The organism is Bradyrhizobium sp. 956_D2_N1_4 (assembly GCF_052076025.1).
GTDB lineage: Bacteria > Pseudomonadota > Alphaproteobacteria > Rhizobiales > Xanthobacteraceae > Bradyrhizobium > Bradyrhizobium barranii.
This window is the reverse complement of record NZ_CP197237.1, coordinates 3,138,856-3,194,735: the sequence shown is the minus strand read 5'-3', so window position 1 is coordinate 3,194,735 and position 55,880 is coordinate 3,138,856. Positions and strand designations below refer to the sequence as shown.

The window sequence follows — 55,880 nt, the reverse complement described above, 5'->3', positions numbered from 1 at the left end:
CGGCTACCCGATCGTGACGCTGGCGCTGACCGAGGGCACGTCGGTGCCGGCCGTCTATGTGGGAGCGCAGTGATGAGCGCGCGCGACCTCTTCACCTTCCGCAACAGCCATTTCAGGATGGGCGTCGGCATCACCGCCGCGATCCTGATCGTGACGGCGATCACCGGCTTCATCGTGCTGCCCTTCGCACAGCCCTGGGTTCAGTTCGCCAATGTCTGGGATGCGATCTGCAGCGCCGCCGGCGTGCCACAGCGCGCGGCGAATGTTACTGCGCCCGAGCAGACAAAACGCCTGTCGGAGGTCGTGCTGACCTCGCATACGCTGTCGCGTCCGAGCCAGGAAGCGATCGGCCGCGGCGCGACGCTGGCGCAGCGCTGCGCGATCTGCCACGGCCCGACCGGCATCAGCCGCGCGGATTCGCCCAATCTCGCCGGCCAGTACGCGGCCGTCATCTACAAGGAGCTGCACGATTTCCGATCCGGCGCGCGCACCAATGCCGTGATGTCGCCATTCGCCGTCAATCTGACGGACCAGGAGATCGCCGATCTCTCGAACTATTACGCCTATCTGCCGCGGCCGGCAGCCTATCACCCGACGCCGCAGCTGCCGAAACCGAGCATCGTCATCTACGGCGCGCCGATGCGCGGGATCGCGCCCTGCGGCTCCTGCCATGGCAGCCTCGACAACAAGACCGGCAGTCCGTGGCTCGAAGGCCAGTCCGAAGCTTACATGAAGGCGCAGCTCCAGGCCTTCGCATCCGGCGAGCGGCGCAACGACATCAGCCAGCAGATGCGCAACATCGCCCGCGCGATGACGCCGCAGGAGATCGAGGCGGCCGCGGCCTATTACGCCTCGCAGCCGCCGGATGTGGTGAAGGCGGTGGATTGAGCCTCACTGTCATTGCGAGCGCAGCGAAGCAATCCAGAATCCCTCCGCGGAAAGACCCTGGATTGCTTCGTCGCAAGGGCTCCTCGCAATGACGGCGGAGAGAGTACGCCTTACGACGACGCCAGCTTTGGCCGGCCGTAGATCGCATCCGCCCGCTTCTCGAATGCGATGGAGAAGCGCGCGAACGCGGCATCGAACATCGAGCCCATCAGCATCGCCAGCATCCGGCTCTTGAACTCGTAGGCCAGGAAGAATCCGACGTCGCAGACGCCCTCACCCTTGGGCTCGAACGTCCAGCGGTTCTCGAGGTTGCTGAACGGGCCTTGCAGATATTCGACCCGGATATTCAGATTGGCGCGGTCGAGCGTCACGCGGCTGGTGAAGGACTCCTTGACCAGCTTGAACGACACCGTCATGTCGGCGACCAGCACCTCGGTGCCGTCGGGTTTGGCCATCCGCTGGCGGATCTTGAGCGCGCTGCACAGCGGCACGAACTCCGGGTAGCGCTCGACGTCGGCGACCAGATCAAACATCTCGGACGCGCTGTGATGGACACGGCGCTTGCTTGAAAATTTGGGCATGGCGGTTCAGCGGGCAGTCGCGGCCCGTGCGGCCTTCAGTCTCGCAAAGTCCTCGCCGGCATGATGCGACGAACGGGTGAGCGGGCTCGCCGACACCATCAGGAAACCCTTGGTGTAGGCGACCTTCTCGTAGGACGAAAACTCGTCGGGCGGCACATAGCGCATCACGGCGTGGTGCTTCCGGGTCGGCTGGAGATATTGCCCGATGGTCAGGAAGTCGACGTCGGCGGAGCGCAGATCGTCCATCACCTGCTGCACCTCGTGGCGCTCCTCGCCGAGGCCGACCATGATGCCGGACTTGGTGAAGATGGTGGGATCGAGCTCCTTGACCCGCTGCAACAGCCGGATCGAGTGGAAGTAGCGCGCGCCGGGCCGCACCGTGAGGTAACGCGACGGCACGGTCTCGAGATTGTGGTTGAACACGTCGGGCCTCGCCGCGACGACGATTTCGAGCGCCCCCTCCTTGCGCAGGAAGTCGGGCGTCAGGATCTCGATCGTGGTCGAGGGGCACGCGGCCCGGATCGCACGGATGGTCTCTGCAAAATGCTCGGCGCCGCCATCGGCCAGATCGTCGCGGTCGACGGAGGTGATGACGACGTGGGCCAGCCCCAGCTTGGCGACGGCTTCGGCGACGTTCTGCGGCTCGGCCGCATCCAGCGCATTGGGCATGCCGGTCTTGACGTTACAGAACGCGCAGGCCCGGGTGCAGGTGTCCCCCATGATCATGAAGGTCGCGTGCTTCTTGTCCCAGCACTCGCCGATGTTCGGGCAGCCCGCCTCCTCGCACACCGTGTGCAGGCCGTTGGCGCGCACGATGTTGCGGGTGTCGGCATAGCCGCGGGTATTGGGGGCGCGCACGCGGATCCAGTCCGGCTTCGGCGGCGAAGCGGAATCGGGGCGATTCACCTTTTCAGGGTGGCGGGGGCGCAACGGGTTCGAGATGGTGTCGACAATAACGACCATGGGCTGTCCGGTCTGTTCAGGTCCTACCTAGTCGGTCTGGCTGCCTGCCGCAACCCGGCTCGCGCCGCTTCAGGGAACATGGCAGATATGGGCAATATCCTGCTCTGTTCTCAGGCGATTCTCACCTCGAATGGCTCCAACCTCGAAAGCCTCACCACCGCGGCTCGGCAAAGCCCTGAAGCGTGCGTTTTTCGGCCGCAGCGTCCACGAGGTCGCGCCCGATTTGATCGGGGCCACCATACTGGTCAATGGCGTCGGCGGCCTCATCGTCGAGGTCGAGGCCTATCATCATACCGAGCCGGCGGCGCACTCCTACAATGGCCCGACGCCGCGGAACCAAATCATGTTTGGCCCGCCCGGCTTTGCCTATGTCTACCGCTCCTACGGCATTCACTGGTGCGTGAACTTCGTCTGCGAGGAGGAAGGCTCCGCCAGCGCCGTGCTGATCCGCGCACTGGAGCCGACGCATGGCCTGGCGGCGATGCGCCGCCGCCGCCATCTCCAGGAGGCGCATGCGCTGTGCTCGGGCCCCGGCAAGCTGACCGAGGCGCTGGGCATCACCATCGCGCACAACGCCCTGCCGTTGGACCGGCCGCCGATCGCGCTGCATGCGCGGACAGAGGAGGTCGAGGTGGCGGCCGGGATCCGGATCGGCATCACCAAGGCCGTCGAGCTGCCCTGGCGCTATGGCGTCAAGGGCTCGAAGTTCTTGAGCAAGCCGTTCCCGAAGTAGGCCTAGAACCCGTTCCGATGGAACGGGCTCTAGATTCTAGTTTTGACGCGCTTTCTTGACGCGAACCAGTTTCCACTTCGCTCGAAAACGCTCTACGACGCCTGCTTCAGCCGCTCCAGCGCCTCCAGCAGCTTGGCCTTGCGGGCCAGTGCTGCCTCGCGCTTTTCGCGCTCCTCCTCGACGACCTCTTCGGCCGCGTTGGCGACGAACTTCTCGTTCGCCAGCTTGGACTCGGCGCGCTTGATGTCGGCGTCGGCCTTGCCGATCTCCTTGTCGAGGCGCGTGCGCTCGGCGGCGACGTCGATCACGCCCTTCAGCGGCAACGCAGCCACCTCGCCGCGCACGAGAAGCTGGACCGCACCATCAGGTGCGCGGTCGGCGAAGGAGATGTCGGACAGCCGTGCCATGCGCTTGATGACGTCGGTCCAGCGCGGCGCGCGCTCCTTGGTCTCGGTCGAGGCGCCCGCGAGCACCAGCGCCGTCAGCGTCGCCGGCGGGATGTTCATCTCGGCGCGCACCGAGCGGATCTGCGTGACGAGGTCGATCACCCAGCCGATCTCGGCTTCCGCCTTGGGATCGGTGAAGTCGGCATGGTCGAAGATCGGCATGATCAGGACCGGCGAGATCAGCGGATCGGTGGGCCCGGCAGCCGCGGCGAGCATCGCGAGTTGCTCCGGCGTCGGCTCGGACGGCTTCAGCGGCCATTGCGCCAGCGCCAGCAGGCCGTCGCGCTTGGCCGTCACCTCCCACAGCTCTTCGGTGATGAAGGGCATGAAGGGGTGCAGCAGCTTCAGGATCTCGTCGCGCGCCCAGGCGACCATGGCGCGGGTTTCGTCCTTGGCGGGGCTATCCGGACCGAGCAGCACGGGCTTTGCGAGCTCGACATACCAGTCGCAATAGACGTTCCAGACGAAGCGGTAGATCGCACCGGCCGCGTCGTTGAAGCGATAGGCTTCGATCGCCTCGGTCACCTCGCGCGTGGTGTGGGCGCTCTCGTGCGCGATCCAGCGGTTCAGCGTCTCCTTGGCCTTCGCCGGCTCGAAACCTTCGGGCACGGCGCAGTGGTTCATCTCCGCGAAACGCGACGCATTCCAGAGCTTCGTCGCGAAATTCCGGTAACCCTCGACGCGGCTGGTGGCGAGCTTGATGTCGCGTCCCTGCGCCGCCATGGCGGCCAGCGTGAAGCGCAACGCGTCGGCGCCGTATTCGTCGATCAGGTTGAGGGGGTCGATGACGTTGCCCTTCGACTTCGACATCTTGGCGCCCTTCTCGTCGCGGACGAGGGCATGGATGTAGATCGTCGAGAACGGCACTTCCTTCATGAAGTGCAGGCCCATCATCATCATCCGGGCGACCCAGAAGAAGATAATGTCGAAGCCGGTCACCAGCGCGTTGGTCGGGTAATAGCGCTGCACTTCCGGCGCGTCCTCGGGCCAGCCGAGCGTCGAGAACGGCCACAGCGCCGAGGAGAACCAGGTGTCGAGCACGTCCTCGTCACGCGTGATGAAGCCTTCGCGCTTGTTGCGGTCGAGCGCCATCTCGCGGCCCTGCTCGGCCGTGATGACCTCCTGCTCGACGTAATAGCCGAGCGCGTGGCTGACGGCCTCCTCCTCGGTCTCGGCGACGAACACCTTGCCATCGGGGCCGTACCAGGCCGGGATCTGATGACCCCACCACAGCTGGCGCGAGATGCACCAGGGCTGGATGTTCTCCATCCACTCGAAATAGGTCTTTTCCCAGTTCTTCGGCACGAACGTCGTTTCGCCCGAACGCACCGCCGCGATCGCGGGCTTTGCCAGCGTCTTGGCGTCGACGTACCACTGGTCGGTCAGATAGGGCTCGATCACGCTGTTCGAGCGGTCGCCGTGCGGCACCATGTGGGTGTGCGGCTCGATCCGCTCGACGAAGCCGAAGGATTCCAGTCGCTCGACGATGCGCTTGCGCGCCACGAAGCGGTCGACCTTGTTGAACTCCTCGGCGAACTGCGAAGCGCCTTCCGGCAGGTCGCGCAGGTAATCCTCGTTGTCGAGGAGATCGAGACAACCTTCCTTGTCGAGCACGCTGATCCGGCGCAGGCCATGGCGATTGCCGACCTCGAAATCGTTGAAGTCGTGCGCCGGCGTCACCTTCACCGCGCCCGAGCCCTTGTCCGGATCGGAATACTCGTCGGTGATGATCTTAATCTTGCGACCGACCAGCGGCAGGATCACGTTCTTGCCGACCAGCTTCTGATAACGCTCGTCGTCGGGATGCACCGCCACGCCGGTATCGCCGAGCATGGTCTCGGGCCGCGTGGTGGCGACGACGATGAAGCTCGAGGGATCCTCGGGGCTGAACGTCTTGCCCTCGATCGGATAGCGCAGATACCACAGGCTGCCCTTGACCTCGGTCTGCTGCACTTCGAGGTCGGAGATCGCGGTCAGCAGCTTGGTGTCCCAGTTCACCAGCCGCTTGTCCTTGTAGATCAGGCCGTCGCGATGCAGCTCGACGAACACCTTGATGACGGCCTTCGACAGGCCCTCGTCCATGGTGAAGCGTTCGCGCGACCAGTCGCAGGAGGCGCCGAGGCGCTTGAGCTGGTTGATGATGGTGTCGCCGCTCTCGGCTTTCCACTGCCAGACCCGCTCCAGAAACTTCTCGCGGCCCATCTCGCGGCGGCTGGGCTGCTGGCGCTCCATCAGCTGCCGCTCGACCACCATCTGGGTGGCGATACCGGCATGGTCGGTGCCGGGCTGCCACAGCACGTCGCGGCCGCGCATGCGCTCGAACCGGCACAGGATGTCCTGGAGGGTGTTGTTGAGGGCGTGGCCCATATGCAGCGAGCCCGTCACGTTCGGCGGCGGGATCACGATGGTAAAGGGCACTGCGTCGCGGCGGTCGGGGCGGCCGGCCCTGAAGGCAAGGCTGTCCTCCCACACGACGGACATGCGGGCTTCGATATCGGCGGGCTGGTAATTTTTCTCGATCATGGGCTGCTAGAAAGCCGCGCGCGGGGGGCAAGTCAACGAAAAGGTCCGGGAGAGGATCAACGGAAAGCCCGGCGGCAAAACGGCTTTCCGGCCGGTCGGCAGGCCAAACAGGCGCATAAGAGGGGCTTTATGAGGGCTCGGGAGCCGCCCTCACCTGCCGCCGCGCGAGACCCGCTCGATTTCGGCCTTCACGATGCGTTCAACGAGGCCCGGCAGGTTGTCGTCGAGCCAGGATTTCAGCATCGGACGCAGCATCTCCTTGACCAGATCTTCCAGCGTCCGCGCATTGCTGCTGAGCACCGTGTGGGCCAGGGAATTGAAGGCGGATTCGACCGCCGAGACCGTCGATTGCGCCAGGATCGGCTGTTGGGGCGGCAGCGGCGGCGCATCGTAGTCCACCGGCGGATAGGACGATGACGGCGTCAGGCGCAGCGGCGATTCGGCGAATTCCAGATCGTCGCGCGGCTCGACCTTGCGGAAGCTCGGCGGCGGCGGAGGCGGCGTCGGCTCCGGATCCACCGCCATCTCGTCGGTCAATTCGAGCACGTCGGGTTCAGGTTCGGGCTCTGGCTCAGGCGCACGGACCTCGGGCGCAGGCGTAGCCGCGTCCAGCCCCGCCAGCAGAGCATCAATATCGTCCTGGTTATTGGATGCATCCGCCGCAGGTGCGGGCGGCGGCGGCGCTGGAGCTGGCTTCGCAGCCGGCGGCGGCGCGGGCTTCTCGGCAGCAGGTTTTGCGAGAGCGACCTTGGATGGCGGAATGTCGTTCATGGCTGACGGCTTCGGCGCAGCTGCAGCGGGCGCTGGCTTGGCAGCTTCGGCCGGCGGCGGCTTGGCCTCATCGTCGGCAATGATGCGCCGGATCGAGGCCAGAATCTCCTCCATCGAGGGTTCTGTGACCTTTGCAGGCTGCGTCATCTCCGACTCCACATCATCAACGCCCTCGCATGCGTTGTTTTACACCAAGCACGACAGGATTGGCCGGTTCCGCAACGGACGCCCCGACATTTTCGTCGCGGCAGCCCGACTTGTCCCCAGTTCACGGCTCAACGTGCGGAGGTGCGCCCCTGCCCTCGGCACTCAAGCCTTTACGCACACGACATCAGGTGCCGGGCGAATCGACCCGCATCTTCTTGGCAAGGCTATGTCAGGGATTTTGATGATTGCAAGCAAAGCACCAGTCGGCCTCGGCTGTTTGCGAGGCCGACCGGATGACTACGGACCTTAGCGTCCGTCAGGCGTGCGCACGCCGGCCCAGCTGTCGCGGACCTGATGGTAGTGAACGCTCGCATCATAAACCGTGGTCGCAAGGCCGAGGACCTGCGGCGACAGACGGCCGATGGCGGCCAGAACCTGATAGGACGCGACCACGCGGTCGTGCTGTGCGGTCACCAGCGCGACTCGCGCGTTGACCAGCGCCTGCTGCGCGTTGAGCACGTCGAGGGTGGTACGCTGACCAGCCTTGGCTTCTTCGCGCACGCCGTTCAGCGCGATCTCGGACGCCGTGACCTGCGCCTGCGCGGACTGCACCTGGGCCTTGCCGGCCTGCAGCGAACCCCACCACTGCACGACCGTCGCGCGGGTCTGGTCGCGGGTGGTTTCGAGGTTGAGACGCTGCTGCGCCAGGTTTTCCTTGGACTGGCGGATCAGCGAATATGAATTGCCGCCATCGTAGAGCTGCCAATTGGCCTGCGCGATGGCGGACGCGTTGAACGACCTGTATTGAATCAAGGACTGTTCGTTCCCCTGCGTGGCCCCCACCTGCAACGCGATCGTCGGCAGCAGCGCGCCTTCGGCGACCTTGACCTGCAGAAAGTTGACGTCGATGCCGAACATCGCGGCCGTGACGTTGGGATGTTCGATCAGGCCGAGCTCGACTGCCCCGGCGAGGCTCGCGGGGAGGAAACGATCGACCGGCGAGCCAGGCGCGAGGTTCGTCGGCTCGTTGCCGATGATGCGGCGGAAGTTCGCGCGCGTCGTGGTGAGATTTGCTTCGGCCGTGAGGGCCTGCGTCTTGCCAGCCGCCAGCTGCGCTTCCGATTGCGCAACGTCGGTGCGCGTCACTTCGCCGACGTTGAAGCGATCACGCGTCTGCTTCAGCGTCTGCTCGAGCACGCGCACGTTGCTGCGCTGGACTTCGAGCGTAGCCGCATCGCGCAGATAGTCCATGTAGATCGAAGCGCCCTGAAGCAGCACGCTCTGATCCAGGCTGCGCAGCGCTTCGCGGGAGCCGGAAACCTGGCTCTCGGCGGCGCGCGTCCTGTTGCCGGTGATGTTGCCGTTATAGAGCGTCTGCGTGACGGTCACACCCACGCTGCGCGGCACGCTGGGCCCGTTGATTGGTGTGTTACCCGGCCCCGGCGAACTCAGTGTATCCTGATATTGATAGCCGCCGTTCGCCGTCAGCGCGACCCTGGGACGATAGCCCGACAACGCCTGAGGCACGTTCTCGTCGGTCGAGCGCACCTGGGCGCGCTGTGCGTTGAGCTGCGGATTGTTCTGATAGGCCCGCACCAAGGCGGCCTCGATCGTGTCCGCCAAGGCAGGCGTCGGCCCGGCAAGCGCCAGCAGCAGGACCGAAACCGCAGCTCCGGTGAAGAGCTTCACCCCATGCATCCCTTAAATTCCGTTCATTCTAACGCCCCGCTCGTGCCCGCGAGCTAGGATACCGTCTACCGAGTGGAGTCGTTGCCCCTCAGCAACATAGGCTGCCAATTGGCGCAACGGAACCACCTGAAGGTAGTTCCCGGTGGAAACTCTTCACGTGCAGCATCCGGGCCACACTTCTGATTCAGAACGGGATTTTAACGGGCCAAAGCCCTCAATCGGGCGTTCAGAAAACGAAAGCGGCGGCCCGTTCCAACCCGGGAAGGACCGGAGCTGCGGCATCGAACAGCGCCCGATGGCCGAATTCACCGTGGGTATGGGTCACGATCACGGCCCGGGGGGGCGTGGATTGGGCCGACACCCCCACGAGGCGCCCGCCCTCCTTGAGCTGCCCGAGCAGCGCCTCTGGCGTCACCTCGAAGGCACCGTTGAGGATAATGACGTCATAGGGAGCGGCAGAAGGATCCCCTTCGGCGCAGGCTGCGGCCTTGCACGTGACGTTGGCGAGGCTGGCGCAAGCATCCTTGGCCTTCGCGGCCAGGGCCGAATCACACTCCGTCGCGGTGACCTGACGGGCGAGCCCGGCCGTCAGCGCGGCGAAGTAGCCGGTGGCGCAGCCGACCACCAGCACGTTGTCCCCCTCGCCGATTTCGGCGGCCTGGAGCAGCTTGCCGGTCAGCTGTGGCTTGATCAGGAACCGCTTGGCCCCGCCTTCGCTCACGTCGAGATCGAGGTCGAGATAGGCCAATGCCTGCCTGGCAACCGGCACGAACGCCTCGCGCGGAACTGTGAGCATCGCGTCGAGAATACGGCGATCGGTGACGTCATTGGTGCGCACCTGGCCATCGACCATTTTTAGGCGCGCGGTCGAGAAACCGGACATTTGCGGACCCTGCAATGCGGACGATGCCGCGGACGAAATTTGGCGGCATCTTTGGAACAGGCTCCGCGAAAACGCAACACGTCCGTTGGCCCGGCGGACCAGGCTGCGCAACCCGAGGCGTCAAGGTGATCGATGAGCTATTCGATCGTGACTGCGAGGCGGCCGATCAATGCGGCGACTTCGTCGAGCCGCGCCGAATCGTGCGCCTCGACGGCGCGCGCGAGGCAGGCCAGGCATTCATCATCGCTGAGCTCGGGAACGTCCGCCGGCAGAATCGAGGGGGCCATTTCGGAACGGTCGAGGACGTCTGGCATTGGAATCACCTCCGTAAGGATCCGGCGCCTGCCAAGCTCGATTTGAATTGGGTCGAATTGGCGTCGCCCTCATGACGCGACCGCGCCCGACACACACAACTGCTTGAGTGCGATTCTGCGCTGGGGCGGATATCACCTGAAGTGGTGCCGCGGCTACATTAGAATGCGGGCGCACGATATTGAAAACACATTGAAATATGATCTGGACGCTGGGCAGGCCGATGCATGGCCCGAAGGAAGTGTCCGTGCGAGCCTGTGCCCCCTGCAAGTTCAGGCGACGGTTGCAAGGTAGAGCTGCGTGTCGAAATAGTCTGCGGCCCGCACGGGTGTGGTGACGCCGGCATCCGTCATGAAGAAGTCGCTGACCTGCTGGAGCCATTTCACGACGGTTCCGTCGGAATAGAGCCGCTTCCATTCGCGCGAGGAATAGAGCTTCTGGGCCTTGAAGGCTTCCGCGATGTCGGCGGGACGCGACTGCCCGTAATGTGTCTGGAGCGCCTCCGCTGCGGCCGCCGGGTTGCGCACCATGTGGTCGTTCGCTTCCGCCCAGGCGCGGATGATCCGAGCCAGCACGTCCCTGTTCCCCGCATAAAAATCCATCCGCGCGGCCCAGCCGCCGAGCACGGCGGATTGCGGGTAGAAGGCGGAGGCGTCCACCAGCTTGACCGCATCCGGCAACGCCTCGCGGACGGCAATGTTGAACGGCACCCAGAGCGCAACGGCCGGCACCTCGCCGGCAATGAAGGCCTTGACGGCGGCGGCCATGCTGCCGTTGACGATCTCGACCTCGGACGGGTTGACGTTGTTGGCCCGCAGCGCGCGATCGAGAAAAATGTGTGCCGTGGTCTTCATCGTCGTCGCGATCCGCTTGCCCCTGAGATCGGCCATCCCCTTGACGCCGAGCGCCGGCCGGACCCAGAGCTGCGCGGTCGCGACCTCAATGTCGTTGATGAGAAAGCCCCGGCCGCGGCCGAGCGCCAGATAGTTGGAGATGACGCCGCCGGCCGAGAGGACGTCGAGCTCACCCCGCGCCATCGCCTCGAAGACCTCAGGTCCGGTGTTGAACTCGTGCAATTCGAAATCGATCCCCTCGCGGTCGAACGAGCCGCGATCGAGCCCGGTCCAGATGTGTCCGTCCACGGCGACAACGTGGAGATAACCGAGCCGAATTCTGCTGCGCGCCTGCGCAATGGCTGGCGCCGCGTGCATTGACGCGGCCGCCAGCGCCGCGCCGTGCCGCAGCACCTGCCGGCGATTGACACCGAAGATGTTCATGCCGCCGCTCCCGCATTCCGGGCCGCGGACCGAAATCGCTGGGCATGAAATAGCGCGACGCTATCCTTGGGATAGTCGTGCAGGAAGGCCGACAGCCGGACCCGCGTCGTCTCGGCCGCGCCGTCCTGCGCGATCGCCGCAAAGACTTCATCCCAGCGTCGACACATCGCAACCTCGGCTTCATCGGCGTGCGCGAGCTCGCCGCGGAGCTCACTGACTTCGATCGCGTCGGCAAATCCCTTCGGCGTGATGCTGTCGACGCTGCGGAACAGGAACCTATCGCCGACGCTGGCGCGGACCGCCGCACTGACCAGCACGCGCGTGCCGTAATTCTTGTTCAGTCCCTCCAACCGCGACGCCAGGTTGATGGTGGCGCCAAGCGCGGTGTAGTTCATCCGGTCGCTCGAGCCGATGTTGCCGACCACGGCATCGCCGACATGCAGGCCGAAGCGGGTGTCGTAGGGCGGCCAGCCCTCGCGCCGAAACTCCTTGTTGAGCGCTTCGTTGGCCGCAAGGCATGCCAGGATGGCACGGCAGGCATTGACGGTGTGGTCGGGATCGTCGGCCGGCGCGTTCCAGAACGCCATCACGGCGTCGCCGATATATTTGTCGACCGTGCCCTGGTGCCGCATGATCTCGTCCGACAGCACCGCGAAATAGCGCGAGGTGTGGATCATCACCTGCGACGGGTCGGCGCGCTCCGTCTTGGCGGTAAAGTCGGCGACGTCGGTGAACAGCACCGTGACCTCACGCCTGGAGCCGCCGAGGCTGAGCGAAGAGCCGGTCTCGATCAGTTGGCGCACGATCTGGCGCGGGATGAAGCTCGCAAAGCTGCGGACCACGCTGCGCATGGTGAACACCGAGCGGCCAAGCTCCTCGATCTCGGCGATGACGGAATGGACGCGCGGCCGCTCGGTAATCTCGAACCGCTGGATCGCGTCTGTCTCGTCGGCCAGTTTGCGCAGCGGCTGCGCCATCAGCGATCCCAGCCAGAACGCGAATGGCAGCGTGGCTCCGACGAAGGCCAGCGCCAGCGCGAACAGCGTGCGGCGCTCGTCGATGATCTGCGCATAGAACTCGTCGAGCGGCGCGACCATCGCCATCCGGATATTGGCCGAGCCGGCCGTCTCGAGCCTGTGGACCGCCGCGACATAGGTTCGGCCCGACGCATCGGCAAAGAACTGCTGGGCCGCCCCGCCGTCTCGCCAGGAGCGGACGACCGGCACGAGCGCAGGCAGCCGGAGCGCGCCGATCTGTGGCAGGTCGTCCTGCCGCTCAGGAATCTCCGCCATCAGGCGGTTCATCTCGGGATGGCCAACGATGCGCCCGGCATCGTTGAACAGGAACGCCAGCCCTGATTGGCCGAGCTTCTGCTCTGCCAGCATGTCCTCGAACCGGTTCAGCAGCAAATCACCCGCAACGACGCCGCGGCGTCCTTCCCTCAACGGCGTCCGCAGCGTGTAGCCTGGCTCGCCCGTGGCGTAGAAGACGTAAGGACCGGTCAACAGCGTCTTGTCGTTCTTGAACGCCTCGACATACCAGGGCCGCTGCCGCGGGTCGTAGCTCGCGGGTCCGGCGACCTCGGCAACCTGAATGAGGTTTTCGGAGAGATACTGCGTGACAGGCGCGGCCCCCGCCGTCCGCGAGATCACGACCAGCCGGAAGGCTGCATCCTCATCGACGTTCAAGCCCTTCCGGAACGACGGCTGGGCCCGGTCGATCACGTCCATCTCGATGAACGAGCCGTCCTCGTAGCCGACATAGAGATTGAAGAGCTGCGGGTTGTTGCGCAGCATCGCCGCCATCAGGCTGTAGAGCCGCGTATTGTCCGCGATGTCGGCCTCCTGGATCGGCGGCAGGCCGGACAGGATGTCGAGATTGTCGCGGACATTCTTGAACTGCTCGTCGATGTGATCGGCGCCAAGCTGCGCCACCTTCTCGATGAAGCCAGAGGCGGCCGTCCTGGTGATGGCGGTCACGCGTTCGAAGCTGAGATAGACCAGCGTCAGGCCCACAAGCAGCACCACGCCCACGAACACCGTGATGATCGATGTCTGGTAGCCAATGCGAAATACGCGTTTGCTGGTTTTCTCTCCGGTCATCGGAGCTGCTTGAACGCCTCCATCAGTACTTTCGAACGATGGGCTTCGTCGCCGCCGGCGCGGGCGCTGCCGGCGAGACCGAGAAAGTAACCCAGGTCGACCAGCTGTTCGGCCGGTTCTCTGTCTCAAGGTCCTTGTAGCCTCGGACATTGAGATAGCCCTGGTAGCCGTCGGACATCGGGATCATGAAGCCGATCTGCGGACCGATGCCGACCGCCTGGCCGCGGAAGCCACCGAGCTTGGCGCCGGGACCGCTATCGTCGGTGATCTGCTGGAAGAAATAGCCGGCGATGCCGATGTGAACGTTCTTGCTGACGAACTGCGAGGCAGCCCAGTCGACATGAAAATCCATGCCGTTCTGATACTGGAGGGCCCCGTTCATGAAACTATAGGTGAGGCCGCCGACGATCGAGAATTCGTGTCCGGTCTTCGGATCGAGATAGGTGTAGCCGGCACCGACGTCGATGGCGGGGAAGCCAAAACTCAGATTGGCGAGCCGGCTGGAATCATAGGTGCCGCTCGGGATGTTGCCGGTGATGTAGACCAGCTCGTTGTGGACGCCCTGATTCCATTTCAGCGTGCCCTGGTAGAACACGTCGGTCAGCGTCGTGCGGTTGTCGGTGGCGCTGCCCGAGATCGTATTGCCGCGCGGACCGGTCAGCGTCGCATCGATGCCGGCGCCAATGTTGCCGGGCGCGGTGAGCACGGTGAAGCCGGCTTGGCCGCCCAGCACCGGCATCGGCGAGGTGTAGGTGATGCCCATGACGAACGCGTCGGCATGTGCGTTGAGGCCGGCGGTCACCGAGCCGGGTATGCCGCCGCTGGTGACGAAGTTCTGCCCTCCTCCGGCCTTTTCGTTGAGGTGAAGGTAGATCGTCGAATAGGCCCATCCAGGCGTTACGGGAACGGCGGCCAAGCTGCCGAAGATGCCCGGAAGCCAGAAGCTCACGCCGCCGGAAGCGGCGAGCGCGGGCTGAGCGGCAAAGCTCGCCAGCGCCAATGCAGTCCCGAGCCCGGCTTTGCGAATGTGTCCCGTCACGTCGCGTCTCCCTTTTCTCGTCACGTCTTCCACCCGAACGCATCACGCTCGCCCAATTGCACTACTTCTTGGCGCCCCCGATCGTGGCGGCGACACGCTCGGCATCGGGCAGTTTCCAGCTGTGGTCGAACAGCGGCTGCTCGGGCCCGTAGAGGCGGAATAGCAACTCGAACTTCCGCGCCGGATCGGTCGGCACCCAATTGGCTTCCTTGCCCTCCGGCGCCTTCGGACCGAAATAGACATCGACCGAACCGTCGGCATTCTTCTGGATGCCCGGGCTGATCGAAGCCCGGCTTGCGCTCGGCATGTTGCGCACCAGCGCGTGCGTCTCGCGGTCGTAGACTGTTGCGGACCAGTATTGCTTGACCGGCGCGTTGGCGGGCACCGTCAGGCGATAGGTGGCGGCGCCGTCGAACGGCTGGCCATCCCTGTCCTTGTTGGCCAACAGGTAGAACTGCGCGGTGCCCAGTCGCTTGATACCGGTGAAGCCAAGCGTGTAGGAGACGCCGCGCATGTCGACCGGATAGGTGTTCGGATCGGCGTATCCAGTACTCGCCGCCTTGACCATCTCCGCTACCGCAGCCGGGAACCAGCGGATGCCCGGGTTGATTACGGCGAAGCCGGCGTCGTAGCGCTGTTCGAGTATCGCATGGGCCTCGCGGGCGGCCTGATCGAGCAGCGCGACGGTCTTCTGATCCGGATTGAAAGCCTTGCCCTTCTCGATGCCGATGCTCGCGAGCTGGTCGATCATGGCCCGATCGCGATCGAGCCACGGCTCGTTCTGCACCACGCGGTCGAGGCTGCGATAGAAGCTCGCATCGAAGGGAATCGTGGAGTCGAACAGCACGTCGTAGGCGTCAGTGAAATTGGTCTGCGGCGGATCCTTCGCCTGCGCGAGTGGGTAGACCTTGACCTGCTTGCCGTAGGAGACCGACTTCGCCACGTCGGCATCGCCGTGGCTTGCGAGATTGGAGCGCAGCAGCGCGAAGCCGCTGAACGTGTCCGACTGAAGCGAGATGTAGCCCGCGGGCGCGTCGCCCTGGTAACCGGGCGGCAGGATCAAATATTTGCCGCCCTGCCCCTTGTCGGCGCCTTCGGGACCTGCGTCCTCCAGCGGCATCTGCCACGCCGTGACGATGTTGCCCGCGATCGAGCCGCCTTGCGCGGGCGGAATGTCGATCACGACCGGGCCGTCCTTCACGTTCCAGAACGACATCAGATAGATCGAGTCCGGATTGGGCGTCAGCGTCTGGTTCTTCCAGTTCACCGGCTTCGACCAGTAAATGATCTCGTTCGGCTTTGCCTTGGTCGTCCCAAGCATGGTCTGGAGCATGAGATCGGCATTCACCGCCGGCATGCCCCAGATCATCGCCTCGACTGCGCGACGCTGGATAGTGCGCGCGGCAACCTCATCCGGCGACAGACTCTGCGCATGCGCGCTCGCTGTCATCAGTGTCATGGCGATGGCGCCTGCGATTGCGTGTCTCATGACAGCCTCCAATCTCGTTCAGCCTTCAGCTCACCGGCTTCGGCTCGGGGAATTTCCACTTGCCGTTCAGAATTTCGGCACGCGGCCGATAGAGTCGCACCGTGTAGTTCCAGCCCTTCATGATCGGCAGGCAGTTCGGGATCTTGCCGTCACAGCCACCGAACTGGACCACCGTGGAGCCGTCGGCTGATTTCGTCGCCGTCAGATTGTTGAGCGAGTAAGCGTTGTAGGGGTTTTTCTCGAAATAGCCCTCGGCGTTGTAGAGACTGATCGACCAGAAGCCGTCCACCGGCACATTGCCGGGGACGGTCAGCTTGTAGACGGTGCTGCCGTCGTTCTTCTCGGGGGTGACGCTGAGATAGGTGGCGTCCTTGTCGGGATTGCCGCCCCATCCCGCGGCGGTCGCGATCAGGTGCCGGATCGGATCGACCTGCCCCTTGGCGCCAAACGCATCCTTGAAGCCGCCTGCGGTTGACGACAGCACCAGGAGCGCGTCCCGCACCTTCTTCTGGCTGACCGGATCCCAATTCGGTATCTCGAACTTGCCCGGGGCCTTCTGGCTGATCGTGACGGCGTCCTGGACTGCGCGGACCTTCTCGACATCCTTGGGATCGTTGGGATCGACGAGGGTTCGAAGCCCGATCAGCGCATAGCGTGTGCCGACCCTCTTCCGATCGTAGGTGTAACTTCCGGCGCGATACTCTATGTCGCCGACGATGTAGTGATCCTCGTTGACCACCATCAACGACCGGAACCGCTTGCCAGCGTCCGGCAACTTGATCGTTACCGGTCCCGCATCGAGATCAACGACGGCCATGGAGTACAGCGTGTCACGATTCGACCGGATGACGCCCTGCTTATCGATCGCCATCGGCTCGCGATGGTGAAACAGCTTGCCGATGCCACCGGCGTCCTTGACGCCGTTGCCGAAGTACAGGTCGGATTCCGCGCGCCCAAAATTATCGACCGTCACCGGGACCGGCGACTGCGCCTGCGTGGCCGAGGTGAGGATGAGGAACGAAGCCGTCAGCACTGCTCTTTTCATGCGCCCTCTCGCTAGAACGGATTGACGTAATTCAGGATCGCGACCTGCCGCAGGATCACGCGGCGCACGACGTGGGTCGGTTTGACGTGATCGGTGTAGATCGCAGCCGTTCCGGCGCTGCCGGCCGGCAACCGTTTGACGAAATCGGCGTCGTCGAGCTTGACGCGCACGACGAAGGGGGCGGCCTCGATGGCTTTCGGCAGGACTGCCGTGCCCGATGTCTGCACCTGTCCGGTCGCGATCGCCTGGAGCACGCTCTCGACCTTGCCGGAGTAGATCTGCCCAGGTGCGAATTTGAATGTGGCCTCGACCTCCTGGCCGGGCGCCACGTAGCGCGCATCGTTCTGGTTGATCTCGACGCCGATGATGGTGCTTGAGACGTCAATGAACGCCATCACCGGCGCCAGCGGCAGGTTCGCCACGCGCGCGCCCTTGCGCAGCGCGAGATTGGTGACGTAGCCGTCGGCCGGCGCGCGCACCACTGTCTTGTCGAGATTCCACTGCGCGGCCTCGAGCTGGCCGGAGAGCTGGTCGGCCTCCGATTGCCGCTGTTCGACATCGAAGCCGCGGCCGGCGTCGCGCTCGTAGAGCTGCGTCATCTGGCCGAGGCGCGTCTTGGCGAGCTTGAACTGCGCGTCGATCGCCTTGACCTGCGCCGCGTAAGGCGTCGGGTCGATCTTGAACAGGACATCGCCTGCCCTCAACGGCGCGTTGGCGAGAACCGGAACATCCGTCACCTCGCCCGCCACATCAGGCACGATCGAGACTGCATTGCGCACGACCAGCGCATTGCCCTGCGGTGCGCCCCACCCCATCGGGATCAGCAGTCCGAACAGCAGCAGCACCAGCACGATCGCGGGCGACGCCTTCCAGAACAGGTTGAAGCGTACGATCCCGAAATGCACCAGCAGGAACAGCAGCACCAGATAGGTATTGAAGAGCGCGACACCCATCACGCATCTCCCGCCTTGCGTGCGGGCACGTCGAGATAGGCCCAGATCAACGCGATCGGCCACAGCGCGAAGCCGAAGAACAGCGTGATCCAGCCGGCGACAGTCACTGCCTGCGCATGAGGATGGTTGCGCGACTTCGCGATGTGGCCGGGCAGCCAGCCCGCGATACAGACCACGCCGATCGCGCTGGCGAGCAGGATCACCAACACGATCCAGGCGAAGATGTCGTAGCCGCTCATGACCGCCGCCTCATTGCGTCAGTGACGTGCCTTCATTGGCAGTAGTCCCAAAAACCCTGCGTGCGGGATGGATCGGTGTAGTACCAGCACATCCCCGGCGCGGGCGCAGCACCCGCCCAGGCCACAGCCGTGGCCGCTGTCACGAAGCCGATCGCAGCACCGGCGGCGATCGCGCCGCCCCTCGGCCAGTGGTAATAGCCGGGTCGCGCCCAGCCGCCGCGCCCGGCCACAGCCGTGGTGCTGCGGACGGCGACGTTGCCGCGCGGTCCGACCACTGCGGTCCGGCCGCGATAGGCGGCGCCTCGGGGGCCGACCACGGCGCCGCCACGATGGACCACGGCCCCACCACGCGGCCCCATGGCGGCCCCGCCGCGGCGAACAGCGGCACGCACCTCGATCAGATCGGATGGTCCAGTCGCGCCCTGCTGGATTGCCGCTGGCTGGAGCGGCGCCGCCGACACCGTTCCGACCGGCAGAGAAACGCCGGTCGCCAGTGCCAGCAGGCAGCTCGTTAACGGAAGCATGCGCACACGCTCAGGCATCATTGTGTCTCCCACTGTTATCACTTCATTGTTGAACATTGCCCGCAGCAATCGTCCTCGTCGTTGCGATGTTCCTGTGCTGCTGCGAGCCCTCATGATGCCCTTGCTTCCTCCCATTGCGCTCACGCTACTGTGGCTTCATGCGTTCGATCTCACCAAGTCGCTTTAATGCTGCCTGCTGTCGGAGCAGGCCGTAGTTGATCCCGCTCGCATTCAGCGAGCTGCCCTCCTGGAAGGGGAACTGATCGAAGTCGGCGAAGAACTCCTTGATCTTTCCCTGCACCGGCACGATCAGCCACATGTTCTGGGCCAGGAACTGGATGGCTCCTCCGCCTTCCTCCATGCCGCGCTCGTAAGGATCCATGCGCAAGTTTGCGATCAGCGCCCATGAGGGAACTTCGCGGGTTGCGGTCGCAATGTTTCCCTTGGACGCTATTGCAAAGCTCAGCTTCCAATCGTTCCACCTGATGGCGTTGAGATTGCCGCCCTGATCGAAGTAGTAGAGCGAATCCCGCGGCGGCGTCGTTGTCTCACCCTTGAAAAAGGGCAGGAAGTTATAGCCGTCGAGGTGAACCTTGAAGTTTTTCCCGCTGGCGGTGAAACCCGCCTTCATCTTCTCCTTGATGTCAGGTATTCCCGCCGCGGCGCACAAAGTTGGGAACCAATCGATCAGCGAGATGATCTCGTTGTATTGCGTGCCCGGTTTCACGACGCCCGGCCACCGCACCATCATCGGAATGCGCATGCCACCTTCCCATGTCGTACCCTTTTCGCCGTGGAAAGGCGTTTGCGCGCCGTCGGGCCACAGAGCAAGCTCGGCGCCGTTATCGGTGGTGTAGAGGACGATGGTGTTGTCGGCGATGCCGAGATCGTCCAGTTGCTTGAGCAACTCGCCTACCATTCCATCATGCTCGACCATGCCGTCGGCGTGGATGCCCTTGCCCGTCTTGCCGAGCGACTCCTTCTTGAGATGCGTGAAGATGTGCATTCGCGTCGAGTTGAACCAGACGAAGAACGGTTTGTCCGCCCTAGCCTGCCGGCCAATGAAATCCTTGGCGGCGCCCAGGAACTCCTCGTCAACCGTGGGCATTCGCGCGGTGTTGAGCGGGCCGGTGTCCTCGATCTTTCCGTCCGCGGTTGATTTGATCACGCCCCGCGGCCCGAACTGCTTCCGGAAATTGGGATCCTTCGGATAGAAATAGCCTTCCGGCTCCTCTTCCGCATTGAGGTGATAGAGATTACCGAAGAACTCGTCGAAGCCGTGCTTGGTTGGCAGATGCTCGTCGCGGTCGCCGAGATGGTTCTTGCCGAACTGGCCCGTGGCGTAGCCCTGCGTCTTCATCACGTCGGCGATCGTCGGCATCCAGTCCTGAATGCCATGGGGATCGCCGGGCATGCCGATGGTGAGGAGGCCGGTCCGGAACGGCTCCTGGCCCAGGATGAACGAGGCGCGGCCGGCGGTGCAGCTTTGCTGGCCGTAGGAGTCGGTGAAGATGGCTCCTTCGCGCGCGATGCGGTCGATGTTGGGCGTGCGATAGCCCATCATACCCATGGTATAGGCGCTGATCTGGGGAATGCCGATGTCGTCGCCGAAGATGACGAGAATGTTGGGCTTGCGGCCCGCGGTGGGCGCAGCAGCCGGCGCCGCCGAAGGGGCCGCCTTCTGAGCCTGCGCCAATGCCTGCGATGTCAGCGCCGCTGTTGCGACGATGGACGATGTACCAAGCAGCACGGCGCGGCGATGAATCGCCGAATGGTCGCCACGGGTTGAATCAACAACGGTATTATTCTGCTTCTTCGTCTCGTTGATCATTCGACGCTCCCTGATTTATTCGATCTTGGTTGTCGTGGATGAGGGCGAATCTAGATCGTCCGTTCCGTCTGAGTGAGCTCCTGTCTTTTGCTTATCTCGCGGGCTTTCGATACGCGGTGACCTTCGGGGTCCCGACCGGGTTCAAATGCGGGGGCAGACCTGTCGTGGCCCGGCTTCCGGCGCGTGGGCGCAGCCTGCGGCGGGCGGCGACCACGCGGTGCAGCAGCCGGCGTGGCGACCAATGAGCCGGATTGTGCCGATTTCCGAACAACTCGCTCTCGATCGCATCAAGCTGGCGGTCGAGCTCCGGATCGCGTGCGACGGCCTTGAAAGCTCCAGCCGTGATTGGAGGCTGCGTCGCGTTGAGATGCGGCAGCCATTCAAGCAGCAAGAAATAGGATGCTCTTGCGTCGCGACGGCGGATCGCACGGCGCAGCCGGCTGAAAGCAAACGCCTCCGACTGAAGATAAGCCTGGTGCCGACGATGAAGACTGGCCGAAACGCGACGTGCCATACGAGGCGCAAACCAAGCGATCCCGGCCGTGGCGGCCACCACAAGCAGGGCCGTCAGCCAGTGGTCGAAGATAAGGTCGACGATGCTATCCCACGTCCACCGCCGAGCGAATTGGTTCGAAGAAGCTGGACCCGCCACCGCCGAGGTCAAGATTCCCTTGAGAGGCACGGCCTCGAGACGAACCTGCTCGACCTTGCCGCTACCGACATTCCACCAGCCGATATCGACGGACGGAAGCGCATAATCACCTGCCCGCTCCACCATATACGTTGCAGAATCGACGCGGGTCGACGTCATGACGTCGGAGCGCCCGTCGACCTTGTCCTCGAGCTTCGGCTGCGCCGGATAAAGCTTCAAGCCATCGACAGACGGGAATTGCTGAGGCGGCAGCAGCATCGCCGGCGTGCCTTCCGCCCGGATGGTGATGGTTCGTGTCACGGCGTCACCGGCCTTGAGCGGGTCAGACGAACGCTTGACGTCCTGCTCGGCGGTCAGGCTGTTGGCCGATACGAACGGGCGAAGCGCGCTCGCCGCATCCGGAATGAATGCTTCGAATGACACGCGTGGCAGCGCGACAGCCACCTCACGGGTGGCTGGCGGCTCGGCCGCATATTTGATCCTGACGCTCTGGTCGGCGACGGCGTAGGACCCCGGCTCCTGCGGCGAGATCGCGTATTCAAACCGCACACCGGCATAGGGCACGCCATCGCGCTGCTCGCTGGTGTTGACGCTCTGCAATTGTCGCGTCACCGCGTTGCGCACCTGAAAATCCGGCAGTTCGGGCGGCGACGTCATGTAGTTCGGCGCCAGGACCATGACACTCAACGTGGTTTTCTGCCCAACCACGACTCGCGGCGGGTCGATGGTCACCTGCACGATCGGCTCGAGCGCCACTGATTGCTGCGCATACACAGCCTGCGACGGGAGCGCGCCGCCGAGCAGCAAGGCGATGAAGCCGATCCAAACTCTCACTGCGACGCCCTCCCCTGGGTTGGAGCGGCCGCCTGGATCGCGAATTTGAGTTTGAGGAAATCCGCAGGTGAGGTCTGGACCTGACGCATCCAGGCTTCGGCGGCGCCGGCAGTGGTGACGTCCTGCGGTGTGACCGTGATCTTCTTTCCGCCTTTCTGATTGGGATCTACGCGCATCTCGTCGGCCTTCTCATCCGGCGGTGCAGGGTCATCCTGCTCCTGCTTGCGGCGCTTGGCTTCACGCGCATCCAGCGCCGCCTGAACGATGGCGCGGTTCGTCTTCGCGGTGGCGTTGCCGGGCTGCGCCTTGAGCACCTCGTCATAGGTCTTGAGCGCTTTCTCATAAGCGTGGTTCTGCGCCTGCGCGTTGCCCAGCGCGAATTTCCCCTCCAGCGTGTCAACGCGCGAAAATTCCTCGGCAGCGGCGAGAAAATCGTATGCGCGGTAAGCCGAGATGCCGCGCCACATTGGATCGGCAAACGTCGTTTTCGCGGCGGCATAGTCGCCACGGTCAAATGCAAGCCGTCCCTGTTGATCTGGCGTCAGCCAAAGATTGGTAAAGCGCGATGTCTCCTCGGCTCTCGAAGCGCTGGCGTGCGTCACGATGAAGAGAGCCAGGACCCACGCCACCGTCGTACCGCGCCGGAACCAGAGCAGACTCAACAGCGCCAGCGGCGGCAGCAGCCAATAGCCCTCATCTCGCCATTGCATGCCGAACGCATCCCCCTGGGCGGCCTGGAAACGCGTCTCGATCCGGCGCTCCAGTCGTACGATGTCCGAGCCGTCGATACTGACCCGGATGACGTCCGCGCCGGCCAGCAGCGCCGATGTGTCCGGGCTGACCGCGAATATAACGAGACCATTGCGGCCGGCAGCCTGCCGGACCGTGGCTGCATCCGCGGTCCCGAGATCGTCCGCGACCAGCAGGACCGTTCCGGGAACCGGTTCGGCCGCCAGCGCGTCGGCCGCCAGCGCGACCGCACCCGCAACGTTCTTACCGTCCGCCGGCATTAGCCCTGGCTCAAGCGCGGCCAGAAACGGCTCGATCACGGAGCGGTCGTCGGTCGGCGGCATCACCAGGTGCGCGGTGCCGGCAAAGGCCACGAGCCCGGTCCTGGCGCCCGCGCGGGCCGCAAGCAGATCCCTGATCTTCTGCTTGGCGCGTTCGAGGCGCGAGGGCGCCACATCGGTCGCATTCATCGACGACCCGACTGCGAGCGCAATCATCAACGGTGCCTTGTCTTCGACAAAGGGCGGAAGCTCGCGGCGCCAGGTCAGACCGGACAGGCCAATGATGCCGAGCAACATGCCGGACGCGACGAGATAGAGCGGGTTGATTTGGCGCCCTTGTCCCGGCCGCACGATGAGATGCGTCAGCAGATGCGGCGCGATCACGCCACCCCATTGCGCGCGCACATCCTGCCGGCGAAGCAGCACGGCAAACACGGCAGCGAGCGGGATCAGCGCGAGCAGCCAGAGTGGGCGCAAGAGATGGAAGGACATGGTGGCTGCGTCACGCATGGCTGATGCTCCGCATCCGGCGCCACTCGCTGCCGAGCAGGAGACAAAGCCACAAGAGCAGACCGATCGCGATGGCCAGGCCGAACGGCCATTGAAACAGCGGCAGCTTCGGCCGCCATGACAAGGTCTGAAGCTTGGCCGGCGCGAGGCGATCGATATCGGCATAGATCGCCTGCAACTGCGCGCCATCCTCGGCGCGGAAAAAGTGCCCTCCGGTGGTGTCTGCGACATGCTGCAAGACGGCGAGGTCAACGCGGTTCTCACCCGAGGCGGCGGGATCGCCGACGCCGATGGTGTAGACCGTGACATCGTTCTGACGAGCGATATCGGCGGCGTGCTCGGGCGGCACTCGGCTCGCCGTATCGTTGCCGTCCGTCAGGAGGATCAGGAGCTTCTGTTTCGCCATGCTGGCTGCAAACGTCTTGATGGCAAGACCGATCGTGTCGCCGATCGCCGTCTGCTGGCCGGCCATGCCGACCCTCGCCTGATCGAGCAATTGCTGCGCCGTCTGGAGGTCTTGCGTGAATGGCACCTGCACATAGGCCCTGGTCCCGAACAGGATCAGGGCGACACGGTCGCCCTTGCGGCGGGCGATGAAGTCTGTGACCACACGCTTGATGCCGTCGAGACGCGTGAGCGTCGTACCGTCCGGCGCCTTGAAGTCGAGCTGGTCCATCGATCCCGAAATGTCGATCGCCAGGATCAGATCGCGCGCGGAGACCTCGCGGGTCACCGGGTCGCCGACCCATTGCGGCCGGGCCAGCGCCACAACCAGCAGCGTCCAGATGGCCACCGCCGCGACCATCTGGACGGCGCGGCGTTCGAGGACGACCGCACCGCGCTGTGGCGTCTGTCCAGTCGCCGCCGCCAGCCTGTCGAAGAAGGGCACCTGGATCGAGGCCTGGCGTGCTCGGTATGGCGGCAGCAGCCACCACGCCAGGACTGGCAGCGGCAACAGCAGAAGCAGCCATGGCCAGGCGAATTCAAGCATGATGCCCCCTGATCCAGCGGCGCAGGAGACGGACCAGCGATTGCAGATCGGCGCCATCGGGCGGAATCTGCCGATAAGGACCGCTCGCGAGCAGGTGGCCCACGCCGTGAGAAAACTCCTCGCCTCCATAGCTGCGATCGAGGAAGGCCAGCCATGCCGGCCCGACCAGTGGCGCCACTCGCTCGCGCGGAAAGGCCGCGAGCGCCGTGCGCCGCACCAGCAAGGTCAGCTTCGACAACAGCTCCGACGGCACCGAATTGCGCGCATGCTCGATGCTATCAAGCTCCGCGAGCGCTTCGCGGCGATAGCGGTTGACGCGGCGCAGATGCGTCACGCGCCACACGGTAGCGCAGATGGCCGCGAGCAGCAGGGCGATCGCAAGCCTCGCCTCCCAGGTCTGTGGCCAAAGGCTGACCTCGCGCGGCAGCGGAAAGTCGATCAGGCCGGCCACCGGGTCGGCAGTCACGGACGTAGCCTCAGCCAAGGGCCGCCCCCGTCTGGTTATGCGGGGCCGCGCGGCCACGACCGGCCGGCAGACCACCAAGAAGACGCCGAAGCTGCGCAGCGGTGTCCTCCGCCGCGCTCAGCGGCAGCACGGGAATTCCGAGCTCGCGCGTCCAGTCGAAGATGCCCTTCAGGCGGTCCCGGGTGAGCTGCGATACGCCCTTGCGGACGCTGTCACGGCCGACATCGAGCCGGATCTGCAACTCGCCATCGGTCACCGTCATGCTGGCCGACGGTGGCAGATCGCTTTGCAGGGGATCATGGACCATCGCAGCGACAACGTCATTGTGCCGCGCCAGCGCGGCGACCATATCGCGCGTGTCAGCGTCCGCGCCGTCGAAATCGCTGATGATGATCACGGCGGCATCGTGCGGTGCCCGACGCCTTGCATGATCGAGCGCGGTGTTGAGCATCGCCGGTGCGGACACCAGACCGCGCCCGACGCCGAGCGCGTGGTTCTGCGCGACGACGGCCGCGAGGATCTGGAGCACGGTCGCCCGGCTACGACGCGCCCTCACCTCGATGCAGTCTCGATCGTTGAACACGACGGCGCCGACGCGATCGCCGACGCCTAGCACCCGCCACGCCCCGATCGCTGCGGCCTCGGCCGCCGTCACCGATTTCATCGCATGCCGGCTGCCGAAGAACATCGACAGGCGCTGATCCACCACCAGGATCGTCTGCCGGTCGCGCTCCTCGTTGAAAACCCGGATATGGGGCTTGCGCAGGCGCGCCGTCACCTTCCAGTCGATCGAGCGGACGTCGTCGCCGGGACGATAATCCCTGATCTCCTCGAAGTTCAGGCCACGGCCCCGCATGCGGGAGGCAAAGCGGCCGGACAAAAGGCTATGCACGGGCTGGCGCGGAAGGAAGGAGACCTTGCGTCCGCGATGTTCGAGCGCGATCAATTCGTGAAGACCGACATAGACACCTGGCATATTGGCTGATGTCTCGGTCATCACGGCCTCAGGCTGCTGCAACCAGCTCAGTGATCTTGTCGATCACCTGATCGGGCGTAACGCCCTGCGACACCGCCTCGTAGCTGAGGATGATGCGGTGGCGCAGGCAGTCGTGGATCACCGCGCGCACATGGTCGGGCGTCACGAAATCGTATTCATCGAGCCAGGCACGAGTTCGCGCACAACGGTCCAGCGCCAGACTGCCACGTGGGCTAGCGCCGACTTGGATCCATTTGCTCAAGGGCTCGCCATAGCGCCCAGGGAAGCGCGTCGCGTAGATCACGTCGACCATGTACTTCTGAACGAGGTCGGAGACGAAGATGCCGTCGATCTCGCCACGTGCGTCCAGGATCGCCTGCTGCGGTATCGGTGGCGGCTCCGCTGTGCGATCCTTCGGCGCTTGTGCGTTCTCGGTGCGATTGAGCCGGATGATCTCGCCTTCGGATGCCTCGTCGGGATAGGTGATGACGACATGCATCAGGAAGCGGTCGAGCTGCGCTTCGGGAAGCGCATAAGTGCCTTCCTGCTCGATCGGGTTCTCGGTCGCGAGCACCATGAACAGGTCCGGCATCTTGTAAGTCTTGCCGGCAACCGTGACCTGGCGCTCCTCCATGGCCTCGAGCAGCGCGGACTGCACCTTGGCCGGAGCGCGGTTGATCTCGTCGGCGAGCACAAGATTGGCGAAGATCGGCCCTTTCTGAAATTCAAACTGTCCACCCTTGTCGGTCTGGACGTAGATCTCGGCGCCAGTCACGTCCGACGGCAGGAGATCCGGGGTGAATTGCACGCGCGACAAATCGGCGGCGAGATGCTTTGCCAGCGTCTTGACTGCCCGCGTCTTGGCGAGACCGGGCAGGCTCTCGATCAGAAGATTACCGTTGGCAAGAAGGCCAATCAGTATGCTCTCGACCAGATGATCCTGCCCCAGTACCGACTTTCCGATCCGTGACTTCAGCTCCAACACGGCGTCGCGGGCGGGCGAGCTCTTCGAGGATTCCGGCTCTGTCACAGCTTTCAACTGATTCATGCGAAGATCGGCGTTGCTGTCGATGAGAACGAGCCCTGCCGCCAGACTCAGCGGCGGGGCTCATGTGCTTGTCGCGCTATTTCGGTGCCGTCTTGTCGAGCGTTTTCATCAGCCCCTCGACCATCTGGTCGATGCTGAAGCTAGCGGAGCGTTGGCTCGGCGGATAGTCCTTGAAGGTCTGCAGAAACGGCGCCACCCGCCAGGTACCGTACTGGATCAGATAAGCATTCTTGGCGAGCCAGTCGTAGTACTGGTCGGAGACTACGTCGGCCCGCTCGAACGGGTCCATCCGCAGGTTGAAGACCTTCGGCGCCCGCAGACAGGTGAACGGATTGGCCCAGACTTCGAATCCGCCGGGCTTGCGCTGCTCGCAGAACACGATCTTGAAGTCGCCGTAGCGATAGGCAACGACTTCGCCATCATCATTGAGATAGTAAAAATCGTTGCGAGCCGACTTGCCCTGCCCCGTCAGTAGCGGCAATTGGTTGTACCCATCGAGATGCACCTTGGCGGACTTGCCATTGAGGCTCGTTCCCTTGAGCAGCCGGTCCTTGATGTCGGTATCGCCGGCTGCAGCCAGCAGGGTCGGAAACCAATCAAGACCCGACATCATCTCGTTGGAGACGTCGCCGGCCTTGATGCGGCCAGGCCAACGAACCATGGCCGGCACACGGAATGCGCCTTCCCAGTTGGTGTCTTTTTCGCTGCGGAACGGCGTCGTTGCGGCATCCGGCCAAGACCATTGGTTCGGGCCGTTGTCGGTGGTGTAGATGACAATCGTATTGTTGGCGATGCCGAGCTCGTCGAGCGTCTTCAAGAGCTTGCCGACATCCCCGTCGTGCTCGATCATGCCGTCCGCATAATCGTTGCCTGGCATGCCGCTCTGTCCCTGCATGGACGCGCGCACATGGGTGAAGGCGTGCATGCGGGTCGTGTTCATCCAGGTGAAGAACGGCTTGTTCGCCCTCGCCTGCCGCTGCATGAAGTCAATCGCGGCCGCCGTCGTCTCGTCGTCGACCGTCTCCATCCGCTTTCTATTGAGCGGGCCGGTGTCCTCGATCTTCCCGTCGGCGGATGCCTTGAGCACGCCGCGCGGGCTGTTGCTCTTGGTGAACGTGGTATCGTTCTTGGGATAATACGGGCGCTCCGGCTCCTCCTCGGCATTGAGGTGGTAGAGGTTGCCGAAGAACTCGTCAAAGCCGTGTTTGGTGGGGAGATACTCGTCCCGATCGCCGAGATGGTTCTTGCCGAACTGGCCGGTCGCGTAGCCGAGCGGCTTGAGCGCCTGTGCGATGGTCACGTCGCGATCCTGCAAGCCAACTGGCGCGCCAGGGATACCGACCTTGCATAAGCCAGTGCGCAAGCAGACCTGTCCGGTGATGAACGTGGAGCGGCCGGCCGTGCAGCTGTTCTCCGCATAGTAGTCGGTGAACATCATCCCTTCATTAGCGATACGATCAATGTTCGGCGTCTTGTAACCCACGACCCCGCGCGTATAGGCGCTGATGTTAGACTGGCCGATGTCGTCACCAAAGATGACGAGGATGTTGGGCTTTGCCGTACTGGGCTGCTGAGCAACTGCGGGCGATCTGACGAAAGGCGACAGGCTCGTCGCGACCAGAGCCACCGCGAGCAGGCCGCGAAGCAGCGGTCTACGGCCGCTCTCGATCGGATTTGCTTTAGCGTCGGCCTTGTCTTTGACGTCGTGGCTCATGTGACATTCCCTATGTGGCCGAAGGCCCATTATGATAGTGGAGACTCGGGTGACCGCACCACGCACCTGAATCCGACATGGCTGGTCGAGGTATCGACCGGCTCGGCGTGGCGCGCCGCGGGGCGGTAGCGACGGCAATAGTTCGGCGCGCAGAGATGCGAGCCGCCCTTCAAGACTTTGCGCGGGATGCGGATGTCGGGTTGACATGGATCAAAGCTCGCCTCCTCGCGGCCGCCGCGGGGATTTCTGGGAATGCAGCAGGGTTTCGCGGCGTCGGCGGCATGCTTTGATGACCACCAGTCGGAGGTCCACTCCCAGACATTGCCGATCATGTCGTGGAGGCCGTAGCCGTTCGGCGGGAAAGCCATGACCGGCGAGGTACGCTCGAACCCATCCTCGCGGAGATTCTGGACGGGGAACTTGCCCTGCCAGACGTTAGCCATGTGCTTGCCGCCGGGCATCAGCGCATCGCCCCAGGCGAACTCCTCGCCGTCGAGGCCGCCGCGCGCGGCGAACTCCCATTCCGCTTCCGTCGGCAGTTCCTTGCCGGCCCAGCGGGCATAGGCGGCTGCATCGCTATAGGAGACATGCACGACCGGATGGTCGTCGAGGCCCTTGATGTTGCTGCCGGGGCCGTAAGGATGGCGCCAGTTGGCGCCGCGCATGAAGGACCACCATTGGCTCCAGTCGGTGAGATCGGTGATGCGCGGCAGCGGCTCGAACACCAGCGAGCCGGCGTAGAGCATCTCCTTCAGCGCGCCGGGATAGTCCTTGGGGTCGGGAACGATCTGCGCCTCGGTGACGTGGCGGGTCGCGTTGACGAATTGTTTGAACTGCCGGTTGGTGACGGGGGTGCGGTCGATCCAGAAACCGTCGACGGAGACGCGGTGGCTCGGCGCCTCCTCGGGATAATGATGGTCGGATCCCATATGGAAGGTCCCGCCGGGAATGAAGACCATTTCGCCGGTCTTCACGTCGTCCGGCAACCACTCGCAGTGATCCGTATCCGCCCGCAGCATCGTGGAAACTCCGATACGAGTATTCCACCCGGTACTATGGCGCGGATTTCAGCAGGCGTCGACGAGAGCACATTGCCCGGCATTCTGGACGCATTGTCTGGTCCCCTCTTCTTGGCGCCGAGGGTGCGAGATGGGTGTCGTAGACTTGCGTCAGCATCTCTCCCTCTTTTGCGCACATCCTTCGAGCCCGCGGCAACACCATACCGCCTGCCCCGCCCCGCGGTTCGCAGAGCGATCGTCGCCGATATCGCCTAGGTTGCAAATGGTATCCGAAGATTGGATGCCCGTGATGTGCAGTTTGTGCCAATACGCCGCGCCGATCGGTGAGGCTTAACGACACATGTCGCAAATTCCTCAATCCACAGCGTCATGTGGCGCACAGCTCGCGTCAAATTCGGCGATAATTTACCTCAAAGCGCGAACTCGGGCTCTCGTACCCACTTCGCGTTGTAGTGGTGTTCAGCCGCCGCCTGCCGCAGAATTGTCGCGCTTGAGTAACAGGGTGGCGCCATGGGCCAATTCCTTCTGGTTGATTCGCGTAAGCTCGACGGCTTCGAAGGTCTTCACCAGGCCGTTCACGGCTCGCACGTCGATGTCATGCAGCTGGGGCGCGGGCGGTTGCGCGGATCGCTGTCCCATGTCGGCATCGGCGATTTCTCGCTGAGCATCGGCACCTTCAGCGTCGGCATGCGTACGCAGCGTGTCTCCAGCGACGACAAGCTGATCATCGGGATGCTACTCGCGGCCGAAGAGCGCGTCACCCACTGGTCCTTCGACATGCGCCTCAACGACGTGCTCGTGATTCCGCCGCTGCTCGAGCATGACGGAATCTTTCACGGTGGATCCGCTTACGCCGCCATGCGCTTCGACATCAACGAGGTCGCATCGCTGTTCGGCGGCGAAGCGAGGCTGAGCAATCCCGACACCTGGCGCAGGCGCGACCATTTCCGGGCGGACCCCAATAGCGGCGCGATCGCCGCACATCGTCTGGTCCGGATCATGTCACATCTGCGCACCTACAGGAGCGGCCTGACGCCCTCGACCGCCGATTTCTGGAAGCGATCGATCGTCGAATGCATGGCGGCCAACGTGATGTCGTCGCTACCGCCCGACGACACCGGCTGGCTGCCCTCGGCAAGGCGGCTGATCCGCCGGGTCGAGGAGTATCTCGACGAAGCCGGCACGCGCCCGGTGCATGTCTCGGAGATCTGCGCCGCTCTCGGGGTGTCGCGCCGCACCCTCCATCGCGCGTTCCAGGAGGTGTTCGGCTTGGGCCCGGTCAGCTTCCTCAGGCACAAGCGGCTGTGTGCCGTTCATTCCATTCTGCATGAGAGCGTGCCGGGCTCGACGACCGTGGCCGCTGTCGCCATGCAGCAGGGCTTCTACGAGCTCGGGCGGTTCTCGCAGTATTACCATGCGATGTTCGGGGAACGTCCGTCGCAGACCCTGGGAGGACGAACTGTCCCTCGCCTGAGGGTTCAACCCTCTCAGCATGAATTATAGGCGCCTGGTCAGGCCGTGCTGGGGGACGGCTATGGTCCGACCGATTCCCGCTCCACCGGTCGACTGCACAGCCGTGCACCGGGCCCAACGCGGCGGCCGCAGGTAGTGTTGCGCAATTGCAACGCGTGTAAGGCTTTGAATTTGCTGGATTTTGGCTCCCCGGGCTGGATATTTGTTCTTGCCCATACCGGTAACGTATTCAATATGGCCGAGCAAAAAAGCCGTTATAACGCAGTTACGTAGGAGGGCCATTGCCCATATCGTCCATAGCGGTTACTGCTAGCGCGTACCCCGATAGCGGGGAAAAAGCGGGGAAGCTAGCGGGGATACGAAATGGGGAGCCACACCTTAAATGCGCTAACGGTGAAGGGCATAGCGGCGAGCAAATCCATAAAGCTACGCGATGGGGGTGGTCTCTGGTTGGTCACCAAAGGCAACGGCCGATACTGGATTCTGGACTATCGCTTCGCTGGCAAGCGCCGGGAGATGGGCATTGGCCCATTGCACACTATAGGGCTCGGAGAGGCGCGCCAGAGAGCCGAGGGAGCCCGCGCCCTACTCCGACGTGGCATTGATCCAATCGCCCACCGGGCCGTTGAGGCGATTGAGGCGGCCAAGGTGACGGCCAGTGTGATGACCTTCGGCAAATACGCCGACACATACATAGACGCCGCCGTGAAGGCCGGCCGGTGGCGAGGTGCCAAGACCGAGGCCGGTTGGCGGAACACCCTCACCAACCACGTAAAGCTGATGCGCGGCAAGGCGCTGGCGGACATCGACATACAGGACGTGCTGGCGGCTGTGCGTCCCCTCTGGGGCACCAAGCAGGAGACCGCGGAGAAGCTCCGCTGGCGCATTGAGCGTGTGCTTGACGCAGCCAAGGTTGAGGGGCTGCGTAGTGGCGACAATCCGGCCGCGTGGAAGGGCAACCTGGAGCACGTTCTCCACAAACCGGACGAGTCCACGCGCGGCCATCACGAAGCCCTACCCTACAAGGCCGCGCCCGCCTTCGTGGGGCGCCTGCGCGGCACCGACACGATAACCGCGAGAGCGCTGGAATTTCTTATCTTGACGGCCACCAGAAGCGCCGAGACCCGCCTAGCTGTATTTGATGAGTTTGACCTTGATGCCGCTACGTGGACGATCCCTGCCCCGCGCACGAAGGAACGGAGGGAGCTTCGAGTCCCGCTCTGCGATCGCGTAGTTGAGATCGTGAAGGCGATGAAGGCACAGTCACTCAATCACCTAGTATTCCCGGGCGTGCGCGCCAACCGACCTATATCCGATATGACCTTCGGAAAGGTAATCGGTGCCCATGGCGGTGGTGACGCGACCACGCATGGTTTCCGCAGCACCTTCAAGGATTGGGCAACCGAGGAGACCGAGCACGAGAACTACGTGTCGGAAGCCGCGCTGGGCCATGCTGCAGGTGATACCGTTGAGCGCGCTTACCGCCGGGGGGATGCCCTTAAGAAGCGCCGGGCGCTGATGGATGATTGGGCCGCCTACTGCGGCGGAAAGTAGAGCCCGCCCCAGCTTTGCGGCTGGAGCGGGCCTCGGCGGCGCAGGCTTGATGGTTGTCAGGTGACTGGCCGCCGAATCTGTCTTGCGATTATAGCGCGAGCGCCCCAGGCCGGGATGCCACGTCCTCAACCACCCTAAGCAGTGCCGCCGAGTCCTCACGCTCCATGGCCCATTCCAGGCTCTGGGCAATCGCGACGGCGCGCATCTGGCTCTCATCGGTACGCGTCAGCAGCGCAGCCGTGGCCGCGCTACGGGCCGCGTACAGCCCCCCCTAGCAGGCGCGCCGCCCATGCGTCGGCCGGTCCGCTACAGCCCACGATGCCCCCGAGCGCTTCACTGAAAACGCCCCATGGGGAAAGCTGGGTGTTTGTTTCCGCTCAACGCGACACAGCTTCCGCATTTCGGCAATTGCCTGAAACGACGTGAAGTCTTTTCCAGCGATGCGCTCAACGGCGAGCCGGCCGCGCTCGGCCTCTCGCCTTAGGCTGCTCGCGGCCATCCCTCCATCGGGAAAGCCAGTTTGGCAATCACCGCTAGGCGGCGCGGTGTATCGTCGTTCCAGTCAATCGAATCGGACATACACAGAGCATGGCCAACGAAGATGGCGAGTGGATGGAGCCGTCCATTCCAAAGACTAGTTGCCCTCCCCGATTGGCTCGCCTTATGGTGGCGGCGGGTTGGGGGGAAACGGGCGATGGAATACCTTAAGCTACTGGTCGAATTCGTGAAGGCGGCAGCATGGCCGTTCGCCGCAAGCTGGATCGCTTACTATTTCCGCGATGCGATCGTCGCTCAGCTCCCAAGGGTAACGAAAGTTGGCCCTGTGACGCTCGATCCCCTGCCATCTCAGGCCAATGTATCGGCGCCGAAGGTGAATAGTGACGCCATAAAGAAGGTCGAAGCAGCCATTCCGGTCGACCTGCTAAAAGAAGGCGAAATTATTATCCAAGGGCTCTTCCCGAATAGTCACGACAGTGAGCTGCTCACACTATCATCAGGCCTGTTGATCGGAGGTCTTTTCGAACGCACCTACAACTTCATTTTTGGCAGCCAGATACTTCTTTTAGAGCGTCTTAATTCAAGTCCCCTGTCCATGGATGACCTGAAGCGATTCTATGAGCGAGCAAGGGATGCGTTTCCCGAGATCTACAAGAATTACACTTTTGAGCAGTGGCTCAATTTTCTGGAATCTTTTACGCTTATTACCCGAACTCAGGACGGTTCGCTATTCGCGATCACACCGCGCGCGCGCGGTTTTCTCCGTTACATCATCGACAATGGCTACACGACACAGAAGGCCGGTTGAGATGTTGGAATAGGCCAACATCCCGAAACGCGCTCAAACGAGAACCAAATGACCACCGAAAACATCAACGTGAACTTCAAGTGCCCGAAGTGCGGCTGCACCGAGATCACCCTGCCCGATAACCACACTGATGACTCGCACGCCACCTGCAAAGATTGTGGTGTCGACTTTGGTCCCTATGGTGACATCAAAAGGCGCGCCGTCGAACTGGTTAAGAGCGACGTAAATAGAAAGATCAAAGAGGCATTCAAAGGCGTAAAGGGATTCAAGATAACTTAGTCACTCACCTCCGCCGCTTCCGCCCGCCCCTCAACTCCATGCCTTGCGATCTCTGCACCGGAGCCGTCAAGCACGACTACGACCGTGCCACTAGCCCGATCGTAATCGGGATCGCTGGCGATATCCCGAGCAACACGGGCGCCGTATTGGGCCGCTAGTTCAGCAGAGCCAAATAGCTCCCCCACATCGTCCGCCTGTGTCTCTCCGTTGTGGAAAATCGGGAAGTAGTAACGTCGCATAGCCGAGGCCCTCGTCCTTTAGCCGCGATCATGCCCACATCTCGGGACGGCCCGCACCTGTCAAAAACGACAGGGTTCGTCAAACAGCGCCGTCCACCAGTGATTTGCGTACCGCGCGCCATGTGTTAGACCGCGCTCCTATCAATGAAGGAGCGGCGAGTTGGCCAAGAAAAAGAAGACTGTTCGTCGCGAGTGGACGAAAGACGACCTGAAGACGCTGAAGTTACTTGCGAGGCAAAAGACTGGTGTCACGAAGATCGCAAAGAAGTTGAAGCGAACGCCGGGCGCGACGGCGGCTAAGGCATTTGTTCTTGGCGTGTCGCTCAGCACGCAATAGGCGGGCACCTACTAGTCATCCGACAGCGCTCGCTTGCGCGGAACCTTGATCTGACGGGATGCCGCGCGATGCGACGCGCTTTTCTGAGCGCCGTTGATCGCGCGCGGCATTCGTTAAGCATTTCCCGGTTATGCGGATGCCATGTTGCGGGCGTTGGGGCAGTTGCTGTTGCGAGGTGCGGTAAGCGTTGCGGGCGCCGCGCTGACGGCCCTCTGCATCGCTGGTGTTCTGTCGTTGGTGGCGACGCACTTTCCGACCAAAAAACAAGCAGTCGTCGAAACCATCGCGCTCAAGATCGGTTGCCTACCCAGCCGCTGCGGTACGAGGGTGAACACTGAGCATTAGCGGGAACAGCGTAAGCGCTGTTTCGGTCCCACCTTCCATTGAAGGCGTCGAGCGAGGAATGATCGATCTCTGATTGGAGATCGGCTTGTGTCTAAGCTTGAACATATGCTTGAGCCCAGGACCTCGGTTCGTCTGGTCGAGGTCATCACGGAGAGCGGCCGACGCCGGCAGTTCTCGGCCGACGACAAGGCGCGGTTCGTCGAGGAGACGCTGGCCCCGGGAGCCGTGGTATCGGAGGTCGCGCGGCGGCACGGATTGTCGCCGCAACAGCTGTTTACGTGGCGCCGGCAAATGCGACAGCCGGTTGCGATCCCTGTGGCTCCCGAGCCGCAGACGTTCGTGCCCGCTGTCGTTACCCCATCGTCCACGCCGCCGGAGCGCTCACCGCGGCAGCGCCGACGCCTCCGGAAGGCGCTCGAGGGCGCCGAGAACAGCAGCATCATCGAGCTCGAGATCAACGGCGTCGCGGTCCGGGTCGGCCGCGGCGCGGATGCCGCGACGATTGCGGCCGTGATCCATGCGCTGAAGACCTGCACGTGATCGGTCCGACGGGCGCGGTGCGGGTGATGGTGGCGACCAGGCCGGTCGACTTCCGCAAGGGTGCCGAAGGGCTCGCGGCCCTGGTGCGTGAGAGCATCCAGGCCGATCCGTTCTCCGGCGCCGTGTATGTGTTCCGCGCCAAGCGCGCCGACCGGGTAAAGCTGATCTATTGGGACGGCACGGGTGTGTGCCTGTTCGCCAAGCGGCTTGAGACCGGTTCGTTCTGCTGGCCCAACGTGCAGGACGGCGTCATTCGCCTGACCGCGGCGCAGCTGTCAGCCTTGCTCGAAGGACTAGACTGGAAGCGCGTCCACGCCGCGCGCGAGACACCGTCGCCGATCCAAGCGAGTTGAACTGCGGCACAGTGAATCAGTATGCATGTCGCGCTCGCGGGATGCCGCGACGCATGGTGTAATCGCATCATGGCGACGACGGCCGACACGCTTCCGGACGATCCCGGCACGCTCAAGGCGATGCTGCTGGCCGAACGGGCGCGCGCCGCGCGGCTCGAGCAGATCATCAAGGAGTTGCAGCGTCATCGCTTCGGCCGCCGGGCCGAGACGCTGCCGGAGGACCAGTTGCTGCTCGGCCTGGAGGAGGTCGAGCAGGTCGAGGCGAGCAGTGATGCGGCGACCGATGCAGCCAATGCTGCCGAGCGATCGAGCCGAGCCGCACGGCGCCGCAGGAACAGAGGAGCGTTGCCGGCGCATCTGCCGCGGGTCGAGATGCTGGTCGACCTCGACGATCACGCCTGCCCGTGCTGTCAGCAGGCGCTGCACCGGATCGGCGAGGATGTGAGCGAACGACTGGATATCGTCCCGGCCCAGTTCCGGGTCCTAGTCGTAAGGCGGCCGAAGTATGCCTGCCGGGCCTGCGAGACCATGGTACAGGCACCGGCGCCAGCGCGGCTGATCGAGGGCGGGCTACCGACCGAAGCCACCGTGGCGCAGGTACTCGTCGCCAAATATGCCGACCATCTGCCGCTGTATCGGCAGGCTCAAATTTACGCCCGCCAGGGCCTCGAGCTGGATCGCTCGACCCTGGCCGATTGGGTCGGGCGGGCAGCCTTCCTGTTGCGGCCGGTGCATGAGCGACTGCTCGCGAGGCTGAAGCAGTCGCCAAAACTGTTTGCCGACGAGACCACCGCCCCGGTGCTCGATCCCGGACGCGGCCGCACCAAGACCGGCCAGCTCTGGGCCTATGCCCGCGACGACCGGCCCTGGGGCGGCACGGACCCGCCCGCCGTCGCCTATGTCTACGCTCCCGATCGCAAGGCCGAACGGCCGATCGTCCACCTCGCGGGTTTTGCCGGCATCCTCCAGGTCGACGGCTATGCCGGCTATCGGGTCCTGGCCGAGCGCGGTGACGTAGAACTGGCGTTCTGCTGGTCCCATGTGCGCCGGCGCTTCTACGAACTCGCCGCGGCCGGTCCCGCACCGATCGCCAGCGAGGCACTCGAACGTATCGCCGGGCTCTACGTCATCGAAGCCGAGATCCGCGGCCGCACCGCCGACGAGCGTCGCGCCGTCCGCCAAGAGAAGAGCCGGCCGATCGCCGACGAGTTCGAACCCTGGCTGCGCGCCAAGCTTGGTCTGATTAGCCAGAAGACCAAACTCGCGGAGGCCGTCCGATATGCGCTGTCGCGTTGGGACGGGCTGACGCGCTTCATTGCCGACGGCCGCGTCGAGATCGATTCCAACGTCGTCGAGCGCGCTATCCGCCCAATCGCGCTCAACCGCAAGAACGCCCTGTTCGCTGGCTCGGACGGCGGCGGCGAACACTGGGCCGTCATCGCCTCACTGATCGAAACCTGCAAACTCATCGGCGTCGAACCCCACGCCTATCTCGCCGACGTCATCACCCGCATCGTCAACGACCACCCGAACAGCCAGATCGACGAACTGCTACCCTGGGCCTATCTCGCTACCCAAGAACGCTGGCGCGTGGCCTGAGAACATCGCTTACGGAACAGCGATGCTTTCCAGGATCGAATATCCACACTGGTTTATGCTCGCCGGAGCTGTCCTCGTGCTGGCGGGATTGATCGGATGGGCATTCCAAAGAAACCGACAAGCTTCCAACGATAGCGTGCGAGAACCCGCCGCACCTGAAATCGACCAACCGGCCGTCGAACCGGAGGCGAGTCCCAAATCGCGTTGAGAGGACCAAATCAAGGCCCGTCAATCGTTGGGGCCTAGAGAGCGCAGCCCTTACATGCGGACAGAGCGACAGGCGCCAGCGTGACTCGGCGGGCGGTTGGGTCGCGGTTTCAAATGCTCACCCCACCCGCAGATTTTCCGCCGACTCTTTTCCGCGATTGGATACGACGTCGAAGCTAACCTTGGCTCCCTCTGCGAGCGAGGTGAAACCAGCTTTCTCGACTGCCGAGATGTGGACAAATACGTCCTTGCCGCCCGAATCTGGTTGAATGAAACCGTACCCCTTCGTCGGGTTGAACCATTTTACCGTCCCCAAAGCCACTTAACTTCTCCATATTTGAAAACGAAAACTAGTGCCGGAATTCCGACAAAAGAAAGGCTGGCCCGGCGCAAGCTGAAGAGGGATCAATGATCGTCTTTGTGTACGTTAACACCGCCAAACAGGTCGGCGACGTCGATCAGATTAAGGTCTTCGCGACGGTCGATGCCGCGGAAACGTGGTTCGAGGAGAACGATCCTGAGGGAGTGGCATTCGAGTACGACGTGATAGGCTCACCAGCTTGATCCGCGGCGCAAGCTGCCGTGCACTTTCATCATTTGAGGATTCGCGATTATGCCCAAGGAAAATTGCCTGATCGTCCGTGCGGCCGGAAAACAGCTCGATCTACTGCGCGGAGAAGCTTCCCGAATTGCGAAGGAGAATAAGGTCGACTGGTGGATCGATCGGGCCGACGTCGGCATGGTCTTCTGCTTTGAAGACTCGAAGGCGAAAGATGCTTTCGCGCTCACTTGCGACAGCTTCGGCGTTCCATGCCAAGACGGGTTAGCCAAAAAGAAACCCGCGACCAGCTGAGGCGAACTGGCGCGGAAGCATTGCCAACCGAGGCGGCCCTACGAGAACCGACCCATCGCCCAACGCGCGTTAGACGATGAGCGGTTCCGGGTGGATGGCGCGAACCTAGGAACGAGCCACAGACCGATTGCTCAATCTTTCTGTCGGACGATCGTTCCTATTGAATGACCAACCTCGGGATCCAGCTGACGGCCTTACAGGAAAAACAGGCCAATGACGGTAGCCGCTACCGGCAGCATCCCCAGCACGATCACAACGCCACGATAGACCAATTCGTTACGCATCGGGAAAAAGTAGCACGGCTGGAAGCAGCATGATGAGCAAAATTGCTCCCTTCGCGACTTATTGGGCCAGCAGGTAGGGTAGCCGGCTACCATCATCGCCAAGGAACAGACGATAATAGAGCGCGTATCGGTCCATCGTCGTCAGCTATTCTGGCGGCCGCAACCCGGGCGATCTCAGCCACTCGCTCATGTGTGAGCCGGTCTCAGCTTGCCGAGCCCTGCGGAGGAGATCCTCTCGTTGAGGACAGTGGGGGAGGGTTTTGGCTTGTTCGCGGAGGCGTTTTGCTTCTTCGGCAAGTCGTTCTTCCAGTGACACGGTCTGCGTGAAACGACGGCGCTGTTTCATGACACAACCTCGTCTTTACGGGTCCTAACCGCAGGATTTGAGTTCTCGCGAGCTTAATATGCAGACAGGGCGCCTTCAGTTCCAAAGTTAACTTTTCAAATCAAACCACCGTGAATTTCAAATCAGGCCACTGGCCTCGGAAACAGGCCAGCGCCGGCAATGAGGCGGCCTTACCACATCATGGATGCGATTACCGCGAGGGCAAGCGCGGTTGATGCCCATACCAGCGATTGATAAAGCCAGAGCTGACGGCGGGTCATTTGCTGCGCCTCCCTGACAATACGGAGGGAGCGCTCGGCAGCGCGGGTCCAATTGAGCTAAATCAATGAAACGCTCTTTCGAAGAGAACGAAGGCGATCAGTGCTACCGGCACAAGGCCAAGCACAACTACCGCGATACGAAACAACCATTCACGACCCATGAGTGATCATAGCAACCGGTTTCAAGGGCAAGCTATGCATTTTGGCCAATTTCTTCAGAGCCGCGAACCCACCTCAGGACAGCACCCATGCGGCGAGGCGCCACGCTATCCAGGCGAGCGCGCAGATCCAGCCCAGCGTTGCGATGCCCGCCAGGCCGAGCACGCACAACGCGAACAGCGAACTTTCCGAATCCGGTACGTCGGAAAGTTCTTCGGTCGCCTCAACCTGGTTCACAACATCCCCTTGCCTTGCGGCCTGCTGGGCATCGGTCTCCGCTCGTTCCGGACGTGAGACGCTCTGTCTGCCCAGACGGGCGAGCGTACGCTGATCCCGGATACTCATGGATGCCCTGACGGTTGGGAAAAACTGGCAACTCGTCGCCCGGTGATTGGTTGCTATCAGAAAAAGGCGCTTGGGCTCGCTCCTAAAATACCCACGGATGCGACCTGCAGAAAATCCGGGAACGGCTGGTCCATGATGCGCTCCATGCTGTGCAGGCGGGAGCCCTATCGGTCTCTCAGCCACCGACGCCCACGGGCAGTGCCTCAGCCGGTGATGGAGCATAGATGGTCCCCGATCTCTCTCTGCAGCCGCGCCCTAATCTCCAGCACGACCCCAACTGGCTCGCGGTCACAGCAGATCAATGACCGCGGCTGGCGGTCTAGTGAGCAAGCCGCAAATTTGCTCCGGCTAAGCGCTGCGGCCAGGGCAATCTTCAGGTCGCGAAATTTGTGGGGATCTCGCTCCTGCAGGCCGCGCTGGAATAACGCAATTGCCTCCGGTGTCACGTGCACGCTGCTCCTGCGGCGTCTATTCTTCCGCGTCCGAAGCGGCATCAGCGCGGTTGTCCTAACTTGCTCAAAGCCCACGGTGGCCCGTAGCGGCCTGGGCCGTTCGGATTCCGGAAGGCATACTCCTCAAGAAACGCGCGCCCAAACCGCTCCCACGCGGCGCGCGCTTCTTCGCGATCGGGGCGACCGTCGTTATTCAACGCAATTCCCGCCCATCGCAGATCGGAAAAGCCGTCATGTCCGGTCTCAAACACCTCGTCCCAATCCTCGGGAGCGGCAACCGCGCGATGCTTATTCTTCTTGGGGCGTGGCGGCATTACCCGCCCCGTGCCGCGCAATCTCGGCGCCCGAGCCGTCAAGCACGATTACGACCGTGCCCACACCAAGGTCGTAATCGGGATCGCTGGCGATATCCCGGACGACGCGCGCGCCGTATTGGACCGCTAATTCAGCAGAGCCAAAAAGCTCTCCACACCTCGTCAGCCTGTGTCTCGCCGTTGTGGAAGATCGGGAAGTAGTAACGTCGCATAGCCGCTGCCCTCGTCCTTCGGCGATATGCGCCCATCTCGGGACGGTCCACGCCTGTCAAAAACGACAGGGTCCGCGCGAGAGCGGCGCCAGCAAACGCGACTTTCCGCGGCCTAATCGGCTTCCCCGCCCGATCCTCCGGCCACCGATGCACCACACGTTGCGTCACACCGTCAGCGGTCACGGTCATGCGCACAGCATCCCTACCAACTTATCAAGCTGACGTTGCATCGTCCCCGTGTCGGCTGAGATTGATAAAACTAGTTGTTCGTTATCAGCCATTAAATCTCCGAAATGAATGTGAGTGCTTGTTGCGCAGACTGCGCGAGGTTGTTAGACCGCGCCCTCAGCAATGATGGAGAGTGGTATTGGCTAAAAAGACAAAGGTAATTCGCCGCGAGTGGACTAAGGCTGACATCAAAGACCTTAAGGCGCACTCGAAGGCGCGTACCCCGGTGGTAAAGATAGCCAAAATGACCAAGCGCTCAGAAGGCGCGCTCCGTCAGAAGGCGTTGGTGCTAGGCTTTGGTTTGGGCCATCAGCGTTGATGATCCCACTCGGTCAATCCGCCAGATTTCGATATCGAGTTGACATTAATATGACGCGATCGAGCGCAAACTGTTACGTGCGCCGTAGCTGCCCTAGATAGTTACGGCCATTGGGTGGAGGGTTCGTCATAGCCAGCCCCGGCGGGCCCTCCCCTCTCCCTCAGTCAGCAAAACTGACGTATTAAGTTTCTTTGCAAGTGTGGCCTGGATGACATTGCGGTCCAGCGCGGTCGCGGTAGCCTTTGTTCGCCGGGGCTGGACTCCATATTTCACGTTTTCATTTTAACCCGGCTGGCCGCAGTGGTTCGCCGCTGCGGCCTTTTCGCGTTTGACGAATGCTAGGCGAACAGCACCAACCAATAAACTACCTTTTACGCTCAACTTGCGCTCCGGCACCTTCGGCCAGCCAATGGCCGTAGCCAGGCATCAGTCGAAGCTCGCTATTCCAACTTAAAGAAGCAGGCTAAACTAAAAAGCTGAGCCGCCCCGGCTGCGCGAGAAACTCCCAAAGCGCACCAAGCGAGTCGTTCGGCATCATCCCGCTTTGCCCTATGCGGAAGCGCCGGCATTTTTGACGCTTCTGGCTAGCGCTCCGGGCAGAGCTGCTGCCATGTTGCGCTTCCTAATCCTCACGGGTTGCCGCACCAATGAGGCAGTCGAGGCGCGTTGGTCCGAAATCGATCGGCAAAACTCGACTTGGAAAATTCCGGGCGAACGAATGAAGATGGACCAGGACCATTACGTTCCCTTGTCCGACCCTGCATTGACGGTGCTTGACGAGTTGCGCGATGGACGCCAAGGCGAACTGGTCTTTACAAGTCCTGATGGCGGGGCATTCTCCGAAAATGCGATGCTCGCAGTACTTGATCGTCTCGGTTACGGACACGTAGCGGTACATGGCTTCTGTTCGACCTTTGCAACTTGGGCTGAGGAATGCACGGAACATCCGGATGGCGTGCGCGAGGCCGCGCTAGCCCACAAGTACAAGAGCGAGACAACTGCAGCCTATCAACGAGGCCAAAAGCTCGAAAAGCGAAGATCACTGATGAAGGATTGGGCCGCATTCCTCACGGGCGCCAATGTAATCAAGGTCGACGGCGGATGGCCAACGCTGCGACGGCTGATTTGAGCACGATTTTGATCAACGAAGTAAACGACTGAGGCCGCCTTTCGGGCGGCCTCTTTACACGACGTGCCGTGCGAGATTGACTTTTTTGCTAGCTTTTCCCGCACCAGCACTTCAGACTTGCTCCCATTGAGAACTTAATTTTTCAGGGACATTACGATGGGAAAACCTGCCGTTTCCCGTGATGCCTTTCACGGGTTGTTTGCTTTCTATGCGGCGAAGGCTCATTATGACCATAAACCCGAGGGCGAACATTGCCTTTTGAAGCTATTCGGATCTGCGGAAGACATTCCCGATAGTTTGCTGCTGCAGTGGTCGGACAGAGTTGAGCTGCTCGGCTCCGAAACCGTCGGCCGCTTGATAGAGCCGCGCGCCGGTCAAATCACAGATGGCAACGCGCGATACGACCATGCCGGTGACTTTCTCCACGCGCTCCTGAGGGACCTCGAACAAAAGGTGCAGTGATCACCGCTGCGCTATGGTCGCGGCAGCCGTCAGACGCGAAGATTTTCCGCGCTGCTCTTGCCGCGCTTGCGATCAACCTGAATTTCGTAAGAGACCTTCTGCCCCTCCGCCAAGCCCGATAAGCCGGCGCGCTCTACTGCGCTAATATGCACGAAAACATCCTGGCCGCCGTCATCGGGCTGGATGAAACCGAATCCCTTGGTTGCGTTAAACCACTTCACAATGCCCGTCGCCACGTCCGCCTCCCGGTTGAACAATGAACCTAGCCTAGGTCGACCGCCTTGGGGCTGACAAGCAAAATCCCGCAGCGCGCGAACGTCGAGTAGTGTTTTCGAAGCAATCAGTGGTCTGATGACGGGCAAGCGATCTGAAGGTGACGACCCAGCGCTAGGAATGTGAGCTAGCGAGCGCCAACACATATTGGCATCAAGCCCGCCAGCATGAACCGGCGAGCCAGGATTACCTCTAAATCTCCAAGAGGCGGTGCCCTGCCCGCAAGCCATGGCGTGGCTCCTGGCAGGCTTTGAAGGTAAGGTATCGCTGAAGCCGCAAGAGGTCGAATTTTCGCCCCGCTTACAAAGAAGTGCATGTTCTGCGGTCGAAGTGATCAATTCGATCTGAGCGCATCTTGCCGAGTTTTGCATTGTCGCGACGGTCGGACCGTAGTGGTGTCGATCAACCGCTTGATAAACGGGAAAGTAGCGATCATTGATCTTTTCGAGGAGATCAAAAAGTCACTCATGGTGGACGATGCAACTGCCTAGTCCAGGCGTCGACGATGTTCGATCCACGATCACTAGCGCCGGAGATAACCTTTCGCCGAGCCATCAACAATGCCGGGGGCCTGCTCGCAATTGGGGTGATCTATTTCGTCCTGGCGAAAGGCGGCCTTACTCTCGCGTCTATTCATCCCAGTGCAACGCCAATTTGGCCACCGACGGGCGTCGCGCTGGCGGCGGTGCTGTTGTGGGGATATCGGACTTGGCCCGCAATTTTCATTGCAGCAATGATCGCCAATGCGACGACCGCCGGCACGGTTGTCACCGCAATTGCGATTGCGACCGGCAATTCTCTTGAAGCCGTTTTTGGCGCGTATCTGGTCAATCGATGGTCGAGCGGGTGCAATACGTTTTCGAGACCAAATTCTGTCGCGAAGTTTGCTCTGATCTGCATCGTGATCGCGACGCCGATCAGCGCGAGCATTGGAATGACCAGCCTGGCGGCCGCCGGGTACATCGATCGGACCAATTTCGTGAACGCCTGGGTCACATGGTGGCTAGGAGATGTGACCGGCGCCCTGGTCATTACTCCTGTTATCGTGCTTTGGGCCTCAAGCCACGACCATGCTTTCAACCGCAGTGAATTGTTGGAGACGGTCGGCGTCCTCGCAACAGCGGCGGTTGTTGGATTCATTGCTTACGGTCCCCTGATCGAGCAAACGCCGAGCCGAGATCCACTGGGTTTTCTCGCGATCCTGCCAATGTTGTGGGCGGCGCTGCGCCGCGGTCCGCGTGACACCGCAACGGTTGCGCTGGTCCTTGCCGGCATCACCATTTGGGGGACGCTCACGGGCGGCGGCCCCTTCACGACTGCGGATCTCAACGTTTCATTCCTGCTGGTGTTGATGTTCCTGATCAGTATTACGGTTCCGAGCTTGCTACTGAGCGCCGACGTCGAGGTCCGCAAGAAAGGGGAGGAAAGTCTGCGCCACGCGCAGGTCGAACTCGAACGGAAGGTCGCAGAGCGCACGCGTGAGCTTGAGCTCGCCAATGCCGCAAAATCGCGTTTCCTTGCCATGGCCAGCCACGATTTGCGGCAGCCATTACATGCACTGGGCTTGTTCGTTGCCCAGCTGCGCACGCCGCTCAGATCGGGGGAACGGACAAGGACGATCGAGCTGGTCGATGCAACGCGCAAAGAAATGGACGAAATGCTCAATTCGCTCCTGGATATGTCCAAGCTCGACGCCGGGATCCTTACACCCACAATTACTGAATTCCCGATCGCGCGCCTGTTGCAAAAAATTGAGACGACGTTTGGTCAGGCAACGCGAGAAACGGGCTTGAGTCTACGCGTCAGGCGAAGTGACGCATGGGTGCGGAGCGACGCCATGCTGCTCGAACGTATACTGCTCAATTTGGTATCCAATGCCGTGCGCTATACATTGCGGGGCGGGATCATTGTCGGCTGTCGCCGGCGCGGTGAAATGTTGCGCATTGAAGTATGGGATAGTGGCCCCGGCATTCCTGAGGATCAGAAGCAGAATATCTTTGGCGAGTTTTTTCAACTTGCTGCCCGAGACCGGAGCCGGTACGGCAGCATGGGGCTCGGCTTGGCTATCGTCGACAGGCTTCGCCTGCTTCTCAACCATCAGATCGACTTGGCTTCGACTGTGGGCCGAGGTTCGCGATTCGCGATCACGGTTCCGATGGCCGATGAATGCGTCCCGTCCACCGAGCCCGTCGATCCGCCTCACCCCGCGGCCTTTGCGGTCGACGGCAAGGTCGTTCTTGCTATTGCCGATGCTCCAAATGTGCAGGAAGGAACCGGCGGATTGCTTGCCAGGTGGGGATACACCGTCCTTACCACCGGATCCGACGAAGCGGCATTTATCCGGTTTGCTGAGCGCCAACAACGCCCCGATCTCATCATCTCGGATTATCATCTTGCGAGCGGAAAGACCGGGATCCGAGCCATTGAACAAATCAATGCGGCGTTTGGTTCATCCATTCCAGCTATTCTCATCAGCGGCGATACGGCACCTGAACCAGCACGTGAGGCCAAGGATAGAGGATACATTTTGCTGCACAAGCCTGTCGACCCAATGCGGCTCCGCGCTGTCATGCACGAGCTCTTTATGGATCACGACGACAGGAGAGATACCTGGCCGGCCTTATGACTCCGATTTCGGAGAAGATTCCCAGCCCATTTTTCCTACTTTTATGACTGCCTCGGTGCGGCTTGTTGCGCTGAGCGCCTTGAGAACGACCGTGATGTGGTTTTTCACTGTCGGCACTGCCATGTTGAGGATATTGGCTATGACCTTGTTGCTTTTTCCCTGCATCAGAAGTGCAAGCACTTCAATCTGCCGATCGGTCAATCCGAGCCCCTTAAGAGACTCGCGCGTCGTTGGTTTATTTGTAAGCCGCGGAGGCGCCGTTTCCTCCAGGATTTCCGAGGGAATGTAGATACCGCCGGAGAACACCAACTCAATGGCATTGAGCATGACCTCTCGTTCGGTCGTTTTCGGGATGAAGCCCAAAGCACCAAGTTTGAAAGCGCGCTTGACCGAATCTTGATCATTCGAGGACGTGAGAATGATGATAGCAATGGTCGGATAGCGGTCTCGCAGTTCGCGGAGGACAGAGAAGCCATCTCTATCGGGCAAATTGATATCAAGCAGAATGAGGCCGATGTCGGGATTTTCCTCGACCAGGTGCATTGCCTGATGGCTGTTCGAGGCTTCAAATACGACAGCTTCTCGCTTCAGTTGCTTCAGGACAGCGTGCAACGCCTCGCGTATTAATGCATGATCGTCGACAATAAGAACTTTCATGAAAAGCTCTCCGTCATCTCATTGCACGGAGATCCGAATGAAGAAATCATACACCCACCTGCGGGTGTTTGGCGAGGAAGAGGCTGGCGGGAAGACTGGCCCCAAAAGCGTCCATTCTTCATCCTAGGCCCAACCAGGGGCTCACGGTTAGGCACTCAAGATAGAAGTCGAATGCCGTTGTGTGCTGTAATTGTAATCAGCTCGCAGTAGGACACCAAAAAGGCGAGTGCGCCCCCGAGAGTCGCGGGACTCAGAGTCTCCCTCGCCTATCGGCAATGGTGAAGGTCCGTGATGTGTCTGACGGACGTCAAATAGATGCGGCACTGTACGGTACCTTGATCATAGGACCTAGGAACCTCCCTGTGTGGACCTCCGGCTGATTTACGCGCTGTGCGTTGAACGATAAACCTCAACGGACGGCCTCCCGCGCAGGAGGCTCTACCAGGCGCCGCCATATGATCGTTATGGCAATAATGGCCGGTTCGGCGTCAAGCAACTCTGGACTGCGGCGTTCTCACGATCCGGCGGTTCGGCCGATATTTTTCGTGAGAGTCGGCCCCTCTTGAAACGTACTCGGACGCCCGACGGGGCACCAGATGCTTGATCGAACTGCCACCCCGAAGCCATTGGCAAGCCGGCTGCCGGAGCTGAAAGGCTACGGCCGCGATCTGCGTATCGATGCCTGCCGCGGCATCGCGCTCTGGTGGATCTTTCTTGATCATGTCCCCAACAACATCGGGAGCTGGCTGACGCTGCGCAACTACGGCTTCAGCGATGCCGCGGAAGTATTCATGTTTCTCTCGGGTTTGACCTGCGCGCTGTCCTACAGCAAGGCACGGCAGAGCGGCGGCTGGACCGGCGTGATCGGCCGGACGCTGTGGCGAAGCTGGGATATTTATGTCGCATTTCTGCTGCTCACGCTCGCCTGCGCCGTTGTGGTTCACCTCGCAGGCGGCGGCCCCCTTGCCGACAAGAGCAATACGCGCATTCTGTTGGATCAGCCGGGCGTGACGCTCGCGCACGCGGCAATCCTGCAATACCGCCCGGTCAACACCGACATCTTGCCGCTCTTCGTGCTTTATCACCTCTTGTTCGCGCCGCTGCTGTGGCTGCTGCTGCAAGCGCCGAACGCAACGCTCGGCGCGTCGCTGCTGCTTTACACACTGGTGCACGTCTTCGGCTGGACCATCCCGGCGTGGCCGAATGGCCACTGGTTCTTCAATCCGCTGGCCTGGCAACTGCCGCTTGTGCTTGGCGCGTGGTGGATCATCGAGGGCAAGAGATTCCGACCGTGGGTGACCTCACGCACCGCGCTCGTGCCGGTCGTTCTCTATCTGGTATTCAGCCTCATCATCGCATTGAGCTGCAGCATCCAACCGCTGCAAGCGCTCGTCCCGCAGGCGCTGCCGACACTGCTTTACCCGATCGACAAATCGAATCTCGCTCCATTGCGGCTGCTGCATTTTTTGGCCCTTGCGGTTTTGGCCGTATGGCTCGTGCCTCGCGATTGGCGAGGGCTGACGACGGCGGTGATGCGTGGCGCCATTCGCTGTGGCCAGAACTCGTTGCCAATCTACTGCCTCGGCGTTCTACTGACGCTGGCCAGCCACCTGGCGCTGCTCGACATCTCGGAGGGGCTGATGATGCAGATCACGCTCAGTGTTGGTGGTGTCATGGTGATGGTCGTCGCGGCGACGCTGCTGAACGTGATCAAGACCAAACCCAGGCAGCAGCCGCGCGCGACACCCGCCGACTTGCCTGTCGAGCAGCCGACCAGGTTTGATCTGGTCATCAATCCTAGGACAGCCAAGGCGCTCGGCGCATTTCCGTCCACGCTGCTCGCGCGCGCCGACGGGGTGATTGCCCCGGTGCGCCAGTCCGGCCGCGGCGCCGATCCAGTCCCAGCAATTGCGCACGTCTTCGGGCCACCGGAGAGAAATGTGGCTCGGAATGTGAACTAGACCACAAAAACTGTGGCGCCTGCCGCTTATTCTTACGGCGCCATCGCACAGGAGCCAAGGCCATGATGTCCCAGCCAAGGAGCCACAAGCGAGCCGCGCTGATCGCGAGCTACGTGATGTTTGCCTGTGTGGCGGCATTACTGTCGGTCAACCTGACATCACCCACCAGCGCCGCGCTCGGCGCTGACTGGCAGTGCAGCCGGTTTGCGCTCGTATTCACGACCTGCACGCCGGTGCGTGCACACGAGACCGTTTCCACTGGCGTGCGCAAGCCGACCTAGTACACCACAAACCGGACACCATGCTGCGGATGTCAGCTGAAATCAGCGGACACATTCTGCGAGGGCTCCGTTCCTAATTGAGTCGGGCTGCCGATACGCCCGGCCAACTCCAACAGCTGCTCGGTCTGGCGCTCGGTTGGAAACTTCGGCGGATGAATGATATGCCATCTTGGTCAGGAATTCCTGGAACCAACGATCCCATGCGCGGCCAGACCGATTATGAGAACGCAACTTTGGCGCGATGCATGGCCGACGACTTCGGGTTCCTCACGCGGTGATGTAACCTTAAACCTGGCCTGCATTGCCGCCCTCTAGCACGATAGCGGCTTCGCGCAGGCACTACGAACCGAACATCAGCTCCAGGCGCTTCCAGGCAAGTACTCGTGCTACTGGAAGTGCTGTTTCAAGCATTCGTGGAAGGATTGTTACGACCAGTTAGGGAGGAACATCTGATGACGACTATGTTTGTTAGACACACGGTTTCCAACTACAAGACCTGGCGGGAGGCTTACGACGATTTTGCTCCGGTTCAGAAGGCGAAGGGCGTAACAGCCGAGGCTGTCTACCGAGCAGTCGAAAATCCCAATGACATCACAGTAACTCACGAGTTCGCCACGATTGAAGCTGCGCAAGCCTTCGCGGAGAGTGCTGAATTGAAGAATGCCATGCAGAATGCGGGAGTGGCGGGAACTCCAACGATTTGGTTTACAAACAAGGCGTGAAGTATCGATCCCGGCCGAGTGCCGGGATTGTTTTGCTGTGGTGCGCCATGTCGCTCGTCGGCCCGAAGGCGAAGACGTTCTGCACGCCGCATAGGTCCGTTGCAATGGGTGGACCGGACATAGGCATCGACCGGCGCTTTTGACCCAAACCGAGCACCTGCGTGCAAATCGCTGTCGTGTCGGCTGCAATCGCTGGGTGCAAACCTTCGTATGTAGTTCTCTAGTCAGATTTGACGTGCACTGAGAAATCCAAATCAGTAAGCATGCACCCGAGCATGTAAGCGGGCGCGGGATGATCACGGCAGCGCGGGAATCAGTCGACTTGCTGCTGCAAGCGGGGAACAGTTGGTATTTTGAGGGTACTCGGCATGGAATGCGTGACCGAGAATGGATGGCGTTGCGGTTTCTTGCTCGTGCGAATAGGTTCTCGCGAACCCCCTCCGCTTTGGCAAAGTTCGTCGGCACCACCCGGGCCACGGTCTCCGAGATGGTCAAGCGGCTTGAGGCGAAGGGTTACTTAGAGCGCAAGAGCTCCGGCGAAGACAAGCGGTCAGTTATCCTTTGCACAACGCTGCGAGGGGAGAAAATCCTGGCATACGATCCCATCGCGCCGCTTGTCAGTGCAATTGCAATGGTTGAGCTTGGCGCCCCCAACTTTCGAGACACACTTCGTAAGGTATTGGATCGGCTCGGCACCGCTCAGCATCGTCACCACGCGGATAGTTGCAGGCAGTGCATCTTTCTGTCGGAGACGAGCCTGGCGGCGGCCGAGTCCACATGCCGATTTTTTCGGGCTGCTATCACTAAAGAAGAGATTGATCTTCTGTGTTTTAATTTTGAACGACGAGGAGGCCGCATTCGATCCTGAGCTGCCCTGCCCTGTCAGCTCGGGATCCCAGCGATCCATTCGTAGTTTGTCGCCGTAGCTTCTCGATCAAGCGTGAAGTCCAACGTCGAACGTTCATGTAACTTCAACAACTTGGCGGGCCTGGTGCGGAGGAGTGGATATCCGCAGATGTTAGAGGATCGGCCTGCAGACGGGTTCGCATGGTGCGTTGCAGAACATCCAAGCAGAGCGTGGAAATTGGAGTCGAACTGAACCACGAGTCAATGTCGGCCACTGCAGTTGCGGCATTAGGTGAGCCCTACCCTACCTAGCCTGTTCAGTCCGCTTCGACCTGGGCGAGGAACCGACTGGTTGGTAAGGTTCGCGTTTGAACGCTCCCGCGCCGTCATTACTGTGACTGGATTGCCAATTGCCTTTCCCGCCGCGCGGACGGGGTCGTCGAACAGCTTCGCGGCCGGATTCCAACCAATCGGACCATCATGTCCTCCAGCTCCAACGCAAGTATCGCCAAGAAAGCGCGCACGAAGGCTGAGGCGGATTTTGCCACTTGGCTCATGATGGCCAAGCTCGGTGGCTTCGATGACCTGTCGTCCAGCGCCCAAAGCTTTCTGACTAACTATCGAACTCGGCTCGAGACAATGAGCGAGGCCGAATCCACGTCCCTAGCCGTTCGCGAGGTCTACAGCGCTTATTACAGCGCGATGGGAGGCGTAGGCCCAGCGCCGGAACCAAAGGCTCGGACGCCAACGACAGAGGGCAAAGTCGTGCGGTCCCAGAGATCGCCTAGACCTCAACCCGGCCAATCGGCTGCGCGCCATTCGACGAGGACAATGACCCGAAAAACCCTCGCGGCACTGCTGATCTTCGCGAGCATGGTGGCACTCGTTGTCGCATTCAGACTTCTAGCGCAGTAGGACCGCCGGCGGATTGCAACCCCTGCTCCCCATTGCGTCACCTAGGCCAATTTTGCAGCGTCATCTCGGCGACCTGAACCAACTCCTTGTGGTTTGCACCGCCTGCGGACAGAACGGCCATCCCGTAGACGACCGCCGAGAGCCAGCGAGCAAGACCGGCTGGATTGCTGTCCACGGGCAAGTCGCCCTCAGCTTTCGCCCGGTTGAGGCGTAGCCGGAGGGCACGCTCGCCTGCGGTCCGGCTTGCAATCAACTCCCGGCGAATCGGCTCGGCTTCCTCGCCACACGCCAGTGCGCCCTGGACTCCAAGGCAACCGGCCGGCGTCCGTTTATCGCCGAAGAGATCGGCGGCACCTTCCAGCAATTCGCGCGCTACGTCATGCGCTGAGGCAGCGTTGAGCGCCTTTTGTCTGTACGTCACGACATTCGATTCGTAGCGCTCAAGCACGATCCGGAACAGCGCCTCCTTATTGCCGAAGGCCGCGTAGAGGCTGGGGCGCGTAATGCCTAAAGCTTCAGTCAAATCGGAGAGGGTCGTCCCCTCGTAACCTTTTCGCCAGAACAATTCCATTGCGCGATCAAGGGCTAATTCGGTGTCGAATTCGCGCGGCCGACCATTCGCCATTCGATTTCTTCTTTCCAAAATAGCAGCCGGCAAACATTTGAGTTGACATCTGCCGGTCTCCCGTGTCGATCTATACCGACAAGTATATAATACCCCCGCTGAACATCAACATCGAAAAGGGCTCCGGCCACCGTGTCGTGTATCCCCGAGATTGGAGAGCCGCCTGTGTCGCGTTCGTTCCGTCAGCTATCCCGCGGTCTTCTTCGCGCCGCCGCTCTCATCCTCACTCTCATGGCCGGCAACACAGCGATGGCCGAGATCAAGCCATTCCCGTCGAGTTTCCGGACCCAGCAGATGCCTGTGACTGGAGGTACCCAATACGTCCGCGTCGGAGGACAAGGGCCCGCGGTGCTATTGCTGCACGGTTTCGGCGACACGGGAGATATGTGGCAGCCTCTGGCAGAGGCTCTTGTCAAGGATCACGCGGTGATCATTCCCGATCTGCGCGGCATGGGCCTGTCGTCGCATCCTGAGGGTGGATATGAGAAGGTCGCCCAGGCGCGTGATCTCGCGGCCATTCTCGATGCGTTGAAGATTCAAAAGGTCGTGCTTGTCACGCACGACATCGGCAACATGGTCGGCTACGCGCTGGCGGCTCAGTATCCCGATCGCATCATCAAATGGGTTGCCATGGACGCGCCGCTCCCCGGGCTCGGCACCTGGTACGCGCAACTAACCAATCCCCAGCTGTGGCACTTCAATTTCCGGGGTCCCGATGTCGAACGCCTGGTCGCCGGCCGAGAGCGCATCCTGCTCGATCGCTTCTACAACGATCTGTCAGCCAATCCCGCTGCGATCGACGAACAAACCCGGGATCACTATGCGGGGCTCTATGCTCGTACGGGGGCCATCCACAATGCCTTTAGCGGACAGTTTGCTGCCTTCACCAAGGACAGCGAGGACAACAAGGCGCTGTTCGCAAAGACCGGAAAATTGCCGATGCCGATCTTGGCTATCGGTGGCGACCACTCCTTCGGCGCATTGATGAGCACCGAGTTGGCCGATGTCGCGAGCAACGTCAAAGGTGCTGTCATAACCAATTCCGGGCATTGGATCATGGAGGAGCAGCCCAAACAGGCTGTCAGTGTCATTGTCCCCTTCATCGACGGGAAGTGACGCTGCCATTCGTAGGGTTCATGCAATCCGAGTCAAGTCTCGTATTAAGTGCGATATCGAAAGACTTCGGATAGGAAGGCGACTAAAATTAAACCGCCTGCCTTGGATTGACAACTCGCGGTTCGCTTGGGTGCTCCCAGTTCGAAGCAGGGAGGACGACGTGGTTCAACAGTTGCATCGCGAAGCGCGAGGCAAGGTGATTGAGTTTGGCGTCGGATATCTCCGGCATCGCGCACTCATATGAGGGCAAGCGAAATGCCGCCAACTCTTTATTGATATCGCCGTTGCAAACTTTGCCATCGCCACCACCGAATTCGCCGTGTTGAGAGACCCTGGCCTGCTGGCCACGCTGTACGCATCCATCGCGATGGCAGCCATCGTCTTGCTGATCGCATTGTGCGCGCTCGATCAGCAACCGACCATCGGCAACGCGAAGGCCAGCTGGCTCGCGCCATCCTGAAGCAAGTCCAACAACGAGGTTCGGCATGCAAGATTCTAACAGCAGCTCAGTCGAGTTGACGCACAAGCGGGCCGAGACCAATGGTGTCACGCTCCACTACGTCACGGCGGGTCGTGGTCCCGTTGTCTTATGCATGCACGGCTGGCCGCAGAACCACCGTGAGTTTCTCCCGATCATCGAGCGGCTGGGTGACAGATTTTCGTTCATCGCTCCGGATCTTCGCGGCTATGGCGACAGCGACAAGCCCTATGAAGGTTATGAGCCAAAGACCATCGCGGAAGACATGATCGGTCTCTTGAATGCGGAGAACGTCAAGCGATTTCACATTCTCAGTCACGATTTGGGCGGCCCGCCGTCAGTGGCGCTGGCATATCTGGCCTCGGACCGGGCCTTGTCGCTCGCAACGATAGAAACCCCGTTTTTCGGGCTGAGCTTTCCAGGCTACGTAGATCCGCGCGTACCCTACTGGCACCTCGGCATGCACATGAACATGGACATCACGAGGTTCCTGGTCGAAGGGCGCGAAGAGCAGTATCTGCGGCATTTTTTCCGCGACTTCGCCTACAACCCGAATGCGGTGTCCGAGGATGAGGTCCAGTTCTACGTCATGCAGATGCGGCAGCCGGGCAATCTTCGCGCGAGCCTCAATCACTACGGCTACATCCCGCAGATGGCCGAACAGACGAAAGAATTGACCCGCAACAAGCTGACCGTGCCGATGCTGGCCTGGGGAGGCCGGAGATCGTTTGGCGATCATTGTTTCGATTGCGCCAAGGCGATTTCCAACTCCGCCGCAGGCGGCGTTATGGAGCAGTGCGGACACTGGGTGTTCGAAGAGAACCCGGAGTTCATCGCCGACCAGCTCAAGGAGTTCTGGCCGCAACACGGTTGATCGCCATGACCGGCAGCAAGACGATCGTTGGGTCCGCGTCGGCCCCCTCGGCACGCGGCCAGGCGTTCAGGATCAAGAGCATCGACCATACGGGATTCACTGTCTCGTCGTTGGACGAGTCGCTGAGATTCTGGGTCGACGTTCTGGGCTTCCGTCACCTGTACACCTGGACGTTCGAAGCCGGACCGTTCATCGAGCAGCTGGTCGGTGTACCGGGGGCGGCAATGCGGCTCGCGATGGTCGAGGGACCGGGCCACAGCATCGAATTGCTGGAATATACCTCGCCCGCTGACCGGCCTTCCTACAGGCCAAGATCGTCGGACGTCGGCTCTGTCCATCTGGCCTTTTATGTCGAGAACATCGATGTGCTCCTTGCAGGGATCGCAAGCTCTGGATGGCGGCCGGTGGGCGAGGTCCAGACCGTTGAGGCCGGCGAACGCAAGGGACTTCGCCTGATCTACGTGAGAGGCCCCGACGGGGTCACGCTCGAATTTCTTCAGCTTCCAGAGGACGCGCCAAAATAGGCGGACGAAAGCCCGACATCCCGGAAGAGGATGGGCAACAGCACAGTCCACATCTCGCTTCAACCAGAGTAGAAAGGATGAATAATGAAGATCTCGCAATTCATGGCTAGCGTGGCGATTGCACTGGCTGCGACGGCAGCGTCAGCTGAGACCGCCGGCATCAAACTTCCCGATTACGCAAAGACACCGGCGGAGCTATCGGCCACACCGGCAACCGGCGGTGCGGGTGGATCCGGCAATGCCAAAGTCGAGGTGGTCACGATCCTCGGTGATGCCTCCAAGCCGGGGATCTACACCCAGCTACTCAAGGTCGGTCCCGGAGCGCAAATCCCGGCGCACCATCATGCTGGAGATCGTGTCGGAACCGTGCTTCAGGGCACCTGGCACTTCGGCTATGGCTCTGAATTTGACAAGACCAAGCTAAAGACACTGCCCGTCGGCTCGGTCTATACCGAGCCCGCGAACGAGCCGCATTTCGCGATGACCGGCAGTGAGCCCGTGATCGTCATGCTCACCGGTACCGGGCCTACCGATACGGTGTACGAAAAACCGGCCGACGATCCGACCCGAAAACCCTGAGATCGCAGAGCTAAAGATATCAAGCCAGGCACACAGGGCTCGGCATTATCAAAAAATGGGCGGCGACCTCACGCGCCGCCACGGGGTGGACATGACCACAGAGCGGCTGCGCGTCTCCCCGAGCTCATTGATCGCGGCGAACTGGAGGAGGTG

At 61.9% G+C, this 55,880-nt stretch carries 59 protein-coding genes and 1 pseudogene (1 of these 60 running past the window's edge); 27 read left to right on the top strand and 33 right to left on the bottom strand.

Translation table 11 applies throughout. The annotated features are described in order from the left end of the window. On the top strand, positions 1-73 hold the end of the coding sequence (locus AB7535_RS14840) for a b(o/a)3-type cytochrome-c oxidase subunit 1 (protein WP_135213613.1). 1,550 nt of this gene lie to the left of the window's left edge; only the last 73 of its 1,623 coding nucleotides appear in the window; its start codon lies off the left edge, out of view; its stop codon occupies positions 71-73. Further along, complete coding sequence (locus AB7535_RS14835; protein ID WP_166096541.1) at positions 73-888, top strand: c-type cytochrome; 816 nt, start codon at positions 73-75, stop codon at positions 886-888. The genes AB7535_RS14840 and AB7535_RS14835 overlap by 1 nt, the downstream gene beginning before the upstream one ends. 110 nt (positions 889-998) lie before the next feature. Here the strand turns inward: AB7535_RS14835 and AB7535_RS14830 are convergent, their stop codons facing one another. Both AB7535_RS14830 and lipA read right to left on the bottom strand, forming a co-directional pair. Next, the gene (locus tag AB7535_RS14830; protein ID WP_071914058.1) at positions 999-1,469 is read right to left on the bottom strand and encodes a type II toxin-antitoxin system RatA family toxin; all 471 of its coding nucleotides are present in this window, start codon (positions 1,467-1,469) and stop codon (positions 999-1,001) included. Between the two features lie 6 nt (positions 1,470-1,475). After that, a complete protein-coding gene (gene lipA / locus AB7535_RS14825; RefSeq protein ID WP_063983327.1) occupies positions 1,476-2,432 on the bottom strand; it encodes a lipoyl synthase in 957 nt (318 codons plus the stop codon). A gap of 130 nt (positions 2,433-2,562) precedes the next feature. Between lipA and AB7535_RS14820 the strand changes: the two genes are divergently transcribed. Beyond that, on the top strand, positions 2,563-3,165 hold the full coding sequence (locus tag AB7535_RS14820; RefSeq protein WP_439036575.1) for a DNA-3-methyladenine glycosylase: 603 nt from the start codon (positions 2,563-2,565) through the stop codon (positions 3,163-3,165). A gap of 92 nt (positions 3,166-3,257) precedes the next feature. Here the strand turns inward: AB7535_RS14820 and AB7535_RS14815 are convergent, their stop codons facing one another. From AB7535_RS14815 to AB7535_RS14740, 16 genes are all read right to left on the bottom strand, one after another. Continuing rightward, positions 3,258-6,134, bottom strand: a complete 2,877-nt coding sequence (locus AB7535_RS14815; RefSeq protein WP_439036574.1) for a valine--tRNA ligase — start codon at positions 6,132-6,134, stop codon at positions 3,258-3,260. Between the two features lie 150 nt (positions 6,135-6,284). After that, positions 6,285-7,052: a PopZ family protein gene (locus AB7535_RS14810; RefSeq protein ID WP_439036573.1), complete on the bottom strand. Its 768-nt coding sequence runs from the start codon at positions 7,050-7,052 to the stop codon at positions 6,285-6,287. A 306-nt stretch (positions 7,053-7,358) separates the two neighbouring features. After that, the gene (locus tag AB7535_RS14805; protein ID WP_208071439.1) at positions 7,359-8,750 is read right to left on the bottom strand and encodes a TolC family outer membrane protein; all 1,392 of its coding nucleotides are present in this window, start codon (positions 8,748-8,750) and stop codon (positions 7,359-7,361) included. Between the two features lie 217 nt (positions 8,751-8,967). After that, a complete protein-coding gene (locus AB7535_RS14800) occupies positions 8,968-9,624 on the bottom strand; it encodes a protein-L-isoaspartate O-methyltransferase family protein (protein WP_439036572.1) in 657 nt (218 codons plus the stop codon). Between the two features lie 137 nt (positions 9,625-9,761). After that, on the bottom strand, positions 9,762-9,938 hold the full coding sequence (locus tag AB7535_RS14795; protein WP_094183926.1) for a hypothetical protein: 177 nt from the start codon (positions 9,936-9,938) through the stop codon (positions 9,762-9,764). Between the two features lie 270 nt (positions 9,939-10,208). Next, complete coding sequence (locus tag AB7535_RS14790; protein ID WP_439036571.1) at positions 10,209-11,213, bottom strand: ABC transporter substrate-binding protein; 1,005 nt, start codon at positions 11,211-11,213, stop codon at positions 10,209-10,211. Next, on the bottom strand, positions 11,210-13,315 hold the full coding sequence (locus tag AB7535_RS14785) for a cache domain-containing protein (protein ID WP_439036570.1): 2,106 nt from the start codon (positions 13,313-13,315) through the stop codon (positions 11,210-11,212). The genes AB7535_RS14790 and AB7535_RS14785 overlap by 4 nt, the downstream gene beginning before the upstream one ends. A gap of 22 nt (positions 13,316-13,337) precedes the next feature. Then, the gene (locus tag AB7535_RS14780; protein WP_085399545.1) at positions 13,338-14,354 is read right to left on the bottom strand and encodes a SphA family protein; all 1,017 of its coding nucleotides are present in this window, start codon (positions 14,352-14,354) and stop codon (positions 13,338-13,340) included. A gap of 61 nt (positions 14,355-14,415) precedes the next feature. Then, entirely contained in the window at positions 14,416-15,843 is a 1,428-nt protein-coding gene (locus AB7535_RS14775) for a DUF1254 domain-containing protein (RefSeq protein WP_439036569.1), read from the bottom strand. 25 nt (positions 15,844-15,868) lie between these two features. Further along, positions 15,869-16,888: a DUF1214 domain-containing protein gene (locus tag AB7535_RS14770; protein ID WP_439036568.1), complete on the bottom strand. Its 1,020-nt coding sequence runs from the start codon at positions 16,886-16,888 to the stop codon at positions 15,869-15,871. An 11-nt stretch (positions 16,889-16,899) separates the two neighbouring features. Next, positions 16,900-17,841, bottom strand: coding sequence for an HlyD family secretion protein (locus tag AB7535_RS14765; protein ID WP_085399542.1), 942 nt, complete (start codon positions 17,839-17,841; stop codon positions 16,900-16,902). Then, positions 17,841-18,080 (bottom strand): DUF3302 domain-containing protein, encoded by a 240-nt coding sequence (locus tag AB7535_RS14760; RefSeq protein ID WP_014495358.1) that lies wholly within the window; start codon positions 18,078-18,080, stop codon positions 17,841-17,843. Before AB7535_RS14760 ends, AB7535_RS14765 begins: the two co-directional genes overlap by 1 nt. Positions 18,081-18,112: 32 nt before the next feature. After that, complete coding sequence (locus AB7535_RS14755) at positions 18,113-18,625, bottom strand: hypothetical protein (RefSeq protein WP_439036567.1); 513 nt, start codon at positions 18,623-18,625, stop codon at positions 18,113-18,115. A 124-nt stretch (positions 18,626-18,749) separates the two neighbouring features. Further along, positions 18,750-20,435, bottom strand: coding sequence for an arylsulfatase (locus tag AB7535_RS14750; RefSeq protein WP_439036566.1), 1,686 nt, complete (start codon positions 20,433-20,435; stop codon positions 18,750-18,752). 91 nt (positions 20,436-20,526) lie between these two features. After that, positions 20,527-21,894: a BatD family protein gene (locus tag AB7535_RS14745; RefSeq protein WP_439036565.1), complete on the bottom strand. Its 1,368-nt coding sequence runs from the start codon at positions 21,892-21,894 to the stop codon at positions 20,527-20,529. Positions 21,895-21,917: 23 nt separating this feature from the next. Then, positions 21,918-23,228 carry a VWA domain-containing protein gene (locus AB7535_RS14740; protein WP_439036564.1) on the bottom strand — a complete coding sequence of 437 codons (1,311 nt, stop codon included), beginning with the start codon at positions 23,226-23,228 and terminating at the stop codon, positions 21,918-21,920. Positions 23,229-23,288: 60 nt separating this feature from the next. On the opposite strand from AB7535_RS14740, the gene AB7535_RS14735 reads away from it, so the two are divergent. Further along, complete coding sequence (locus AB7535_RS14735) at positions 23,289-23,447, top strand: hypothetical protein (protein WP_439036563.1); 159 nt, start codon at positions 23,289-23,291, stop codon at positions 23,445-23,447. On the opposite strand, the gene AB7535_RS14730 is transcribed toward AB7535_RS14735, so the two are convergent. From AB7535_RS14730 to AB7535_RS14705, 6 genes are all read right to left on the bottom strand, one after another. Next, positions 23,434-24,432 carry a VWA domain-containing protein gene (locus AB7535_RS14730; RefSeq protein ID WP_208086756.1) on the bottom strand — a complete coding sequence of 333 codons (999 nt, stop codon included), beginning with the start codon at positions 24,430-24,432 and terminating at the stop codon, positions 23,434-23,436. The genes AB7535_RS14735 and AB7535_RS14730 overlap by 14 nt on opposite strands. Then, on the bottom strand, positions 24,425-24,898 hold the full coding sequence (locus AB7535_RS14725; RefSeq protein ID WP_439036562.1) for a DUF4381 domain-containing protein: 474 nt from the start codon (positions 24,896-24,898) through the stop codon (positions 24,425-24,427). Before AB7535_RS14725 ends, AB7535_RS14730 begins: the two co-directional genes overlap by 8 nt. Positions 24,899-24,908: 10 nt before the next feature. Further along, a complete protein-coding gene (locus AB7535_RS14720; protein WP_439036561.1) occupies positions 24,909-25,895 on the bottom strand; it encodes a DUF58 domain-containing protein in 987 nt (328 codons plus the stop codon). 7 nt (positions 25,896-25,902) lie between these two features. After that, positions 25,903-26,922: an AAA family ATPase gene (locus AB7535_RS14715; RefSeq protein WP_208086753.1), complete on the bottom strand. Its 1,020-nt coding sequence runs from the start codon at positions 26,920-26,922 to the stop codon at positions 25,903-25,905. Positions 26,923-26,998: 76 nt separating this feature from the next. Next, entirely contained in the window at positions 26,999-28,636 is a 1,638-nt protein-coding gene (locus AB7535_RS14710; RefSeq protein ID WP_225005100.1) for an arylsulfatase, read from the bottom strand. Between the two features lie 29 nt (positions 28,637-28,665). Then, positions 28,666-29,655: a formylglycine-generating enzyme family protein gene (locus AB7535_RS14705; RefSeq protein WP_439036560.1), complete on the bottom strand. Its 990-nt coding sequence runs from the start codon at positions 29,653-29,655 to the stop codon at positions 28,666-28,668. Positions 29,656-30,165: 510 nt separating this feature from the next. On the opposite strand from AB7535_RS14705, the gene AB7535_RS14700 reads away from it, so the two are divergent. The 4 genes from AB7535_RS14700 to AB7535_RS14685 all read left to right on the top strand — a co-directional run bounded on the left by AB7535_RS14700 (position 30,166) and on the right by AB7535_RS14685 (position 34,267). Continuing rightward, positions 30,166-31,158: a helix-turn-helix domain-containing protein gene (locus AB7535_RS14700; protein ID WP_439036559.1), complete on the top strand. Its 993-nt coding sequence runs from the start codon at positions 30,166-30,168 to the stop codon at positions 31,156-31,158. Between the two features lie 333 nt (positions 31,159-31,491). Beyond that, entirely contained in the window at positions 31,492-32,682 is a 1,191-nt protein-coding gene (locus tag AB7535_RS14695) for a tyrosine-type recombinase/integrase (protein WP_439036558.1), read from the top strand. 694 nt (positions 32,683-33,376) lie between these two features. Next, positions 33,377-33,988 (top strand): hypothetical protein, encoded by a 612-nt coding sequence (locus AB7535_RS14690; RefSeq protein ID WP_063983349.1) that lies wholly within the window; start codon positions 33,377-33,379, stop codon positions 33,986-33,988. Positions 33,989-34,036: 48 nt separating this feature from the next. Further along, positions 34,037-34,267, top strand: coding sequence for an ECs_2282 family putative zinc-binding protein (locus AB7535_RS14685; RefSeq protein WP_063983350.1), 231 nt, complete (start codon positions 34,037-34,039; stop codon positions 34,265-34,267). Here AB7535_RS14685 and AB7535_RS14680 read toward each other — a convergent pair. After that, complete coding sequence (locus AB7535_RS14680) at positions 34,264-34,506, bottom strand: DUF6894 family protein (RefSeq protein ID WP_439036557.1); 243 nt, start codon at positions 34,504-34,506, stop codon at positions 34,264-34,266. The genes AB7535_RS14685 and AB7535_RS14680 overlap by 4 nt on opposite strands. A gap of 160 nt (positions 34,507-34,666) precedes the next feature. Between AB7535_RS14680 and AB7535_RS14675 the strand changes: the two genes are divergently transcribed. The 4 genes from AB7535_RS14675 to tnpC all read left to right on the top strand — a co-directional run bounded on the left by AB7535_RS14675 (position 34,667) and on the right by tnpC (position 37,680). Further along, positions 34,667-34,843, top strand: coding sequence for a hypothetical protein (locus AB7535_RS14675; RefSeq protein WP_187387677.1), 177 nt, complete (start codon positions 34,667-34,669; stop codon positions 34,841-34,843). Between the two features lie 432 nt (positions 34,844-35,275). Beyond that, positions 35,276-35,728, top strand: coding sequence for an IS66-like element accessory protein TnpA (gene tnpA, locus AB7535_RS14670; protein ID WP_144030647.1), 453 nt, complete (start codon positions 35,276-35,278; stop codon positions 35,726-35,728). Beyond that, positions 35,725-36,081 carry an IS66 family insertion sequence element accessory protein TnpB gene (gene tnpB / locus AB7535_RS14665; RefSeq protein WP_007606730.1) on the top strand — a complete coding sequence of 119 codons (357 nt, stop codon included), beginning with the start codon at positions 35,725-35,727 and terminating at the stop codon, positions 36,079-36,081. Before tnpA ends, tnpB begins: the two co-directional genes overlap by 4 nt. Before the next feature lie 69 nt (positions 36,082-36,150). Continuing rightward, positions 36,151-37,680, top strand: coding sequence for an IS66 family transposase (gene tnpC / locus AB7535_RS14660; RefSeq protein WP_283018506.1), 1,530 nt, complete (start codon positions 36,151-36,153; stop codon positions 37,678-37,680). A 325-nt stretch (positions 37,681-38,005) separates the two neighbouring features. On the opposite strand, the gene AB7535_RS14655 is transcribed toward tnpC, so the two are convergent. Continuing rightward, entirely contained in the window at positions 38,006-38,209 is a 204-nt protein-coding gene (locus AB7535_RS14655; RefSeq protein ID WP_063983352.1) for a cold-shock protein, read from the bottom strand. A gap of 86 nt (positions 38,210-38,295) precedes the next feature. On the opposite strand from AB7535_RS14655, the gene AB7535_RS14650 reads away from it, so the two are divergent. The 3 genes from AB7535_RS14650 (at position 38,296) to AB7535_RS14640 (ending at position 39,057) form a co-directional block, all read left to right on the top strand. Beyond that, a complete protein-coding gene (locus tag AB7535_RS14650; protein WP_187387701.1) occupies positions 38,296-38,451 on the top strand; it encodes a hypothetical protein in 156 nt (51 codons plus the stop codon). A 49-nt stretch (positions 38,452-38,500) separates the two neighbouring features. After that, on the top strand, positions 38,501-38,740 hold the full coding sequence (locus tag AB7535_RS14645) for a hypothetical protein (RefSeq protein WP_063983353.1): 240 nt from the start codon (positions 38,501-38,503) through the stop codon (positions 38,738-38,740). Between the two features lie 164 nt (positions 38,741-38,904). Next, positions 38,905-39,057 carry a hypothetical protein gene (locus tag AB7535_RS14640; RefSeq protein ID WP_161495735.1) on the top strand — a complete coding sequence of 51 codons (153 nt, stop codon included), beginning with the start codon at positions 38,905-38,907 and terminating at the stop codon, positions 39,055-39,057. Between the two features lie 112 nt (positions 39,058-39,169). Here the strand turns inward: AB7535_RS14640 and AB7535_RS14635 are convergent, their stop codons facing one another. Both AB7535_RS14635 and AB7535_RS14630 read right to left on the bottom strand, forming a co-directional pair. Next, positions 39,170-39,370 (bottom strand): hypothetical protein, encoded by a 201-nt coding sequence (locus AB7535_RS14635; RefSeq protein WP_084795130.1) that lies wholly within the window; start codon positions 39,368-39,370, stop codon positions 39,170-39,172. A 494-nt stretch (positions 39,371-39,864) separates the two neighbouring features. Further along, positions 39,865-40,134 carry a hypothetical protein gene (locus AB7535_RS14630; protein WP_063983354.1) on the bottom strand — a complete coding sequence of 90 codons (270 nt, stop codon included), beginning with the start codon at positions 40,132-40,134 and terminating at the stop codon, positions 39,865-39,867. A 2,069-nt stretch (positions 40,135-42,203) separates the two neighbouring features. Between AB7535_RS14630 and AB7535_RS14625 the strand changes: the two genes are divergently transcribed. After that, positions 42,204-42,788 carry a tyrosine-type recombinase/integrase gene (locus AB7535_RS14625; RefSeq protein WP_439036556.1) on the top strand — a complete coding sequence of 195 codons (585 nt, stop codon included), beginning with the start codon at positions 42,204-42,206 and terminating at the stop codon, positions 42,786-42,788. Between the two features lie 156 nt (positions 42,789-42,944). After that, on the top strand, positions 42,945-43,250 hold the full coding sequence (locus AB7535_RS14620) for a hypothetical protein (RefSeq protein WP_162479113.1): 306 nt from the start codon (positions 42,945-42,947) through the stop codon (positions 43,248-43,250). Positions 43,251-43,279: 29 nt separating this feature from the next. Here AB7535_RS14620 and AB7535_RS14615 read toward each other — a convergent pair whose 3' ends face one another. Continuing rightward, positions 43,280-43,486, bottom strand: coding sequence for a cold-shock protein (locus AB7535_RS14615; RefSeq protein ID WP_097668860.1), 207 nt, complete (start codon positions 43,484-43,486; stop codon positions 43,280-43,282). A 542-nt stretch (positions 43,487-44,028) separates the two neighbouring features. On the opposite strand from AB7535_RS14615, the gene AB7535_RS14610 reads away from it, so the two are divergent. Continuing rightward, positions 44,029-46,149 (top strand): MASE1 domain-containing protein, encoded by a 2,121-nt coding sequence (locus AB7535_RS14610; protein WP_439036555.1) that lies wholly within the window; start codon positions 44,029-44,031, stop codon positions 46,147-46,149. Here AB7535_RS14610 and AB7535_RS14605 read toward each other — a convergent pair. Further along, positions 46,144-46,806: a response regulator transcription factor gene (locus AB7535_RS14605; RefSeq protein WP_162479112.1), complete on the bottom strand. Its 663-nt coding sequence runs from the start codon at positions 46,804-46,806 to the stop codon at positions 46,144-46,146. The two genes, AB7535_RS14610 and AB7535_RS14605, sit on opposite strands and share 6 nt — an antisense overlap. A 596-nt stretch (positions 46,807-47,402) precedes the next feature. Here AB7535_RS14605 and opgC point away from each other — a divergent pair. The 4 genes and pseudogenes from opgC to AB7535_RS14585 all read left to right on the top strand — a co-directional run. Further along, positions 47,403-48,767, top strand: coding sequence for an OpgC domain-containing protein (gene opgC, locus AB7535_RS14600; protein ID WP_439036554.1), 1,365 nt, complete (start codon positions 47,403-47,405; stop codon positions 48,765-48,767). A gap of 62 nt (positions 48,768-48,829) precedes the next feature. Beyond that, positions 48,830-49,048 (top strand): hypothetical protein, encoded by a 219-nt coding sequence (locus AB7535_RS14595; protein ID WP_162479110.1) that lies wholly within the window; start codon positions 48,830-48,832, stop codon positions 49,046-49,048. 452 nt (positions 49,049-49,500) lie between these two features. Next, the gene (locus tag AB7535_RS14590) at positions 49,501-49,770 is read left to right on the top strand and encodes an antibiotic biosynthesis monooxygenase (protein ID WP_162479109.1); all 270 of its coding nucleotides are present in this window, start codon (positions 49,501-49,503) and stop codon (positions 49,768-49,770) included. A gap of 292 nt (positions 49,771-50,062) precedes the next feature. Beyond that, positions 50,063-50,311 (top strand): annotated as a pseudogene (locus tag AB7535_RS14585) (MarR family transcriptional regulator); the annotation flags it as partial. Between the two features lie 9 nt (positions 50,312-50,320). Here the strand turns inward: AB7535_RS14585 and AB7535_RS14580 are convergent. Then, positions 50,321-50,677 carry a hypothetical protein gene (locus AB7535_RS14580; protein WP_245289076.1) on the bottom strand — a complete coding sequence of 119 codons (357 nt, stop codon included), beginning with the start codon at positions 50,675-50,677 and terminating at the stop codon, positions 50,321-50,323. A gap of 419 nt (positions 50,678-51,096) precedes the next feature. Between AB7535_RS14580 and AB7535_RS14575 the strand changes: the two genes are divergently transcribed. After that, the gene (locus tag AB7535_RS14575) at positions 51,097-51,531 is read left to right on the top strand and encodes a hypothetical protein (protein ID WP_354097838.1); all 435 of its coding nucleotides are present in this window, start codon (positions 51,097-51,099) and stop codon (positions 51,529-51,531) included. A gap of 37 nt (positions 51,532-51,568) precedes the next feature. Here AB7535_RS14575 and AB7535_RS14570 read toward each other — a convergent pair whose 3' ends face one another. After that, positions 51,569-52,156, bottom strand: coding sequence for a TetR/AcrR family transcriptional regulator (locus AB7535_RS14570; RefSeq protein ID WP_063979762.1), 588 nt, complete (start codon positions 52,154-52,156; stop codon positions 51,569-51,571). A gap of 231 nt (positions 52,157-52,387) precedes the next feature. On the opposite strand from AB7535_RS14570, the gene AB7535_RS14565 reads away from it, so the two are divergent. Then, positions 52,388-53,272 (top strand): alpha/beta fold hydrolase, encoded by an 885-nt coding sequence (locus tag AB7535_RS14565; protein WP_439037345.1) that lies wholly within the window; start codon positions 52,388-52,390, stop codon positions 53,270-53,272. 88 nt (positions 53,273-53,360) lie between these two features. Here AB7535_RS14565 and AB7535_RS14560 read toward each other — a convergent pair whose 3' ends face one another. Next, positions 53,361-53,759, bottom strand: coding sequence for a hypothetical protein (locus tag AB7535_RS14560; RefSeq protein ID WP_439036553.1), 399 nt, complete (start codon positions 53,757-53,759; stop codon positions 53,361-53,363). Here AB7535_RS14560 and AB7535_RS14555 point away from each other — a divergent pair. The 3 genes from AB7535_RS14555 to AB7535_RS14545 all read left to right on the top strand — a co-directional run bounded on the left by AB7535_RS14555 (position 53,758) and on the right by AB7535_RS14545 (position 55,727). Then, complete coding sequence (locus AB7535_RS14555) at positions 53,758-54,624, top strand: alpha/beta fold hydrolase (RefSeq protein WP_354096502.1); 867 nt, start codon at positions 53,758-53,760, stop codon at positions 54,622-54,624. The genes AB7535_RS14560 and AB7535_RS14555 overlap by 2 nt on opposite strands. A 5-nt stretch (positions 54,625-54,629) precedes the next feature. Beyond that, positions 54,630-55,148 (top strand): VOC family protein, encoded by a 519-nt coding sequence (locus AB7535_RS14550; RefSeq protein ID WP_354097842.1) that lies wholly within the window; start codon positions 54,630-54,632, stop codon positions 55,146-55,148. Between the two features lie 84 nt (positions 55,149-55,232). After that, positions 55,233-55,727 (top strand): cupin domain-containing protein, encoded by a 495-nt coding sequence (locus tag AB7535_RS14545; RefSeq protein ID WP_063982703.1) that lies wholly within the window; start codon positions 55,233-55,235, stop codon positions 55,725-55,727. The last annotated feature ends 153 nt before the right edge of the window (positions 55,728-55,880 follow it).

Coding starts and splice junctions, on each gene's coding strand:
- AB7535_RS14730 (WP_208086756.1), bottom strand. CDS start 24,432: ATGCTTGAATTCGCCTGGCCATGGCTGCTTCTGCTGTTGCCGCTGCCA.
- AB7535_RS14775 (WP_439036569.1), bottom strand. CDS start 15,843: ATGAGACACGCAATCGCAGGCGCCATCGCCATGACACTGATGACAGCG.
- AB7535_RS14580 (WP_245289076.1), bottom strand. CDS start 50,677: ATGGATCGCTGGGATCCCGAGCTGACAGGGCAGGGCAGCTCAGGATCG.
- AB7535_RS14740 (WP_439036564.1), bottom strand. CDS start 23,228: ATGTTGCTCGGCATCATTGGCCTGTCCGGTCTGACCTGGCGCCGCGAG.
- AB7535_RS14815 (WP_439036574.1), bottom strand. CDS start 6,134: ATGATCGAGAAAAATTACCAGCCCGCCGATATCGAAGCCCGCATGTCC.
- AB7535_RS14695 (WP_439036558.1), top strand. CDS start 31,492: ATGGGGAGCCACACCTTAAATGCGCTAACGGTGAAGGGCATAGCGGCG.
- AB7535_RS14545 (WP_063982703.1), top strand. CDS start 55,233: ATGAAGATCTCGCAATTCATGGCTAGCGTGGCGATTGCACTGGCTGCG.
- AB7535_RS14735 (WP_439036563.1), top strand. CDS start 23,289: ATGCGTCAGCAGATGCGGCGCGATCACGCCACCCCATTGCGCGCGCAC.
- AB7535_RS14640 (WP_161495735.1), top strand. CDS start 38,905: ATGACCAACCTCGGGATCCAGCTGACGGCCTTACAGGAAAAACAGGCC.
- AB7535_RS14685 (WP_063983350.1), top strand. CDS start 34,037: ATGACCACCGAAAACATCAACGTGAACTTCAAGTGCCCGAAGTGCGGC.
- AB7535_RS14680 (WP_439036557.1), bottom strand. CDS start 34,506: ATGCGACGTTACTACTTCCCGATTTTCCACAACGGAGAGACACAGGCG.
- AB7535_RS14650 (WP_187387701.1), top strand. CDS start 38,296: ATGATCGTCTTTGTGTACGTTAACACCGCCAAACAGGTCGGCGACGTC.
- AB7535_RS14705 (WP_439036560.1), bottom strand. CDS start 29,655: ATGCTGCGGGCGGATACGGATCACTGCGAGTGGTTGCCGGACGACGTG.
- AB7535_RS14575 (WP_354097838.1), top strand. CDS start 51,097: ATGTCCTCCAGCTCCAACGCAAGTATCGCCAAGAAAGCGCGCACGAAG.
- AB7535_RS14790 (WP_439036571.1), bottom strand. CDS start 11,213: ATGAACATCTTCGGTGTCAATCGCCGGCAGGTGCTGCGGCACGGCGCG.
- AB7535_RS14560 (WP_439036553.1), bottom strand. CDS start 53,759: ATGCCGAACCTCGTTGTTGGACTTGCTTCAGGATGGCGCGAGCCAGCT.
- AB7535_RS14620 (WP_162479113.1), top strand. CDS start 42,945: ATGGGAAAACCTGCCGTTTCCCGTGATGCCTTTCACGGGTTGTTTGCT.
- lipA (WP_063983327.1), bottom strand. CDS start 2,432: ATGGTCGTTATTGTCGACACCATCTCGAACCCGTTGCGCCCCCGCCAC.
- AB7535_RS14785 (WP_439036570.1), bottom strand. CDS start 13,315: ATGACCGGAGAGAAAACCAGCAAACGCGTATTTCGCATTGGCTACCAG.
- AB7535_RS14750 (WP_439036566.1), bottom strand. CDS start 20,435: ATGATCAACGAGACGAAGAAGCAGAATAATACCGTTGTTGATTCAACC.
- AB7535_RS14595 (WP_162479110.1), top strand. CDS start 48,830: ATGATGTCCCAGCCAAGGAGCCACAAGCGAGCCGCGCTGATCGCGAGC.
- AB7535_RS14610 (WP_439036555.1), top strand. CDS start 44,029: ATGTTCGATCCACGATCACTAGCGCCGGAGATAACCTTTCGCCGAGCC.
- AB7535_RS14710 (WP_225005100.1), bottom strand. CDS start 28,636: ATGAGCCACGACGTCAAAGACAAGGCCGACGCTAAAGCAAATCCGATC.
- AB7535_RS14800 (WP_439036572.1), bottom strand. CDS start 9,624: ATGTCCGGTTTCTCGACCGCGCGCCTAAAAATGGTCGATGGCCAGGTG.
- tnpC (WP_283018506.1), top strand. CDS start 36,151: ATGGCGACGACGGCCGACACGCTTCCGGACGATCCCGGCACGCTCAAG.
- AB7535_RS14770 (WP_439036568.1), bottom strand. CDS start 16,888: ATGAAAAGAGCAGTGCTGACGGCTTCGTTCCTCATCCTCACCTCGGCC.
- AB7535_RS14550 (WP_354097842.1), top strand. CDS start 54,630: ATGACCGGCAGCAAGACGATCGTTGGGTCCGCGTCGGCCCCCTCGGCA.
- AB7535_RS14635 (WP_084795130.1), bottom strand. CDS start 39,370: ATGAAACAGCGCCGTCGTTTCACGCAGACCGTGTCACTGGAAGAACGA.
- AB7535_RS14810 (WP_439036573.1), bottom strand. CDS start 7,052: ATGACGCAGCCTGCAAAGGTCACAGAACCCTCGATGGAGGAGATTCTG.
- opgC (WP_439036554.1), top strand. CDS start 47,403: ATGCTTGATCGAACTGCCACCCCGAAGCCATTGGCAAGCCGGCTGCCG.
- AB7535_RS14605 (WP_162479112.1), bottom strand. CDS start 46,806: ATGAAAGTTCTTATTGTCGACGATCATGCATTAATACGCGAGGCGTTG.
- AB7535_RS14700 (WP_439036559.1), top strand. CDS start 30,166: ATGGGCCAATTCCTTCTGGTTGATTCGCGTAAGCTCGACGGCTTCGAA.
- AB7535_RS14720 (WP_439036561.1), bottom strand. CDS start 25,895: ATGACCGAGACATCAGCCAATATGCCAGGTGTCTATGTCGGTCTTCAC.
- AB7535_RS14570 (WP_063979762.1), bottom strand. CDS start 52,156: ATGGCGAATGGTCGGCCGCGCGAATTCGACACCGAATTAGCCCTTGAT.
- AB7535_RS14795 (WP_094183926.1), bottom strand. CDS start 9,938: ATGCCAGACGTCCTCGACCGTTCCGAAATGGCCCCCTCGATTCTGCCG.
- AB7535_RS14645 (WP_063983353.1), top strand. CDS start 38,501: ATGCCCAAGGAAAATTGCCTGATCGTCCGTGCGGCCGGAAAACAGCTC.
- AB7535_RS14830 (WP_071914058.1), bottom strand. CDS start 1,469: ATGCCCAAATTTTCAAGCAAGCGCCGTGTCCATCACAGCGCGTCCGAG.
- AB7535_RS14820 (WP_439036575.1), top strand. CDS start 2,563: ATGGCTCCAACCTCGAAAGCCTCACCACCGCGGCTCGGCAAAGCCCTG.
- AB7535_RS14835 (WP_166096541.1), top strand. CDS start 73: ATGAGCGCGCGCGACCTCTTCACCTTCCGCAACAGCCATTTCAGGATG.
- AB7535_RS14590 (WP_162479109.1), top strand. CDS start 49,501: ATGACGACTATGTTTGTTAGACACACGGTTTCCAACTACAAGACCTGG.
- AB7535_RS14555 (WP_354096502.1), top strand. CDS start 53,758: ATGCAAGATTCTAACAGCAGCTCAGTCGAGTTGACGCACAAGCGGGCC.
- AB7535_RS14630 (WP_063983354.1), bottom strand. CDS start 40,134: ATGAGTATCCGGGATCAGCGTACGCTCGCCCGTCTGGGCAGACAGAGC.
- AB7535_RS14715 (WP_208086753.1), bottom strand. CDS start 26,922: ATGAATCAGTTGAAAGCTGTGACAGAGCCGGAATCCTCGAAGAGCTCG.
- AB7535_RS14565 (WP_439037345.1), top strand. CDS start 52,388: ATGGCCGGCAACACAGCGATGGCCGAGATCAAGCCATTCCCGTCGAGT.
- AB7535_RS14765 (WP_085399542.1), bottom strand. CDS start 17,841: ATGGGTGTCGCGCTCTTCAATACCTATCTGGTGCTGCTGTTCCTGCTG.
- AB7535_RS14755 (WP_439036567.1), bottom strand. CDS start 18,625: ATGATGCCTGAGCGTGTGCGCATGCTTCCGTTAACGAGCTGCCTGCTG.
- AB7535_RS14805 (WP_208071439.1), bottom strand. CDS start 8,750: ATGCATGGGGTGAAGCTCTTCACCGGAGCTGCGGTTTCGGTCCTGCTG.
- AB7535_RS14690 (WP_063983349.1), top strand. CDS start 33,377: ATGGAATACCTTAAGCTACTGGTCGAATTCGTGAAGGCGGCAGCATGG.
- AB7535_RS14760 (WP_014495358.1), bottom strand. CDS start 18,080: ATGAGCGGCTACGACATCTTCGCCTGGATCGTGTTGGTGATCCTGCTC.